This window comes from Dysgonomonas sp. 521, from assembly GCF_010501055.1.
In the GTDB taxonomy this organism is placed as follows: Bacteria; Bacteroidota; Bacteroidia; order Bacteroidales; family Dysgonomonadaceae; genus Dysgonomonas.
The window spans coordinates 1-57,671 of record NZ_QVMO01000013.1 but is presented as its reverse complement, the minus strand read 5'-3'; the positions used below and the strand labels follow the sequence as shown (position 1 = coordinate 57,671).

Sequence of the window (57,671 nt, the reverse complement as noted above, 5' to 3'; positions counted from 1 at the left end):
ACGAACGGTTCCACATGTGGCGGCGAGTCCAGTCCGGTTCATATTCACGGCGGATATCCTTCACTATCTCGTCCATGATAACTCCGGTCAGGTCACGCGAAGCCCAACGGGTCTTGCCATTTTCAAACTTCTCATTATTGTGATGCGTCATATAGATACCCAGAGTGCCTATGATAGAATCGTTGAAAGTAGTACCGGCATCGGTATGGAATGCCATCGCCAGATCGACCGGTATATTCAGACCCTCCCTCTTTGGCAATACGGAAGAGCCTCCCGCAATATAATTTACCCAGAAACCACGGCTCTGATAATCGTCTGTATAATCATTTTTGCTCTCGCTCTTATTATAAACACTATCCGGCACACCCGCCCATTGCAGCCAGTACCTCGCACCTTCGGTATAACGGGGATAGCCGCTTGTTTCGGGCTTGTAATCTATAGCCGGCAATTTCTTTATATTACTATCGGCTATCGACTCCGAACTTTTTGCATTGTCGGTTACGATACCGCTCGGATGAGGAAGCCGCGCGATATTACCCATTCCCCCGCCAATCTTTACTGCATCGGCGGTAACGATACGTCCTGCCTTATTGCTATTATTTGATAATACAATTTTGCATTTATCATTTACGCCTTTATCAAACGTAAAGAAACCAAGGAATATCCATGTGCCTCCACCCATTTTCTGATTGATGCTGAAACCGGTCTTTCCTCCTGCATGGTAGACCGTATATTGCGCGTCATCCGTGCTGTTTTCAACGGTTTTATACGAAATATAAACCCCATACCTCCCTTTTTCGGGAATATCGGGTATCCATTCGCAGGTGCTTGCGTCTCCTTTGCTGATGGTCTTTACCTGACGATAAGAGCCTGATCTGAATGGATTTTCTCCATCCAGATATGACTCTTTCAAATATGCAAATCCTTCATTAGAGCCAGCTGTCCAGCTGTCTTTTCCATTAACTTCTTTATAGATTGATCTATCTTTATTCTTATCATTGTCTACAATCACTTCATGGCGCTGAATATCACGCTCGCGTGGCAACAGTACATTCGCCCCCGCATTCTCAAGCATAGGCACCAGATACGGCAAGACATAACTCTGCGTGTAGAGATCTTCTACAGTCTGGAATATACGCGCGCGCTGCCACTCCCAGCGGGTAAGCTTTTGTTCGTAATACCAGCCATGACTTTGCCACAAAGCCAGATGATGGTTCTGTAATCCTCTGTCAGGGACATACGGTCTGGATAGATTCGTTACCAAAGGTTTATCCAGTTTATTTGCAAAAAGTTCTTTTTTGTCTTTACCTAACAGAACGAGGTCTTCTATTTTCCGTGTATCGGTGATAAGCTCAACTTTGTATTTATTATATTTTTCGGGTAAAAATCCTTTTACCTTGGTATAAATAGCATCTACTTCCTGCTTTTGGAATGCGATATAAGAAAGATTGACACCGGTAAATAAACTTACCGTCTTATTCTTTATATCTACAGAGTCGATTTTCACCTTATATGTCCTGACATCCTTGTTTGCCACCTCTGTCAGGTATGCTCCTATCTGTTCCCTAACGGCATCAGAAAGTGTATCCTGAGCTTTTATCCCATTAAACAGGAACAGACCTAAAAGGCATAAAGCCAGTATTTTTTTCATTATGTTAGAATTTTAAATTTCTAATAGAGTTTGTATTTAATGCCAATCAAGGGTTAAATGTGCCGTTAGGCACATCATATTGGTAGAAGCATGAATGAAATTCGTTTTTTTGTGCCGTCAGGTACAAAATGTGAATTGTTCTGTAGATATTGCGTACCTGACGGCACGCAATTAACCGGTTAAAGCTTCTTTCTACCAACATTCAGTCCCTAAAGGGACAAAAAATAGCACATTTAACCCTTGATTCGCATATTCAATAAGATTATATATAGTTTATTCTCTGTGATTTAATTGCCTCCTGCTTTAGCAGGAGGATATATAGTCTAATCAGATAATGGCTTTAGAAACTGTTTAAATTTTATACGAATTTTTTATTACACCTATTTCTTCGTTCATTTTTAGGCTGTTTTAGGTTGTTTTTTCCTTTCTCTCAACTCAACCAGCGGTCACAGGAGCGAAGCGTATGTAAAAAAAGCATCTCTAAAACATCTCTAAAAATTTGAACGAATAAAATTTAAACAGTTTCTAGCCAAAATGTTTTGACTAAAGTCGTTTTCTATCTGTATTATTATCCACGACTTGAAAGTCGTGGCAACTAAAACTCCTAAAAATATGCATCTTACTCTTTTATTGAATATAAACTCTAATAAGAGCCTGTTTAAATTTTAGCGAAAATTTTTATTACAGGTTCTGGTCAATAGTTCTTAGCAATTTTTTTATGCTCTTTTTACCGTATTTTTGGCTCCGCCGATTTTCAATTCCCTTTTTACTCTTGGTTTAGCCCGCTAATTAGCTCCGCTGACCGTTGGTTCGGCTGGCAAAAATGATAAAATCCATCTAAAAATAGCTATAAAAAAGATTTGCTCACAGTACATGACAAAAATTATTCAAACACGATTTGGAGACGATGTAGAGGCAGTGGCTTGTCCTGCCCGCTTGTCATCGTTTACGGGCACCCACAAGGGGATGCCCCTACAGCAGGATATAAAATTTTGTCATGTACTTAGAGATTTGCTATAAAATTTAAACAAACTCTAAATATTTTTCATTATTTACAAACGGTCGAATGAATAACCCTTCTTTTTCAGTTCTTTTATTATTTCATCCAGTCTTAAATATAATTTATCCGTACGGGTTGGGTGTGTTCCGGGATGAATGAGAATGATACCCCCGTTTAACCCATTTTCTTTTTCAAAAGTAAACAATTGGTCTATCAATTGCTGCGACGACATATAATTTTTCATATCGGGCGTCGTATAATCGGCAGCCGTGCGCAGGCCTGACGTAAAGTTGATTACTACCTGCCCCTGAGCTTCAACCAACCCCACATTGCTCAGATTATACCATTCGTATGGGGGCAGGTAGTAATGCACCTTAGAAATATCTATTCCAAATTTTGCCAATTCAGCCATATTTTGCCGTAAATCATTAATCAGGCTATCAGCGCTTACCAATGATTGCTGCCTGTTGCCCCACGGAGCATACAGCAAATGCTTATCGGAGTGACCTCCTACATAGTGCCCCTTGCGGATAATCTCTTTGATAACAGGCTCATGCTCTTTCATCCGCAAACAGTTTCCCGTGAGGAAGAACGAGGCTTTGATCTTATTTTTATCCAACGTTTTCAGTATCGAAGGCGCTCCTTCGAATACAGAGTCAGCGGAGAATATCAGGTGGATTACTTTCTTATCGGTATTCAGCCTGACAGTAGCGCCCTGACTGTCGGTAACGCTATTTACTTTTTTTTTTCAGCTTGTTCTTTTCCCAGTTGTTCCATCATGGACAAGTGATACATCATATAACAAGTCCCGTCAATTACAGGCTCATTGGTGCCGTATGAATGTTCATGGAATACAGCGGGGCCATTCTGAAAAGCAGCTAAAGGATCTTTATCGCGGCTCACCTTTGGAACACCCAAAAACGTATCATGCCAACCTTCATCGATAGGCCCGTCAACCAATCCGCCCAAACGGGTATCGTCCATTCTGGAAGAAACAGCTCCTTTGGGGAAGCCTCCGATAAACGAGTATCCCCAAGGGTTACAACCCAGAATCCAGTCACGCAGGGCAGCTTCCATTTCTTCAAAAGAACTGTCTCCCGAAATATCTTTGTACTGGTGAGCATAAGAAGCAGCGCCAATAACGGCGAAGTTTGCACACCAGATATAAGGCACACCGTTCATAAACGGTTCATTTGCTGCACGGTTGCGAATGGTTTGTAATCCCTGACGCATAAAGTCGGTAAATTTTTTACGTGTTACCGCATCTTCGGATTTTGCCATCAGGTGATGCCCTTGGTTAACAAATGGATAGAACTGGTAATGCCGTGCAAAACCGAATGCCCACAATGGATTAACAGGTTCTAACTGTCCCCAGTAATTGCCTTCGGCGCGCCATTTCGGATCTTTGGTAAGGGTATAGAATGTAGCAGCCGCCAACTCTATATCATCCACATAGTTGTCTTCTTCGTAAAAATATGGAGAAACCACACATACGGTTTGGGTATTTCCGGGCTTCTCAAGGGCAAATTCATAGGCAGGCTCTGCCTTATCAGACAGTACTTTAGCAAAAGCAGGGTCTACATTCCTGAACAGTTCGGCGCCCAGCGCAAAACAAGAGGCAAACTTACCCGCTGTGGAAGCCACTCCGGTGGTACGGTTCAGTTGAATCTCTCCGTTTCGGGGATTGGGCAGGTCCTGAGGTTCTCCGGTAATGAAATAAACCGGCCGTCCCTTACCGGGTCCCCAGCCATAGTCTACATTGTCGTCTTGTGGCAGGCCATAACCTGCATGGTCGCGGTCATCGGCTATCTGGTTGTACATTTCTTTAGGCGCAGGATTCATTCTGGATAACCAGTCGAGCCCCCAACGGATTTCGTCTAATATATCGGGAATGCCGTTACTGCCCGGGCTGGCATCGGCACGGTAATTGTCTTTGAAGATTGATTTATCTTTTGCCTGATAGTAGGTCAACATCATGTGATAGACAGCGCTTGCGGTGGTGGTTACATATTGCAATTTATCGTCAGCATCGTGCCAACCTCCGCGAACATCAATACGTTCGCCTGTGCGGGTGGGATGTTCTACGATATAACCATCATGCTGATGACAAACAGTGCCTAAAAAATTATTCTGTCCGCAACGCTGACGGCGCATATAATTGAGCATAAAATCAACAGATCCTTCGTAAATATCTGCTCCGATCTTAAACTGAGGAGATTTCACCCCTGCGACCTCGATATAATAATCGCCCTCTGCCTGAACAGACGAAAAGTCGAGGCGGAAAGCCGATTTCAGTCCCCAATAAGCAGCATCTGCAATTTTTCCCTGTCCGCTGAATACTGTCTTCCCTGTTTTGGCATCGATAAGAGAAAAAATGGGCGTTCCATACTGAGACGCAGGCAAAACAGGCGGTTGCCCGTTACTTCCACGAAAAGAGATGTCGGACGTGATTTCTTCGGCTGAGATTAGCACCGCAACCTTAATGCTCTTCGGTAAATATCCCAGTTGATTTATTCTGACCCACGAAGATTGCCCGTATGATGAGAGAGCCATCGCTAAAGCAACCAGAGAAGTGAGTATATAACGTTGTTTCATGTTTTATCAGGTATTAAGTTTTTTTCAAAGAATGATGCCATATCTCCTCTTTGTCATGCTCAGAGCAACGAAGCATCCCGACCCTTAATCAGGGACGAAATCCTCCCTTCGGTCAGGATGACAACCAACAGTCGCAGAAACAATGTGTATGTAAAAAAGACGACACCCACCATTAATTATTTTTTTCAATAAATACTTTTATTGACCAATTCGTCAAACAATTTAGCAATTTTATCGGTAACTACATCAGCAAAACGCTTTCCTTTTTCCGCCGAAGATTTTTTCGGATTCCCTATACCCGTATCAACAGATACTTTACTCCAGTTACGGGGTATCCACGCAACCTTTGCATTCAACGAATCGATGTTAAACGGTTTGCTCTCGCCATCCCCCGCCATTGCAAGGTTTACCAGTCCGGGGTGGTAATGCATCATTACAGACGTTTCCATTTCTCCGGCATGGTCATCCTTATTTTCAAAATAGCCATCCTGTGGCTCTACCGTAAACCAATCGCAACTAGCGATAGTCATTTGCGGGTAATCAACCGCCAAATCCCGGATCATCTGTTTGAAGCTGTTTCCCCCGTGCCCGTTCATTATTACCAGTATATGAATGCCCTGATAGTTTAAGGACTCAACTATATCCGTTAAAACGCATTTCTGGGTTTCGTATCGGGCATGCAGGCAAAAAGGCTGTTCGCGCTGTCCCGGATTTTGGGCACCTAAAGGAATGGGGGGTAAAACCATTCCTTTAGCGCCAAATTTATCCCATGCTTTTGCGGTAGCATCCACAGCAATATCATGTGCCAGATAACAATCGGTAAGGTATGGCAGATGGTAATTATGCGGTTCGGTTGCACCCCAGGGCAGTACAGCAAAAGAATAAGATATATCCTTTATGTTGCCATAAGTCTCGATAGAGAGGTCGATATGTTCTTTATTGTCTGCCATCGCTTATATAATTTACATTTCAAGTTTCAAGATTTCAAAATAATAAAAATCAACACAATACATATTTTTTGTATAAATAAGTAATCTATAATAATTAATGTAACATTCTCTTTGTCATCCTGAGGTACGAAGGATCTCGTTTCTCAAAAGCAAAATAGGCAAGAGATGCTTCCTGTCGTCAGCATGACAAGAACGAGTATTATGTTGCAATAAATACTTTCTATCACTTACTTAGATTGTAGATACACGTTTTTTATATTCAGCCAGACATGCGTCGAGACGTTCGTGCGCGGTAGTATCGCCCGGCACATTATGGGACGGATGGATGTACAGTTTAACACCCCTGTCGGCTAATATCTCAGCCACAGTGGTAATAGTCATCCATACCAGTGTAACGAATCCGAGTGTAGATACAGGGCCGATCTTGTCCTGATGGTTTTTCAACGGAACAGACGCGTCAACTACAGGCACGCATGAGTCTACAACGACATCGGCAATTTCGAATAATGTTTTACCGCTCGGATGGCGGGTGGTCTTCCCTTTTGCTTCGGCCGCAGAACCGTATACGATAACCTTCATCCCCAGCTCTTTAGCACGCAGGGCAACATCAATATTCACATTATTGATTCCCGTATGGGAGAAAATCCAGATACAATCCTTATCGTTGAAGTTATATGCTTTCATTATCGCGTTGCCGTATCCTTCGGCGCGCTCAAGGAATAAAAACTGATGGATTCCCATCTGTCCTGTGATACCGGTAAAGAACGTCATCGGAAGCTCCACCATCGGGTGGAATCCGACAAAACCGCCGATACGCGGATACATCTCCTCAACAGGAATAGTAGCATGGCCACATCCGAAAGTATGTACCCAATGATTGGAACCGATACTGTCCGCCATAATCGCGGCTGCCTTCTTTATATTTTCTAACTGTGTGTCTTCGATCTTTTGCATAATGCCACGGGCATTTGCCAACCATTCTAATGCTAACATAATTGTTCTTCGTTTTTAAGATTTATAATTTATTGTTTTTGAATTCATTAATACGATAATTCCTTGTAGAGCCAATAGTATGGCTAAGAATACAGGGAATGATGATATATCAAAGGTTTTTGAGATATGTCCCATGATGTAATTAAGTATAGAATTTCCACTCAGGGCGATGAACAGAGCCAACCCGATAGCTGTTCCGGTAGCTTCTTTGTAAACCGAGCCGATAAGCCCGACAACAACAGGGAAACCCGCCGCCAAGCCAAAACCCGCTAAGAATAAACTAACCGCGGCAATATGGAATTCTGAGGAATAATGAAGCATAACGATCCCTATCATAGCTATTGTGATACCGCCTATAAGTATCCTGAAATGCTTCACTACCTGCAGCAAGTAGCTTAAGGCCAACCGGGCAACGGTCATTCCCAGCACAAAGAAAGTAAGGGTAAGGATTATATTCCCTTCTTCGATAGGCGTTGTGCCTTTCAAATAGCTTGTCGTCCAATTATTAAAAAGCCCTTCCATACCACTTTGGAAAAACAGGAAAAAACTCATTACCAATAATAATGGTTCTTTTATCAATCCGAATGCTTTCTTTATCGGGAAGCCCTGCTTAACCTTCGGTTCCGGGAATTTTATGGTAATAAAGTAAAGGGCACAAAGCAGCATAAAGCCACCTGTCCATTGAAGGATTATTTCATAGGTGTAAATTTTGGACAGCATACCCAGAAGAAAAGGTACACCTAATGCCCCGATTCCATAAAAGACACCCAATATACTGAGTTTCGAACTCCTGTCCTTATCATCCGAAATATCGGACACCAAGGCATTTGTAGACCCGTTCAGCATGCCTCCGCCTAGCCCGATCAGGAAAATACAGAAACGGAGAACATTCATATTATCGAAGAATGATAAGCCTTCCAGTCCTAATAATGTGAAGACTGTGCTGACTATCAGCAGCATTTTGTAGCCGAACCTGTCTACTACCGGCCCGAATATAAGCGAACCCAGCAATACCCCGATAGGCAGGAAAGTAACCAAAGAGGAGGCTCCTACGGCATCGAGGTTATACTTGACAGTCAACGAAGGCAATACTGAGCCCATTACAATGAACGCGACCCCGAAAAAAGCCATTCCGATGCAAGCAGCTATATAGACAAGATTTTTTTTATACATAAGGTATCCTTATTTGAGTGAGCGGAGAGCCAAATGACCTGCGCCATACAGCCCGGCATCGCCACATAGTTGGGATTTTTCAAATTTTACCTGTTTTATGCTTATGGGTTGCGCCCACCTGCAGGCTTCATCGTATATATGGTCTAAGAATTGCGTAGCAGGGCCAAAAACGCCGCCACCCCATACGATCTTTTCAGGGTTCAGCAGGCTTACCAGATTTGCGGAAGCCATCCCCCATAATTCTACCGCCTTGTAGAGGACATGTTTTGCCAACGGGTCATTTTCTTCGCAGGCTCTGAATATATCCTGGGTAGTAACAGATTCTATCTCTTTCTTACAAAGGACGCTATCTTTGAAAAGACGACCTTCTTCCAATATCTTTTTAGCCTGCCTGGCTATTCCATTGCCTGAGGCGTGGCTTTCGAAGCAACCGTAAGCCTTGTATTCATCCTGATATGTACTATTTAAGGCCAGCCAACCCGCCGCGCCTACGATATCTCCATGTCCATGCAGTATGTGTCCGTCAATCAGTATGCCGACACCTATACCTGTCCCTACTGCGATAAACAGGGCATTGCTACAACCTATGGCAGCGCCTTTCCATGTTTCGCCCAATATATAGCATGTCCTGTCACTTGCTATATTTATTTTTATATGGTGATAATGATTTTCGAGTTCTTGTTGTAAAGGATAGTCTTCCCACCCTTTGATATTCGGAGCCCATACTTTTCCGGTCTGGCTGTTCGCTATTCCGGGTATACAGATTCCAATGGCATTTACATCTGTTCGACAATCGCTAATGAGATTATCTATTGTTTCTGTAATAAGAAGTCCGACTTCTTTTCCTTGCCGATGTTCTAACAAGGATGCTGTTTTTTGGAGCACATTTCCCTGAGGGTCGAAGAGAGCTCCTGTAATTTTTGTACCTCCCAAGTCAATTCCTATCACTGACATATTTTCTACTATTTTGGGTTTGGTATAACCGGGATATTACAATCTTAGAAATAAAAGGAGACAACTTAAACATTATGATGTCTCCTTTTATCAAAAAATCTAAAGCCTAATTTTATATGAAGAATGTAGAACCTATTTTCTTCACCTCGTTACATTATTACCAACCTGTTGTCTGAGTCAGCTTAAAGCCCTGGCTTTCGTACAAGTCGATCTGATCTTTTCCGATAGGCGCCAGATAAACACGGTCTGTGAAATCATCCCTTCCACTTACACCTTCAGGAAGATAATATCCAATCATATCGGCAGCATTTGTTCCATTGAAAACAACTACAGTACCGTCAGCCTTCATTATCTGAGTCTTATCCTTCATTCCTTCTGCTACCAGTTCCGGTAATTCAGCCGGTAAATCGCACCATACTCCGGTATATAAGTCCTTGTTAGCCGATGTTTTCATATAATCAATCTTCTTCCAGCGTTTCAGGTCTAGCAGGCGTGAATGTTCAAAGAATAATTCCATACGGCGTTCGCGGCGGATTTCCCATATCAGCGCAGATACATCCGCGTCACGTTTAGGATCTACAGGTAATGACGTAAGGCTCAGGTGAGCGCTTTTAACAATGCCTTTATCTATAGCCTCAGCGGCTAACGGCCTGTCACGAAGTGCATTTATAGTCTTATTTATATCGGACTGGGTAACAGCAGCGCCACCCATAGCAGCCAGTTCTGCTTTTGCTTCAATCCAGTTTAGCAGGATTTCGCCCAAGCGTATAACCGGTGCATCGTTCGTATTTGTATTACTTGCATATCTTGAAGGATATGATCCTCCCGCGTTTGTAGGCCCCTCCCTATCAATAAACTTAACAGGATAAAGTAATGTAGGAGATTGAGATCTTGGCTTGTCCCAGAAAGAAGCTTCGAAGCGAGGGTCACGGGTTTTCATCAGGTTTTCAACATCAAACTTATCTGTATTAGTTAATTTTGAATTCTGCCATACTTTACCGTCACTACAAATAAATGCTTTAACCAAATCTAAGTTAGCGCCTGTATCAGGAGTTTCTGTCAGGTTAGAGTAAGAGGCTATATGGTGAGTTACACTCTGAGAAGCATCATAATGCCTGTACATGATACATTCCTTGTTTCCTGCCAGGTTATCTGAACCAAACAGGGTACGGGTATCGGTCTCAATCTCATACTTGCCTGAGTTCATAATTATCTCCGATGCTTCTATCGAAAAATCGAGGAACTTTTTAGCTCTGGTTTCGTCTCCTGCCTGATATTTTTGCCAGGTACCTTCAAATAGCATCCAACGGGATATAAATCCTGCGGCCGCATCTCTGTTTAGAGACTGGTTGCCATCGCTAGTACGGATATTAGCCAATACAAATTTGAAATCGTCATAAATGGCATCCATTACCTGATTGCGTGGAGTCCTGTCCTTATAGAGTTCTTCTGTTTCGGATGTGGCTAGTTCCCTGTCGTAATATGGTACATCGCCAAAAACACTAACCAGACGGCAATAATCCAATGCACGGAAGAAACGTGCCACGGCAGTCCAATGGTTAAAGGATTCGGTAGGAAGAACGGTGGTCATATTGTTGTCAAGACGATTAAGCATCAGGTTTGCTTTTCTTATCCATCCGAAATACCAGTTGGGACCTGCATAAGTACTCAGCCAACCCGGAACCGATGTACTGTTGGGCAGCACCATCATATTCCCTCTGGTGGTAGGCACGCTATTTTCAAATAATGTCTGTTTATTCTTTTTAGCAACATCATCACTAAATATAAATCCTCTGACAGGTGTATAATCAATACCCCATCCCGAACTATATCCTACAAAGAACTGGGTATAAAATTCATTGGCATACATCCGAACATTCTCTTCTGTTGTCCAATAACTTGCATCAGTCATATCATTTAACTGGGGACGATCCAAGACGCTGTCGCTACAGCCGGATATAATCAATATCCCCGATAAAATCAGTGCAGAAATTACCTTTCTTATTTTATTCTTTTTCATAATAATCAATTTTAGAATGTTAGCTGAACACCAAACGAAACATTTTTAAACAATGGGGCACCTACCCCTGTACGTCCCGAGTTATAGTTACTGTTTACGGTATCCCACATTGAGTAACCGGTAACAACTTCAGGGTCGATAGGCAATCCTCTCAGGTTGTCCCATGTCGCAATATTTTCCAAAGACATGTACACACGCGCATTTGTCAGATAAGCCTTCCTGATAATATTTGCAGGCAGGGAATAGCCTAATGTAACATTCTTAAGCCTTAGATAGGCCATGTTCAACAAGTAGCGAGACTGTACCTGCATATTATTTGTATTATTCGCATTTGCCTGATTGTAAGGACGTGGATAGAATGCATTTGTATTTTCTTCTGTCCAGAAATCTCCGGCGAACGTCTGAGGCATAGCACCATCGGCTGTATTGAAGCCCGGTATTGCCAGACCACCGCCACCCCATATATCGCGTTTTCCAACACCCTGGAAGAACAATGATACGTCGAAGCCTTTATAGTCTCCACCTATGCGGAAGCCATAATTATAGCGAGGGGTTGAATTACCGATTACAACCATATCTCCCGGATCGTCGGCAGAACCGCTTCCGTTATCTACTCTTCCGTCACCGTCTATGTCTACAAATTTAACATCACCCGGTCCAAAAATGAAATTGTTTGAATTCTGAAGTTTCGGCTGATAAACAGGATTATCTCCTTTCAGTTTGTTCATTGTAACTCCGTCCACTACGATCGTTTCAATTTTTCCATCGGCTCCATATACAAAGTCGTCCTTCTGATATAAACCGGCTGTCTTATAGCCATATATATCTCCATAACGTTTTCCATTATAATAGGTCCATGTATTCGTAATATTCTTAAAGGCTCCTTCGGGATAATCTGTGATATAACTGGTGGCGTCGGAAACGGTTGCCATCAGATTGATACCAATACCATTGTCAAAACGGTGATTGAGGTCGACTGTTAATTCCCATCCCCTTGTTCTCAATTCTCCATAGTTACCAACCGGAACCGGAGCGCCAAATGTTGCAGGCAGGGAAACACCAGGAGTAATCATATCGCGTGTATATCGCTGATACCAGTCAAAAGTTAAGCCCACTTTGTCTTTCCAGAAACGTAAATCAGCACCAAAATCCAGTGTTTCTATATTCTGCCATGTAATATATTGGTCTACAGCATTAGGAGTTGAAAATCTACCAAATTTAGTTGAGCCGTTGAGCCATGTCGTTTGAGCATAAGAAAGCGTAGAGACATATAAATTGGAAGCTACAGACTGGTCTCCGATAGATCCCCATGATCCTCTCAACTTCATAAAGCTCAATACAGGGTCTAAAGGTTTCATAAAGGCTTCATTGGATACTACCCATCCTGCCGAGAAAGAAGGGAACCAACGCCATTTCAGGTCTTTAGGGAATTTAGAAGAACCGTCGTAACGGATATTCGCTTCTAACAGATACCTGTCTTTGAACATATAATTCAAACGACCGAAATAACCTAACTGAGATTCCCACTCTGTACCACCGCCAGTAGTCTGAACTCCTGAGGCCAAATCGAACTGAGGATTGTTAAAATCCAGTATTTCTGTCTTCTGAGACCAGTTATATTTTTTCTTCCATTTTACCCAGTTCAACCCAACCATAGCTTTGAATGTATGATCATTAGCTACATTAAGATTGTATGTAGTATATACATTGGACGTTCCTTGTTGTGTATTCTCCGAACGACGGTAGATTATGTCATTCATAGCATAGCCTTTGGATGTATATGTTTCATGCACCAGCTGTTTGGCCAGCATCGCACCCGGAGTTCCTTCCGGCACCACTTCTCCAGCACTGTTGACGTAATACTGATTGCCACTGGCATCGAGCCTGTCAATAGCACCACCCCAGCTGTTCAACGCAGTATATCTCATACCCGGCCTGTCCCACAAATATTCATTATTGGAGAATGTATAATCGGCATCCAGAGTCCATCCCTTAAGAATGTTAACTGTAGCGCCAATATTTACATTTGTATAATTATATTGTTGGGTAGCGGTATTAGCCTGGGAAAATTCCTGAGCCGGACTTCTCATTACCCTGCCTTGTTCGTCAGTGCCGTAAGGTTGTAATGGTCCCCAACGATACATGTAATACCATGCGTCAGCAGTAGTGGACGTACTTACAAACGGATAACTCTTTGTACGCTGTGAGAACAAAAGTCCTGCCCGAACCGATACGTATTTATTAATCTCGGTATTAACACGCGCAGCTGCATTGTAACGTCTGAAATTATCTTTTTTAGCTGCTTTATTCATACCATCCTGATCGAAGTATCCTAAGTTAACATTGAATGTAGTCTTACCGGTAGTACCACTAACTGACAGATTATGAGTCTGTGTTGGCGACCAGTCCTCGATAAGGTGATCATAAGCGTTATAAAGACGAACTCCCATTTTGCTGGATCCGCTCAGATACCAGTCGCGGCCATATACTACAGGATCATTAGGGCCTACTTTGCCACCATAGGTAGCCTGCCATTCTCTAGCTCTTTCCAAGCTGGCTCTATCTAAAAGGAAGAAAGCTCCGGTAACCGAACTACCCACACGCTCTGCTGCCTGCATAGAATATTCAAGCCCGTCGATACCGGCCATATTTATATCAGTAGCAGCTTTTGCCCATGAGAAATTGTTTGAGTACTGAACAGATATTTTCTCCGATTTAGCTCCTTTTTTTGTTGTAATCAGGATTACACCGAAAGCAGCTTTTGCTCCATAGATAGATGATGATGCCGCATCCTTCAATACTGATATAGATTCTATATCATCCGGATTGATCATCTGTATACTAGGTATTTCCACGTTATCGAGCAAAATTAATGGATTAGCGTTACCCTGGATAGAACCGATCTGCCCACGGATTTTCATTACCGGATCAGAACCTACTTCCCCATTCGGGATAACAACAGAAAGACCGGGAACCGAACCCTGCAATCCACGACCGACGTCGGCAATAGGACGGCTCTCCAACGTTTTGCCTATATCTACCGATGCTACCGCACCTGTAAGGTTTTCTTTCTTTTGTGCTCCATATCCTACGACTACTACCTCCGACATCATTGTAGAATCTTCTTCCATTGTCACATTTATCGCGTTTCTGGTGCCAACAACAAAAGCCTGCTGTTTGTAACCAACATACGAAAATGTCAAAGTAGCATCAGATGTAGTATTTATTGTGTAATTACCATCAATATCAGTGAGAGTACCATTGGTTGTTCCCTTTACGGTCACACTTACTCCGATAAGCGGCTCGCCTTTAGAGTCAACGACCTTTCCCTGAACTGTAATTTTTGTTTGTTGTTGTTCCATTATACCTTTTGATTCCGGCGAACCATAGGCATAGCTATACCCTAAGGACGAATAAACCAGTCCGATAGCCAACAAACAAAGAATCTTCTTCGACAGTGTTTTTCTGTGTTTTTTAGAGTTATTCATAATACTTTGTTTATTAATTTGATACTTTTTTTCTAACTAATATGAATCGAAGATTAACTTTTGCGTATAAACGGAACACCGTTTCTTTAATACAATAAAACCCTAATTCACACAACAAGACTGTTGCACGAACTAAGATTTAGACAAATAGAATTCCGGAACAAATATTGTCTTCCAAATATTTGCCCTTCCGAAAATGGGTTTAATGAGATTAGTCTCTTTCTTTTCTCTCTTTAGCAAAATACAGCTAATCACCAAATTTGCAGGTGCAAAAACGGTATAAAAAGTTGATATATTTTGCTTTATTTTTATCATAATAGTTTTTCTTTGACTGTAGTTCTTTTCTTTTTTCAAGCTTACTTTTGATTCATATACTAAGTACTAAAACATGAGAAGATCTGAAGATTAATTTAGGTTTAACGTATTTTTTTCATAAGATAATTTTATAGGGGTTATACAAATATTTAATTTAAGTTAGGTCCTGTTTTATAATCCGCCCAATGCCTGTCAGCTCAGTTGTTCAATAAGCCTACGATACCTTCACTCGAAGTAAATACACATCCTTTGCCACTCAACGGCACAACTGTATTTATTAATGAATTTCCTATTTTATGTTTCCACAGCAGCCTTCCGCTTTTTGCATCCAAAGCGAAGATCAAACCATTTTTTGTACTCCCGAATACTACACTGTCCTTTTCTACAGGCATAGATGGCGCATGATCGTATCCGTATGCCACATTTACCGACCATATCTTTTCAGGGGCATTACTTGTAGCTGAATAACAAACCACACTGTCCTGCATGGTCTTGCTGTATAGTCTGGATTCATCCGCTGACAATCCGATTGTCTCCCTGACCATAGATTCCTTTGTCCGCCAGATTGTTTCTCCTGTATTTGCATCTAAGGCGGTCATCACTCTGTCGGGCGCGGTAAAGAATACTTTACCGTGAGCAGCTACCGGCCAAACCGCGGCAGGTGAAAAATGCATTCTGGTCAATCCTCCGTCCCATTTCCACAACAGGTTTCCGGTCTGCTTGTCCAATGCGTACATATTATTGTCCCATGCTCCGAAAATCACTTTATCCTGGTACAGCAGAGGGCGGGTTTCAATATATCCTTTTACCCCCGCATATTCCCAAACAAGGCTGCCGGTCTTAATATCCAAGGCTCTCATCGTATGGTCGCTGGCACCAATATAGGCGATACCGTTTTCTATGGTTACTGCACCAAGTACAGCTTCCCGGGCCGGATATTTCCATATCTGTTTCCCCGTATTCGCGTCTACGCCATAAATATTCTTATCTGCCGATCCAAATACAACCACATCATTTTCAGCGGCAGGAGTACCTACTATCCTATTATCCGACTTATAAGACCAGATTTCCTTTCCATCCTTTAGCGACAAGCAGGTTAGCACTCCGGCATCGTCGCCTACATAAACTTTATCTTTATACACTACAGGGGAAGAATAGATCGTATTACCTATTTTTGTAATCCATGATACCTTTACCTGGGGATAAATATGATTTACAGAATCTGAAGGGCGCTTATAAGATGAATTATCGGCTGTATAATATTGTTCATTCAATGAGTAGCCACCCCATTTGCGAGGTTCCTGCCCTATTTTCTGTTCGTATACGATAATCGAGTCGTTGGTAACATCATACAATGAATAACCTCCAAGCCCATCAGCTTTATCCCTTAAATTAGAACGGTTCAGTATGCCGGGAATGCCGTCATAAGACAACATCCTGTTGCTATGGTAATGCCCGCCCAAGAAGACTTTGACGTTGTAGTTTCGGGCAAGGTCAGTTACCTCGTACCAGTTGTCAACGTCGCCATCCTGCAACGGATAATGCGTCACCAGCACAAAAGGAGTACCTGCCTTAGCTGACGAAAACTCTTCTTTAAGCCATGAAATATCCTGCGGAGCCACATGCCCGTCCATCATACGGATGATAGGCCCTGTACCAAAGCCTAAGAATGTATATCCGCCATGTTGGAATTTAAATCTTTCGCTTCCGAATATATGCCCAAAATCTGTAGAGCCTGACTCACTCCACTTTGTTTCATGATTACCGGATACAATATAATATTTTACTTTTAGTTGATCCAGCTGGTCTTTTACTTTTTGCAGGGAAGCCCTGTCTCCTTCTTCCGTCAAATCTCCTGTAACCAAAACAAAACTGATATCAGGAGTGTTATTTATCTGCCTGACACTTCTACTTAAATCATTATATGCTAATGAGTCTTTTGTTATATGCAGATCGGTGATTAAGGCAAAGCGAAACCCCTGTCCCTTTACCGGAGTTGCAGATAAAAGGGAAAAAGAAAGAATGAAAACAGATAAATAAAAAGATAAGTTCTTCATAGAAATAGGCTTTGTCACTGTTTAAAGAACAATTAAGTTCACGTTCCACTACTTGAGCATTACAAATATATAAGGTTTTTATATATCTTTTTCGAGTTATTCGGTTATTTTATATTTTATTGCATTTCATTTACATATTTTAATATTAATAACAAGCTGACATTAATAGAAAATAAACACAAAGTATTCATATATAATGTATTAATACTATTAAACAAAATAAAGCAAACTCCACATTTTTATATTTAGTTACATATATTCAGTTTTATTAAGATAATACACTATAAATACAGCAGCAAACAATCAAATACAAGGGAATAAAAACAGGAATAAACCACATACAAAGCAACTAAAAAGAAAAAGCAAATACTTAATTGTAAATATATGTATATAACTATAAATTATTGTTAATTTAAATATTTTATTCCAATCCCGGTGTTTATTATTCAAATATATCCACTTATATTTGTCAAAGAATCCAATAAAATAAAAACCACTGAACTATAATAGCCTCTAATCTTTTATCTTTGGTGTTTTAATTAAAGAATCAAAGAATTGAACTATGAAAACGAGCATGAATAACAATTCGCCAAAGCACATGATAATTTTACCATGCGAGTTTCCATACAGACTTTGAAAACAAGATTATAGTATGAAAAGATTATTAAATACAACTTTTTTATTGCTCTTTATCCTCAATATCTATGGGCAAAACAATGCTGTTCTGGTCGGAGCAGAATTCACAGACGAATACTATCCGTTATTGAAGGGCAAACGTGTCGCTTTGCACTCTAATCATACAGGCATAGTCGGCAATAAACATCTGCTGGATATGTTGGTTGGCGATGGAATAAATGTTACTACAATCTTTTCACCCGAACATGGCTTCAGAGGGAATGCCGATGCAGGGGAGCATGTTTCAAGCTCGGTAGACAAAAAAACGGGTATACCCATAAGGTCTCTATATGACGGTAAAAGCCGAAAGCCAAGCAAAGAATCGATGGACTCGTTCGATGTAATGGTTTTCGACGTTCAGGATGTAGGGCTCCGGTTTTACACCTATTATATCACAATGGTAAGGCTTATGGACGTCTGCGCCGAATACAATAAAAAATTCATCGTACTCGACCGCCCCAACCCAAACGGGCACTATGTAGACGGCCCTATACTGGATATGAAATACAAGTCGGGGGTAGGCGGGCTTCCAATACCGGTTGTGCATGGAATGACCTTGGGTGAACTGGCCCTGATGGTAAACGGAGAACACTGGCTCTCGTACAACAGGGCATGCGACCTCACTGTCGTAAAATGCAGAAATTATACGCACCGCACAATGTATCAAGTACCGATAGCCCCTTCTCCCAACCTGCCGAATATGAAATCGATATACCTGTACCCATCCACCTGCCTGTTCGAAGGCACTCCTGTGAGCCTGGGGCGTGGCACATCTTTTCCGTTTCAGGCATACGGACACCCGAGAATGAAGGGTTACACATTTAGCTTTACACCGAGGAGCATACCCGGAGCAAAGAATCCGCCGTTACTGAATCAAAAATGTTATGGTGTTGACCTCAGAAATATACCCGATGAGGATATTTATAATAAAGGCATAGACCTATCGTATATAATAGACGCATACAAGAACCTGGGAATGGGCGACAAATTTTTCACTTCGTTCTTCGAAAAGCTAATCGGAGTGAGCTATGTCCGCAATATGATTATTCAGGGAAAAACGGCGGACGAAATAAAAGCAATGTGGAAAAGCGATGTGGAAAAATTTAAAGTACAGCGCAAACCTTACTTATTATATGAAGAGTAATAACCCAGTTATAAATTATGAATTATGAATTATGAATTATGAATTATAAATTATAAATCATAAACCGAAAAAACCGAAAAAACCGAAAAAACCAAAATACAACATGAAAATAAATTGTTTTATACCTTTTCAAAGTACAAACCAGGTAAAAGAAACTATAGCATCGCTGAGAGAATCAACCCTCGTAAACAAAATATACCTGCTGGCAGACAGCGGATGCAAGGAAAGCGTTGACGGATGCGAAGCGATCGACATTGATTCTCTGCGCTCTACTGCTACTATAAAGAAAATAGCATCGAAAGCTGATGCGGAGTATACCTTGATATACACCAAGTCCGCTGATTTACGCCTCGGAATGTTTGCTTTAGACCGTATGTTACAGATAGCAAAAGACTCCGGTGCAGGATTGGTTTATGCCGACCATTACCAGATAGCGAACAATGAAAAGAAAAACAATCCGGTAATAGCCTATCAGAAAGGAAGCCTCCGTGACGACTTCAACTTTGGCTCAGTACTGATCTACAAATCTAAGGAACTAAAGAAGGCCGCGGCGAAAATGGATGCGGAATATAAATTTGCAGGCTTATACGACCTTCGGTTGAAGGTTTCACAAGAAGCTGAACTGGTACATATCAACGAATATCTCTATTCTGAAATAGAAAACGACACCCGCAAAAGCGGCGAAAAAATATTTGATTATGTAGATCCTAAAAACCGGGATATGCAAATAGAAATGGAACAGGCATGTACCGACCATCTGAAAAGAATAGGTGCATATCTGGCTCCCCAATTCAAAAAAGTAGAATTCGACAAGGCCGACTTCAAATATGAGGCTTCTGTCATCATCCCTGTAAGGAACCGTATCAGGACAATATCGGACGCTATAAAATCGGTATTGAGCCAGAAAACAAATTTCAAGTTCAACCTTATTGTCGTCGATAATTATTCTACAGACGGAACCACCGAGGCCATCGGTAAATTCTCATCGGACGAACGCCTGGTACATGTTATACCCGAAAACAAGGAACTGGGTATCGGCGGTTGCTGGAATGCCGGGGTACATCATCCCGAATGTGGAAAATTCGCTGTACAACTGGATAGTGATGATGTCTATTCTGACGAAAATACATTACAGAAAATAGTAGACGCCTTCTATGCGCAAAACTGTGCTATGGTGGTAGGAACGTACATGCTAACGGATTTTGACATGAAGATGATTCCTCCGGGAATCATAGACCATAAAGAATGGACGCCCGAAAACGGACGCAACAACGCGCTTCGCATAAACGGCCTGGGTGCTCCGCGCGCGTTCTACACACCGGTACTGAGAGAGATAAAAGTGCCGAACACAAGTTATGGCGAAGATTATGCCTTAGGGTTATATTTTTCGCGGGAATACCAGATTGGGCGCATATATGACGTACTGTACTTGTGCCGCCGCTGGGACGATAACTCCGACGCATCGCTCGACATAGTGAAAATGAATGCGCACAACACATATAAAGATAGAATACGTACATGGGAAGTGGAAGCTCGTATTGCTTTGAATATGAGCAAATAGGCAAATTATAGTTAAGCAAATTTTGAAAAAATGAGGGTCAATAAAACTACTCATGAATTATTAGAGACCCTCATTTTTTGTTCTTAAAAAAAAGGTAAGGAATATGAATTTAACGTCACAAAATGCAAAAAGCCTGTTACAATCGCAGCTGAAAGAATGGGGTTTGGCAAAGACAAATTTTGAAGCTCTCAGGAATGTAAAGACCAAAGAGTTCCAGCTTAACGGGTTTGTAGTCAGAGTTCAGTTCAACCCTGCCCGCATCCAGTCGTCTGCAGCTAAAGTGGATGCCAAATCGATACAAGAAAGAAAATGCTTCCTGTGCCCCAATAATTTACCGAAGGAACAAAGAGGAATCCCTTTCGGCGACCGCTATCAGGTATTGGTCAACCCGTACCCTATTTTCCCTGAACATTTTACAATACCGCTCTATCAGCATACCGACCAGCTTATTCTGGACAAATACACGGATATGCTCGATTTAGCTAAATGTCTGGATAAATATACGCTGTTTTACAATGGGCCTAAATGCGGCGCCTCGGCTCCCGACCACGCCCATTTTCAGGCCGGAATAAAAGGCTTTCTCCCCATAGAGGATGAGATTGGCAATATGCCGAAAGAAACCGTATATAGAGAAGATAAACTGAACGTATCCATATTGCGAAACTATCTGAGGAACTGTTTCCTGATAGAAACATCAGACAAAGATGAGGCCGTCAGTTTCTTCAACCGCCTGTATCCCCTGTTGGAAATAAAAGGAGATGACAAAGAACCGATGATGAATATACTTACGTGGTACGAAAACGGTATCTGGTATAGCTGTATATTTCCACGCGAAAAGCACCGTCCTGCGTGTTTCTTCGCCGAAGGAGAAGATAACCTGCTGATCAGCCCCGCTTCTGTGGATTTAGGAGGTGTATTTATCACTCCCCTCGAAAAAGATTTTGAAAAGATAACAAAGGACGATATCACGGGCATACTAAAAGAAATATGCATCGCTGACGAAAAGATGCAATTGATTGTTGACAGCATAAAACAAAACAGATGGAACCAAAAGTAAGTGTCGGTATTTTGTGGAACAACAGGATTTCCTTTATCCTGAACCAAGATTATTTATTTCAGGGACAGGCAGTTCCCGGAGTAAACACCGTTTCATTCATTGACGGGAAGATTCTATGGAATGGAAATACTTATGACGAACTGTATTTCGAGCCACAGGATAAAGATGCTTCATTTATTATAAAGGATGTGGTAATCGGTATCAATTTCCACTGGGAACGTAAAGAAGACCAGCAGTTTAGGGGAGCGCTGAAACTGATTGTAGAAAATAGCATGATTGCCGCCGTCAACATCCTCAATGTCGAAGATTACCTGACAAGCGTTATCTCGTCCGAAATGAGTGCCACCGCTTCATTAGAGCTATTAAAGGCTCATGCCGTAATATCGCGTAGCTGGTTGCTGGCACAGATAGAAAAGAATAAAGAGATTATCGCCCAAAAAGAAGAATATAACACTTTTACCGAAACAGAAACGGAACGTGTCCGCTGGTACGACAGGGAAGACCATATCAACTTTGATGTATGCGCCGACGACCATTGCCAGCGCTATCAGGGCATAACCAGAGCAAATTCGAATATCGGCATTGTAAGGCAGGCCATAGACGAAACCAGAGGTCAGGTATTAAAATCGGAGAACAAAATCTGTGACGCCCGCTTTTCGAAATGTTGCGGAGGCGTTGCCGAAGAATTCCAGAACTGCTGGGAAGACACAAAATTCCCTTATCTGGTCAAAATAAGGGATAGTGAAAACATAGGTGATATACCCGACCTCACACAGGAGGCAGTAGCTATAGACTGGATAAAAACCAGGCCGGATGCGTTCTGCAACACACAGGATAAAAACATTTTAGGTCAGGTATTGAACAACTATGACCAGGAAACAACCGATTTTTACCGCTGGCAGGTAACATACACTCAGGATGAATTATCCGAATTAGCCCACAGGCGTTCAGGAATCGACTTCGGTACCATACAGGAACTTATTCCCGTGCAAAGGGGGACTTCGGGACGGTTAACGAAATTGAAAATCATCGGTTCAAAGAAAACTATGATAATAGGTAAAGAACTGGAAATACGCCGTACCTTATCCGAATCCCATTTATACAGTTCCGCTTTTATCATTAGCAAAAAAGACGGTAAATTTGTACTTTCCGGAGCAGGCTGGGGGCACGGGGTAGGCCTTTGCCAGATTGGCGCGGCTGTAATGGGCGAAAAAGGGTATTTGTATGACCGTATACTTTTACACTATTATGTAGGTGCAACCATAGAAAAATTATATTAAAAAGCCCCTCCCAACCTCCCCTTATGGGGAGGCCAGGGCTTCTCCTTTGGAGGGCTTGGGGAGGCCATAATAAAACTTAGCATGAAAAATAATACACAGAGATCACCGTGGGCATGGATTCCGTCCCTTTACCTGGCAGAAGGCCTCCCTTATGTTGCCGTAATGACTATTTCGGTGATTATGTACAAACGGATGGGTATATCGAATACAGATATAGCGCTATACACCAGTTGGCTGTACCTGCCGTGGGTTATCAAACCATTCTGGAGCCCGTTCGTAGATTTACTGAAAACAAAACGCTGGTGGATAACCACCATGCAGATACTTATAGGCGCGGGATTCGCAGGTATAGCGTTCACCATTCCCCTACCCTTCTTCTTTCAGGCTACGCTGGCATTTTTCTGGCTGCTGGCATTCAGTTCGGCCACCCACGACATTGCCGCCGACGGGTTTTATATGTTGGGTCTGAACTCCAATCAGCAGGCAAAATATGTAGGTATCAGGAGTACGTTTTACCGTGTTGCTACCATTATGGGGCAGGGAGTACTCATTATCCTTGCCGGATTTCTTGAAAGCACATCCGGTTGCGAACCTGTAAAGATAAATATAGACGCTTCGCCTCAATATACCCAGTCTACATTATTGATACCCGAAGTGCAAAATATTACAGCACAGGAAGGCGAAATACACTTTATTTCAGACAAAGAAGTGGTACAGATAGGTACTCACGGGGTAAATAAAGACAGCCTTGAAGCATTTCTGAAGAAGGTCGTAGAACTGAACCAAAACAATGGTTTTGTAGCCAAAGAACACACAAATCAGGCAGGTGTTACGGAAAAGAGCGAAAGCGTATGGACTAAAAACGTATCCAGGCCGCTGGGTAACTGGATAAAAACAACCTTCGGCGAAAAACGCTATGTAGCCAAATCGGAACATACAGGCAATATTGCGGTGATGGCGGTATGGTTATCAAAAGAGCCTGAAAATGACAAAGAGATGGTACTGAACACCTCTATGAACCGGGGAGACAACAGCATCTCGCTCGTGCATGGAGAACGCCTTGCATTCAACAGTTCGAACTGGAACAAACCCGCGTATCTGGTTTTCCAGATAGATCCGAAGCTAACGATGGCTAGTACAGCCGAATACAAAGGGCTTTCGGGGAATATACCGTTCGCGTGGTCTATTACATTCTTTGTACTGGCAGGTTTATTCATATTCTTCAGTTTCTACCACAGGGTAATGTTGCCAAAACCCGATTCGGACAAACCGCACGCGCATATAACGGCAAAATCCATCTTCGCGGAATTCGGTGTTACCTTCATCTCTTTCTTCAAGAAACCACAGGTAGCGGCAGCTATATTCTTCATGCTCACATTCCGTTTCTCCGAAGCGCAACTCTTAAAGCTTATCAATCCGTTCCTGCTCGACTCGAAAGATATAGGCGGGCTGGGGCTGACTACAGGGGAGGTAGGGCTTGTATATGGTACAATAGGTATTATCGGGCTGACTCTGGGCGGCATTATAGGAGGCTTCGTCGCTGCCAAGGGAGGTTTGAGGAGATGGTTGTGGCCAATGACCTTCAGTATGTTGTTGACTATCGCTACATTCCTATACCTGAGCTTTACCCAAACAGATAACCTACTGATTATAAACATATGTGTATTCATTGAGCAGTTCGGGTACGGATTTGGGTTCACCGCCTACATGTTGTATCTGATATACTTCTCGGAGGGAGAACATAAGACAGCCCATTATGCTTTCTGTACAGGATTTATGGCACTGGGTATGATGATTCCGGGCATGTTTGCAGGATGGCTGCAGGAACAGCTGGGATACAACCACTTCTTTATATGGGTAATGATCTGCTGTATCGTCCCTATTATCGCAGTGTCTCTACTTAAGATTGACCCTGAGTACGGAAAAGCGAAAGAAAAAACAGAAGCAGAATAATAATTAAAACGAAACAATTATGAGAAAGTCCGTAATAATATTTTCAATAATTTGCTTATTTTCAGCCTACTCCTGTGCACAGAAGGTCAAAACTAAAACAGGCATAGAAGTGCTGAAAGAGCAGAACTTCAAAGAGCTGGAAGGTAAACGGGTAGGCCTGATTACCAACCCTACAGGGGTGGATAGCAATATGAAGTCGGTTATCGACATCCTGCACGAAGCGCCGAACGTAAAGCTTGTCGCACTATTTGCTCCCGAGCACGGTGTTCGCGGGGATGCCCATGCCGGAGATGAAGTAAAGAATGAAACAGACCCCTACACAGGGCTTCCGGTATATTCCCTGCATGGAAAGACCAGAGTACCTACTCCCGATATGCTCAAAGACATCGATGTGCTTGTATATGATATTCAGGATATAGGATGCCGTTCTTTCACGTACATCAGTACTATGGGACTGGCTATGGAAGCGGCAGCTGAGAATAATATAGAATTTATGGTACTGGACAGGCCTAACCCTTTAGGAGGTTTAAAGGTTGAAGGTGGCCTTGTTGACGAAAAATTTGTTTCCTTTGTAAGCCAATTTAAAATACCTTATATATATGGGCTTACCAGTGGCGAGCTGGCATTACTGTTAAATGGCGAAAAAATGCTGAAAAAGCAGTGCAAACTACAAGTTATAAAGATGAAAAACTGGAAACGTAAAATGACTTACGAACAAACAGGGCTGCAATGGATACCGTCGTCCCCTCACATTCCACAACCTGTATCGGCGGTTTTCTACCCCGTATCGGGAATACTGGGCGAACTGGGCTATATGTCTATCGGCGTGGGTTATACAATACCATTCCAGATGTTCGCTACCGAATGGATCAAGGCGGACGAACTGGCTAAGAGCCTGAACCAGCTCAATCTTCCCGGAATACATTTCAGGCCGATATACCTGAAGCCGTTCTACTCGGTAGGTCAGGGAAAACAACTCGAAGGGGTTCAGGTACATATTATGGATTACGAAAAAGCGAGATTATCCGAGATACAGTTTTATGTAATGCAGGAAGTAGCCAGGCTGTACCCCGACAAAGCCGTGTTTGACAATGCGAACGACAAACGTTACAGGATGTTTGACCAGGTATCGGGAAGCGATTACGTAAGGTTGACTTTTGCAAAGAATAACAAATTTGACGATATAAAAGATTTCTGGTATAAAGAAACCGAACCATTCAAGAAAATATCGAAAAAATACTATTTGTATAAATAACCGGAAACAAAAAACAACTGTCACTTTATTTTTTCAAATTTATCTATATAATACAGATAATTAATAAATTATAAAAGAAAAAGGTTACATAAAAATAATGTCGGAAAACTGTCACTTTTGTCACTTTTTAATAACTGACAGTGAAAAAATTGATAACTCAGAACTTATTAACTTATAAACTATGACTCAGAAATCCAGTAGCAGACTATTATCTCTCGATATATTAAGGGGTATTACCATTGCCGGAATGATAATGGTAAACAATCCCGGTTCGTGGAGTTATGTGTACAAACCATTAGGCCATGCGGCATGGAATGGCCTTACCCCCACCGATCTGGTATTTCCGTTTTTTATGTTTATAATGGGAATATCCACATACATATCGCTCCGTAAATTCAATTTTGAGTTTAACAAACCCACTTTACTGAAGATATTGAAAAGGACAGTGGTCATCTTCCTTATCGGGCTCGGATTAGGCTGGCTGTCATTATCGTTCCGCACGTTCAACAGCCTGTCGGGCGAAGAGATCGGCTTTTTCGAACGGTTTATAAGATCAATTACCAATTTCGAACGTATACGCATATTAGGTGTGATGCAACGTCTGGCTATCACCTACGGCGCTACAGCCCTGATCGCTATCTTTGTAAAACATAAGTATATCCCGTATATCATAGTGGTTACACTGATCGGGTACTTTCTGCTGCTTATCTTCGGCAATGGGTTCGAATTCAGCGAAAACAACATAATATCCATCCTGGACAGGGCCATATTGGGTACCAACCACATGTACAAGGACAGCGGACTGGCAATCGACCCCGAAGGGCTGCTAAGCACCATCCCCGCTATATGCCATGTACTGATAGGGTTTCGTTGCGGAGAAGTTTTATTGACCACCAAAGACAACAATGAGCGCATACAGCGTTTATTCATAATTGGCGCCATAATGGCGTTTCTGGGATTCCTGCTTAGCTACGGATGTCCTATCAATAAGAAAATATGGTCTCCTACATTTGTTTTGGCAACATGTGGGCTAGCCTCTACGTTACTTGCGCTGCTGATATGGATCGTAGACATTAAAGGGCATAAAAAATGGAGCGTATTTTTCGAGTCGTTCGGGGTTAATCCATTATTTATTTATGTAGCCGCGGGTGTGTTTTCGGTATTATTAGCTAATATTCAATTTACATATGATGGAAATATTATCAACGTAAAAAATTTCATATATCAAATCTGCTTACAACCATATCTGGGCGATTACTTCGGTTCGCTGGTATATGCTTTGTTGTTTGTCGGGTTCAATTGGGTGATAGGAAATATATTGTATAAAAAGAAAATCTATATAAAGATATGATACTATTGGCAGATGGCGGTTCTACGAAGGTCGATTGGCGTTTGGTAGATGGGAATAAAGAGATAAAACAAATTTCTACAAAAGGGGCAAATCCGTTCTTTCGCACACGGGAGGACATAAGTGAAGAAATAAGGCAGGTAATAAAACCTATCCTGAACGGATATAGTATCGATGCCGTGTATTTCTTCGGGGCGGGATGCGCTTCACCTGAAAAGAATAATATAATAAAAGATGCGATAGCAGACCACATAGATACACCGCTGATAGAGGTAGGCAGCGACCTGGTGGCTGCGGCTAAAGGCCTGTGCGGCACAAGCAAGGGCATTGCCTGTATTTTGGGAACAGGGTCAAACTCCTGCTATTATGACGGGGAAGAAATAAAGGAGAACGTTTCCCCTCTTGGTTATATACTGGGAGATGAAGGCAGCGGGGCTGTACTCGGCCGTTTATTTCTGGGAGCGTGCCTGAAAAACCAATTGACAAAGGGCCTGAAAGAAAAGTTCCTGAAAGAGTACGACTTAAACCCCAACATCATATTGGATACGGTATATAAACAGCCTATGCCAAACCGTTTTCTGGCAAGCCTGTCTCCGTTTATAGTCGGTAACCTGCAAGACCAAACAGTCCACGATTTAGTATATAACGCGTTCAGGGATTTCTTTGTAAAGAATGTGATGCAGTATGATTATAAAAACAATGAGGTACATTTTACCGGTTCTGTAGCATACCATTACAAGCAAATATTGCTGAAAGTGGGTACCGACTTAGGAATAACGATAGGCACCATAGCGCAATCCCCGATGGAAGGCCTGATTAAATATTATGCCGGCGAGTGGCAGGCAATACATAACTGAAAAGAAAGATAAAAAACTATGACTTTTATAAAAATAACCGAGCAACCCTCATTATACGATAACCTTGAGGATAAATCGGTACTCGAGCTCTTGACTGACATCAATAATGAAGATAAGAAAGTGGCTTTAGCTGTAGAAAGGGCTATCCCACAAATAGAAAAGCTCGTTTCGCAGATAGTACCGCGGATGCAACAAGGAGGGCGCATCTTCTATATGGGTGCCGGCACCAGCGGGCGTCTGGGCGTATTGGACGCTTCCGAGATACCTCCGACATTCGGAATGCCAAACACACTGGTTATAGGACTGATAGCCGGAGGCGACACTGCCCTGCGCAACCCTGTAGAAAAAGCGGAGGATAACATGGAGGCAGGATGGTCTGAATTGCAGGCACATAATATAAACGAAAAGGATACGGTTATAGGAATAGCCGCATCGGGAACAACGCCGTACGTTGTGGGTGCGTTGCGGCAAGCCCGTAAGCATGGGATTCTCACGGCATCCATATCAAGTAATCCTGATTCGCCTATCGCGCAGGAAGCGGAAATACCTATCGAAATGATAGTAGGGCCGGAATTTGTAACAGGCAGTTCGCGTATGAAATCCGGTACAGGACAGAAAATGATACTGAACATGATTACCACTTCAACGATGATAAAGCTCGGACGCGTTAAAGGCAACCGCATGGTAAACATGCAATTGTCAAATGCCAAGCTGGTGGACAGGGGAACACGTATGGTATCGGAGGAATTAGGGCTCGATTATGAACAAGCTAACCGTTTATTACTATTACATGGCTCAGTAAAAAAAGCAGTGGATGCATATAGAGCCGACAATACGTAAATTTCAATAGCAGAAGAGGCTGTCTCAAAAGTCTGTCATTCCGTGCTTTACACGGAATCCCTCAAGAAGTAAACCTTGATTATGAGGGGATTGCGGGGTCAATCCCGCAATGACAATTACTCTTTTTTTACTTTTGAGACAGACTCTAAGTAACTATTTAAATTTTATTCGTTCAAATTTTTAGAGATGTTTTAGAGATGCTTTTTTTACATACGCTTCGCTCCTGTGACCGTTGGTTCTTCCTCGAAACGATAATAGCGGGCTATTTGAGTTGAGAGAAAGGAAAAAACAGCCGAAAACAGACTAAAAATGAACGAAGAAAAAGGTATAATAAAATATTCGTATAAAATTTAAACAGTTACTATGTTAAAAACATACATAAATACAGTTTTGCCGGGGTATATATAACAACTTTTTCATTATCTTTGCCAATAAATTTTATTTTTTTACAAACCTAAATCAAATATGATGTTCACGATTAAAAAACTAACACTCAAAAGTTTATTGGTATTGTGTTCGATTATGGCAGTATCTTTTACTGCCTGTGAAGGGGAAAAGCCCAATACCCTTACCGAAAAGGAAAAGCAAGAAGGTTGGCAACTTTTATTTGACGGAGAAACCCTGAATGGCTGGCGTGACTACAACGGCACTGCGCTGACTGAGCCTTGGCATGTAGTTGACGGATGTATTCAGGCTAAAGGCGACGGCAGCGATGCCAGCGGCTATATCGTTACCGATAAGCAGTATGAGAACTTTGAGCTATCGTGGGACTGGAAATTGTCTAAAGGAGGAAACAGCGGTATGCTATACCATGTGGTGGAAAGGCCTCAATATAAAGTGCCTTATGTTACCGGCCCTGAGTACCAGTTGATAGACACGCCCAACTTCCCGGAAAAACTGGAAGCATGGCAGGACTTAGGTGCTGACTATGCAATGTATATCCCTGATACGGCTAAGATTAAGGTCAATCCGCAGGGGGAATGGAACAACTCCAGGATTGTATTTGACAACGGCCACGTAGAACATTGGCTGAACGGTGTAAAGATACTAGAATTCGAAGCTTGGTCTGACGACTGGTTCGAACGTAAAGCGAATGGTAAATGGAAAGACTCTCCGGAATACGGATTAGCAAAGAAAGGCGTACTTTGCCTTCAAGATCATGGCTATCCGGCATCCTTCCGCAATATAAAGATCAAGGAACTGCCTTTCAAATCGAAAGAAGTGAACCTCTTTAACGAAACAGACCTGAAAGGCTGGGATGCGTATGGTACCGAAAAATGGTATGTAAAAGACGGACTTCTGGTATGTGAGAGCGGCCCGGATAAACAATATGGCTACCTGGCTACACGCGAGTACTATAACAACTTCGACCTGACTGTAGAGTTCAAGCAGGAAGCTGACGGCAACTCAGGCGTATTCATCCGCTCATTCGTCGAAGAAGGTGTGAAAGTGAATGGCTGGCAGGTAGAAGTAGCCCCTAAAGGACATGGCACAGGCGGCATCTACGAATCGTACGGCAGAGGCTGGCTAATCCAAGTCCCTAAAGAGAAAGAGGAGTTCCTCAAGGTAGGCGACTGGAACACTATGCGCATTCTGGTTCAGGGTGACAAAGTAACAACATGGCTCAACGGACAGGAAATGGTCAACTTCGAGGATGAAAAGATAGGCGCGGGACAAGGCCGCATCGCTTTGCAGATACACGATGGCGGCGGTATAAAGGTATTGTGGCGCAACCTTAAGCTCAAGACTCTGTAATAAAGTCATATATGAACGATGTCTCAAAAGCCTGTTCTCAAAAGAGCAAGCTTTTGAGACATCTTATTTTGAAAAGTATCTGGCAGCTTCTTCTTATATTGTTATGTTCTTTCAGGAAAATTATCTTATTATATCGCACTATGAACAGTTATGAGATCCAATCACATATTAACTGCCCTAAAATCTTATTACTACCAGCTACTAAAAAGTTGCGTGTATTGTAAAAAACTGATACCTTTGAGACCATAATTCTGCAAAAAAGTGATTAAATGCGAAAAAGGATGAACCCGTTGATATTTAGTCTTATAGGCAGAGGTTGTCCGAAACTGTCTTAACCTGAAAAACGCAAAAAACAGTTGTTTTCGTTGCCTTTCCGTTACCAAGTCATTACCTGTTTTGGGTGGTGCAGAATACGGCAAAATGCTATCTATTAAGTTGGAATATAACTGATTGTGCAAATCTGAGCGATTCGTATCGAAATAACTTCTACGCTTGGCTCATTGATAGCAGACCGCTCATTTTTCATAACTCAAATAACTCATTTGAAAGTAATTTTAAAACTTAAAAATGAGTGTTATGACAAATGAACTGAAGGTGCTTTTTTACCTCAAAAAAAAACAGAGAAAGAAAAACGGTCTTTGTCCCGTCATGGGACGAATCCATGTCGGAAAAACAATGGCTCAATTCAGCTTAAAGATTGATGCCGATGTCGAATTGTGGGATGCTAAAGCCGGAAGACTTAAAGGGAAAAGCGGATTTGCCAACGATGTGAACAGGAAAATCGAAAAGGTAAACTTACTCATCTACTCCCGCTATAATGAGGAGAAACGTCTCGGGAAAGACTTTACGGCAATCGATTTGAAAATCATCGTACAAGGTATTGCAGAAGCGCAGGAGTCTCTTTGTGCTTATATGGCTAAAATGAATGAGAAACTTGCTGCCCGTGTAGGAAAGGATAGAGCATTAAGCACCTTGACAAGCTACAAGCATTACCATTCTTTATTGGTCGCATTCCTCCAAACGAAGTACAAATTGAATGATATTTCCTTCAAAGCCTTGAAGTATTCCTTTATTGAAGAATATGTCCATTATCTCCGTGTTACTCGGAAATTAGCTATCAATACAACCAGTTTTGCTGTTTGTCGAATGCGCGAAGCTATATCCGAAGCTATTGATGAAGGTATAATAGGTAAAGACCCTTTCTTTTCCTATGAATTGGAATCCTCTACAATAAAACATCGCAATATCAGTCGGGAAGATTTGGAGAAGATCATGGTAGAGGAATTTGACAATGAAACGACGATGATTGTCCGCGATATATTCGTTTTCTCCACCTTTTGTGGGTTGGCTTACATAGATGTTAAAAATCTAACGTATGAAAACATCGTCAAGCAGGAAGACGGAAGCTATTGGATAATGACTCATCGCCAAAAGACAGGTAGCGCATCCAATATCCGTTTAATGGAAATCCTCCTTTCCTTGATTGAAAAGTATAGAAACCATAGAACGGATGGAAAGGTATTTCCTGTTCCACAGTACCAAACCGTTCTCAATCATCTTAAAAAGATTGACAGGCAATGCAAGTTGGGGCGGAATCTCTCCTACCACATGAGCCGCCATACGTTTGCTTCTCTTATTACACTGTCGGAGGGAGTTCCGATTGAGACGGTCAGTAAAATGCTGGGACATCAGGATATTACGACAACTCAAACTTACGCAGAAGTATCAACAGATAAAATACTGAAAGATATTCTGGTATTATCCGAGAAAATCAACGGCAAATATATTCTAATCAACTAATACAATAAAGAAATGAGAAGTACATTCAAGATATTATTCTACATCAACCGACAGAAAATAAAGAAAAACGGTAAATGCCCAATCATGGGACGTATTACTATTGACGGGAAAGTCGTTCAGTATAGTGCAAAAGAAGAAATCGAACCAAAATTCTGGAATCCAAAAGAGGGCTGCTGTTCGGGAAAAGGGAACGAATGCAGACGTATCAATCTCCGGTTGGATGAACTGAAAAGGGAAATAGGACTGTCTTACCAAAAAGACATTGAACGCAGTGGATATGTTACGGCTGATGGCATCAAAAACACCATTCAAGGTATAGGAACGAATGAGGTTACGCTCCTGAAAGAATTTGACCTGATGAAAGAAGAAATAAAAAATGGTATCGGGATTACCCACGCCCAAAAAACCTACTACAGATATGGGAATGCGTACAATGTTATCCGTGATTTCCTAAAGTATAAATATGGTGTTGATGACGTTGAGTTCTCCCGAATCAATAAACAGTTCATGGAAGATTATCACTTCTATCTGCTTACTGTCCGTAATTTCTCAACTTATTCCATTCAGAATTATGTTCGTTTCTTGAAACATACAATCGAACGTGCAGTTAATAAGGAAATAATCTATCGTAATCCCGTCCGACGATTCTATGCCGATGGAAGAAAGTCTTCTCGCCGTTGGATTCCGAGGGAAGATTTGAATGCGATATTGGCAAAACCTCATCCCGTGAAGAATGTAAATAAGGTGCGAAATTTATTCATTTTTTCAGTCTTTACCGGATTAGCTTACGCAGATATTTATAATTTGAAGTGGTCTGATATCAGAACGGACAAAAGCGGATATAAATGGATTTATAAAGAAAGGACGAAGACAACGACTGAATGCCATATTCCACTGTTAGACATACCATTGTTCATTATTGAGAACTTCAAAGGAAAGAAGAATACGGATAAGGTCTTTGATTTCTTTTGTTATGGTACGATGAACAAACACTTAACGACACTTCAAGAGTTCTATCAATTTAAGACACCGCTGACATTCCATCAAGGAAGACACAGTTGGGCAACGACTATCTGCCTCTCGAACGGCATTCCGATTGAAACGTTGAGCCGGACGATGGGGCATCGGAGCATCAAAACTACCCAGATTTATGCGGAAGTAACCAATATGAAGATGGACGAAGATATGAAACTATTGGAAACCCGCATCGGTAGTAAATACCAACTGCCGGGTGCAGAAAAGAAAACAGAGGAATTACTTGAATTTGAGAAAAATAATACCGAATTTAGAAAACTTAAATTGGAGGAAGCGATATGAAAAAGATAGATAACGACAACGGTTTGCTAGCAATCAGAGTTGGTGGCAACAACAAAATGGAGGTTGTTTTCAAGCCTGTAAACAGCACCATTTGGATGAATAGGAATGAACTTTGTCAACTCTTCGGATGCTATATGAAGGATATTGACCGCTGTATCGGAGAGATATTTGAAAAAAATATGCTTCGGATAGAGGAAACCTGCAAATACCATATTATAGCCGGAGGCAGGCGCATCAGTTATGATATTACGGCAGTAAATCTGACTGTTGTTATTACGTTGGCTTTCCGGTTAGAAACTCCCGAAGCACGAACGTTACGGATGTGGTTTGTCGAACAGCTTTCCAAGATGAGGAGCTTTGATATTCCATTTCCCGATATTGGAGAAAACTTTAGATTGAACTGAATATCGTTAAAATTTGCAAGGTTTAATGTTAGGGGCTTTAAGGTTTAACTTTAGAGCCTCTAAGGTTTAATGTTGCAATCCTTAACACTTAGTGTTGTTATAATTGCTTTCTCTTCCATACATCAAAATAGTTATTTTCAAGCATTTGAAGCACATCCGAGAGTTTATAGAGGATTTTGCCCTCTATCTTATAGTAAGCAAGATGCCCCCGTTCACGATAATCCTGCAAAGTCCTTAATCCCAATCCCAAAAGTATACAAACTTCTTTATTGGTAAGGAAGGTTTCTCCAAGCAATGTCGGTTTCCGTAATTTCTTGTAATTGAAAACCTTATTACAGCCAATCCGTATAGCGGAAAACAGTTCGTTAATTTCCGGCGAACGGGAATCCAAAACATCATCTATATTCATTATTCATGCTTTTTTAATACCTCAACCCGGTTTCTTTCGAGAAACTCTTTCACGTCTTCCTGTTTGTAGAAACATTTATGCCCGATTTGGGAATAAGGGATTAATCCTTTATCTCTAAATGTTTGGAGCGAACGTTTGCTGATACTGAGAATCCGGCAAACAGCTTGATTATCTAACCAACCATTATCAGGCTCAGCATGCAATGTATCGAGCTGTGCCAACAGATCAATGATGCACAATTTTAGCTTCTCGAAAGTTTTTCCTTCAATCATTCTGATTTCCATATTGCTTCTTCTTAAATATAGGAATGCAAAGGAAAGCGAAATAAATTAGAAAAATAAGGGATGTGGAGTCGGTGGTATAAGTTGGCAGTCAGATGGTAGTACTTGCTTATTTATTTGTAATGATTAGCACTAAAATTTGATTTAATTTCTTGTTTCTTTATATGTTTCTACAATGGTATTAGGGCTATGGCGAAAGCCTATTGGGATATAATACTGCCATTGAGACACTTAGCGTAGGAGTATTAAGTCATCATCCTGTAATCTGTTGGTGAGCTACCCACCACTTTTTTAAACATCCGGCTAAAGTGGTGCGGATACTTAAAACCTAATTCGTAAGCAACTTCATTAACGGATTTTTCAGGATTGTATAGTTTGTCCTTTGCTTTGTCTATTGTTTTTAACTGTATATACTCCTGTGCTGATTTTCCGGTTTCCTTTTTTATCAAATCTCCAAAATAGTTTGCTGATAAATGTAGTTGATCTGCAAAATATTGAACCGATGGTAAACCATTAATTTGAGGTTTTTCCGAGTCAAAATAATTATCTAATAGCTGTTCAAAACGAGATAATATGTCTTTATTTGCTTCTCCACGAGTAATGAACTGACGGTCGTAAAAGCGCAAACAGTGATTAAGTAAAACTTCGAGGTTTGATATAAGGATTGATTTTGTATGCTTGTCGATTTTCTGCGTTAATTCCTCCCTTATTTCAAGAAAACAATCAAGGATAATTTGTCGTTCACGCTCTGACATATGCAAAGACTCATTTGATTCGTAAGCAAAAAAGGTATAATCCTTCATTTTTTGTCCAAGTGTAGTTCCACGAAGTAAATCTGGATGAAAACAAAGCCCCCAGCCATTTAATTGAATAAATTCTGTGCCGTTCTCGTTACCCGCAACTTGTCCCGGAGCAATAAAGACTAGTGTTCCTTCCTGATAGTCATATTGATTCCGACCATACTTCAAAACATCACAACTATCGCCTTTAAATACAATGTAATAAAAACCGAATCTTCGGAGAACAGTAGTAGCAGGTTTTACTTCCTCAAAATTTACCACACTGATAAGAGGATGAAGTGTTTCAACACCAAGTCCTGAGTTGAAATCATGAATCGTATCCATGTTTATTATCGTACTCATATCATTCTCCTTAATAGTTGTATTTATGCAAAAATAGGTATTTTATTCTGAATAGCGTTAATTCAACATCCTGTAATCCGTTGGAGAAGCCCCAACCACTTTCTTAAACATTCGGCTGAAATGGTGTGGATACTTAAATCCCAATTCGTAAGCGATTTCATTTATAGACTTTTCGGGATTATATAGTTTGTCTTTCGCCTTATCAATCACTTTTAAGTGAACATATTCCTGTGCTGATTTTCCGGTTTCTTTTTTTATCAGGTCTCCAAAATAATTAGCAGACAAATGCAATTCATCTGCAAAGTACTGAACCGAAGGTAAGCCGATTGTTTGAGGCTTGTCCGATTCGAAATAGTCATTAAGCAGCTTTTCAAAATGGCTCAATGTATCCCTATTTACGTCTTCACGAGTAATAAACTGACGGTCATAGAAACGCAAGCAATGGTTAAGAAAAACTTCAATATTTGAAGTGATGATTGATCTACTATGCTTGTCGATAGCATGTGTTAATTCCTCTTGTATTTCTTGAAAGCATTTCACAATAATCTGTCGTTCACGCTCTGACATATGCAAAGACTCATTTGAATCATAAGAGAAGAATGTGTAATCTTTCATTTTTTGTCCGAGCGAAGTTCCCCGAAGCAAATCGGAATGAAAACAAAGTCCCCAACCTTGCATTTTGAAGGTTTCACCTGTATCGTCCTTGCCTGCGACTTGTCCCGGCCCGATAAAGACAAGCGTTCCTTCCTGATAGTCATATGTATGACGTCCGTAAATCAGATCACCACACTGTACATCTTTCAGGAAAATAAAATAGAAACCATATCTTTTCCGTATATGCCTATACTCTTTTCCTACCTGAGAAAAATCAATAGAGCTGACCAAAGGATGTAATGTTTCGATTCCAAGAAACATATTGTAGTCGTGTATCGTATCAAAGTTTAATATTTTACTCATATCCGCACTTCTATTTTAAATTTAAGACTTACACAAAAATAATTGTTTTAAGCTGAATTCTAGCAATGTGCCTTCTTAATCAGTAAAAATGGTATAAGAAACAGTAATTTGTGTATGTGTTTGATGTACGGGATAGTACCAATCAGTAAAAATGGTATAAGAAACAGTAATCTGTCTATTTACATGCGAGATTATTGCCCGTAAGTTTGTATCGTGAAAAGTATAAACTAAAAGAAAGTAAAATGAAGAAATATACAGTAATATTAGTAGTAAGCGGATTGTTTTTTCTTATAGGATGCAAGCAGCAACCTAAAAACCAAACAATTGAAATGCTTGTAATAAAAGAGCAGGGAAGTTTCACTGTTGGCGGAACTGTAATTCAGAATGAAGGTACATATAATGGGGATAACTTTGATAATTTCAAACCTTATCCTGAAGGACAAACCTATCACGGTGATCATGCTTATGTATTTTATCAGATACCTGATAAAGCCAAGCAATTACCTCTTGTATTCCTTCATGGCGCAGGGCAATCCTCTAAAACATGGGAAACTACCCCTGACGGACGTGAAGGATTTCAGAATATTTTTCTCCGCAGAGGTTTCAGCACATACTTAATTGACCAGCCGCGCAGGGGAAAAGCCGGAAGAAGCACGGTTGCGTCTACTATTGAACCTATTGCGGATGAACAAATGTGGTATGAAATATTTCGTATCGGCGTATGGCCTAATTATAACGAAGGAGTGCAATTCCCTCGCGATAAGGAAAGTCTTGAAAATTTTTTCCGACAAATGGCACCAAATACTGGTGCATTTGATAGCGAAGTAATAAGTAATAGTATATCTAAACTATTTGACAAAATCGGATCGGGAATTTTGGTTACCCATTCACAGGGAGGATTGCCGGGATGGTTTATAGGTATTAAAAATCCAAATGTAAAAGCTATTGTTGCTTATGAACCGGGCACATATCCATTTCCCAAAGGCGAACTGCCTGAACCTATAAGCGGACGTACCGGAACATTATCAGGAGTTGAAGTTTCGATAGACGATTTCAGAAAACTGACACAAATTCCTATTGTCATGTATTTTGGTGATTATATACCGGATGAAGTAACCAATGAACTTGGTGCGGAGAACTGGCGTACACGTTTGACTTTGGGACGGCAATTTGTAGAAACGATCAACCGTCATGGCGGTGATGCCACATTGGTAGAACTTTCCAAAATAGGAATACATGGAAATACTCACTTCCTAATGTCTGATTTGAACAATGTTGAAATTGCTGATTTACTTTCAAGCTGGCTTACTGAGAAAAAACTGGATTAAAGCCAAGTGAATATGAAAAGAGTAATAATCAATAATAAAATTCTTGTTGGCAATATGGTACTATCGTTTTTATTGGCACTCTTCCTTTTGAATTGTTCCGATCCTGATTCTACAATTACAGATGAAGACGATCAGGAAGTCGTCGATGAAAATGGGAATGAGAACGAAAATGAAAACGGGAATAATGAAGATAACAATGGAAGTGTGGGAGAACATTTAACGACAAGTAATTATGTCCGGGATATTGTAAATCATCCCGCATTTGAAGGTTTCGGCGAATTACTCTTAGCCCGTGATAATAATTCATCCTATTATAATACCCCGATTTCTAATGTAGGTTCCCTTATGCCGTATCACGGAAATATCCGCCCTGATGTGGTAGTAGGTGCATTGAATTTCATGATCGATGAAGTAAATAATGGCAAAACTATTTTCTACAACATCTACACAGAACAACAAAAAGAGCAGGATCCGTCTAAAAGAAATACAGGCATATTCTTTTTCAGGGGAAAACCGAATGCACCATTTGCAGTAGTTTGTCCCGGAGGTGGTGGGGTTTATGTAGGCTCATTGCACGAAGGATTTCCTTTAGCACAACGAATAAGCGAATTGGGATTGAATGCCTTTGTATTAAGGTATCGGGTCGGAGGTCATGATTCAACAGCAGATTTAGCTACGGCAATCACTTACATATTTGAAAATGCTGAATCACTTGGAGTAAGCACTAATGATTATTCTGTATGGGGAGGTTCGGCAGGTGCTCGTTTAGCTAGCAATATTGCATTAAATGGGGTGGCAAGATCCGGAGGTGGAAACCTACCTAAACCGGCTACGGCAGTAATCGCATATACAGGACATTCAACCTATTCAAGTGATTTTTCTCCTTCATTTATAACGGTAGCTGCAAACGATGGTATAGCCAATGTAAATACGGTAGAAACAAGAGTGCAAAACCTGCGAAATGCGGGAGTAGATGTAGAATATCGCAGGTATCAGACTGCCGGACATGGTTTCGGTCTTGGTACTGGCACAGATGCAGAAGGATGGCTCGATTTAGCTGTCCGCTTCTGGCAGAAGTATATCAATCAGTAATCAATATTAAAATCAAAAAGATATGAAAAATTTTATTTTAACTCTGTTAATAATGTTGGTAACATGTCCTATGTCGGCTTGTTCGGACGATAGCAATAATAATATAACTGAAGAGGAACAAACCGACCAACAACCAGACGGTAACAGTAATATACTGGTAGTATATTTTTCCCAATCGGGGACAACAAGAGGTGTAGCTGAACGTATTGCGGAATTAACCGGAGCTGATACATACCGTATATTAGCAGCAGATCCTTATGAGGGGGATGGTTATCCCGATTCTGACCGCATTCAGGATGAAGCGTATAACGACAGACGTCCCGGCGTTGCCAACTTGCCGGAAAACCTCGACAATTATGATACAATATTTGTCGGAACTCCCATTTGGTGGCATTATCCGGCTATGGTTGTCTGTACTTTCCTCGATAATTATGATTTCAAAGGAAAAACCATTATTCCTTTTTGCACATATGGTGCCACGACATGGATGCCGCAAACCATTGATAAAATCAAAGAATTGACACCTGAATCTACTCACTTGAAAGAGTTTGGTTCATCAGGAAGTACAACTAATGTTGAGCCTTGGTTAAAAGAAATAGGAATTATCAATTAATAAAAATATAGTCATGGAGAAGAAAATATTGAAAAATAGCAGAGTAAAAATGCTAATCCTTGCATTAAGTATAGTATTTGGCATTCAGGGAGTTTATGCACAACAAGAAGTAACCGGTGATGAGAAAACAAAACAGGAACTTATCGATTTGTCGAAAACTAAATGGCAATGGATGGCAGATAAAAATGTAGATGCTTTGAATGACCTTTTCCACGAAGAAGCAGTCTTTGTCCACATGGGGGCAACTATGAACAAAGAACAGGAACTTAACACAATCAGAAGTGGTGGAATCCAGTATAAACATACTGAAATAGAGGAAACTTCTATACGATTTGTTGACAATATAGCTATAATTCTGAATAAGATTCGTTTGACAGCTATCGTTGGAGGCAATGAAGTTGTCAACCCGTTCATGGTAACAGAGGTGTATGTACCGATTGATGGTAAATGGAAATTAGGTTCGCTGTCATTCACCAGATTAATAGGCAGGTAATTATGAAAAATAAAATGAAATATATGATAGCCTCTTCTTTCTATTTAATGATTCTGCTAATAGGTAGTAGTTTGTTTTCGGCTTGTAGCGATGATAATGAACCGGCAACTATTGTTCCGCCCGTTGAAGAAGAAGACGGAAATGAACCGAATGAACCGAGTGGTGAAATGGGTGACCCCTCGCAAACCGATATATACCTTTGGCTGGAAGGGAATATGCCTGCAACAACTTCTTATCAGACAGTTGCAAATTCCAGTAATCCGGATGGACCCGATTTCCGTCCGAACATAATAAGGTTTCCTGTTGTGGAAGGTGTACCCATAAAAGGAGCTGTTCTTCTATGTGCAGGTGGTGCATTTCAATTTCGTGGTAATTCAGGAGATTGCTTTCCTGTTGCCAGAGAATTAAATGCATTAGGATATCAGTGCTTTGTCGTTAATTATAGATTAAGACCATATACACAGCAGGAAGGAGCACAGGATTTGGCAAGAGCGGTAAGATTTGTCCGTCTTCATGCTGATTATTATGGTATTGATGCCGATAAGATTGTAGTAGCCGGATTCTCGGCAGGCGGTATCCTGTGTGGCGAACAAGTATTGAATTACAGAGGTACAGTAAACGGTTCTTCATTAGATAGCCGTTATGTGCCGGACGAATTGGATAACATATCCGCAGATGTAAAAGGAATCGGACATATCTACTCTTTTTATGGAAGATTAAGCGTGGGTTCAACCGACGTTGAATTATTCAGACGCTCTAATTTACCCCCTACTTTTTACTGTTGGGGAACAACTGATGGTTTTGCCGGTCAATTCACAGCAAATGCAAATGCTGTGGAACAAGCAGGTGTTGCCGTTGAAAGATATATTCTGGAAGGATGGCCACACGGCTACGGTGCGAGAGGAAACTGGATACCAACTTTCGACAGGTGGATGACGAATGTCTTCAATAACTAAAATACGACATAAAATAATATGAGAAATATAGTATTAATATTCATCTGTAGTTTGGCTTATACAAACAGTTTTGCGCAAAAATCACTGAATATTCACAAAAGCGATTTTACGCCGGAAAGTTTTCTGACGTCTACAATAGACAGCATTCGGTTTACTGCAAATGAAACAGTAATGCGTATTCATTTTGAGAACTTCCAATCTGATTATCTTTTATCTGAAATAGACAGTATTACTATAACAAACAACGATATTCCAACAGAAGGAACGATAGACATGTCGCAAACCATTCCGAGCCAAATATTGGGAGGAAATCAATCTTATACAATCTACTTGCCACCAAGCTATAATGTGAGTCCCAATCGGGAGTATCCGATACTCTACTTATTGCATGGTCTCGGACAAAACTATCGGTCATGGGAAACGAACGGAAACATGAAAGCGATCGCTGATGAAGCCTTTGCGGGTGGAACATGCGAAGAAATGATTATCGTCAGCCCCGAAGCTTATGCCTCGTTCTATGTCAATGGGTATTATCAAGGAATGAACTACGAAGATTATTTCGTCAACGAATTTATTCCAATCATAGAATCTACTTATAGGGTAAAGGCCAATAAAGGTGGACGCTCCATTTCAGGTCTCTCGATGGGTGGCTATGGTTGTACTTATCATGCATTTAGTCGTCCTGAGATGTTTAGCAGTTGCTTTGCGATGAGTAGTGCTTATACAGGAACCTATACACAAGTCGGTACTCTTGTCGTAGGAAAGACAGATGAAGAATTGGCAAACTTCCCCGCTTTCGTAATGGAGTGCGGAACAGAAGATTGGGGGGCTTTGCCAATGAACGACAACGTGAATAATATATTATCGCAAACAAGCCTCGTCTATACTTATACTACCCGTCCCGGTAGACATGATTGGGCGTTTTGGCAAGAGTGTTTACCAAAAGCTCTGAAACTCGCGAGCGATAATTTCGAGTAAAATAGTAACATAATGGAAACAAGAAAATTAGGAAATAGTGGCTTAGAGGTATCAGCAATAGGTTTAGGTTGCATGGGTATGAGTCATGGATATGGTGTTGCTTCAGATAAAGCAAAAATGGTATCCGTTATTCATCATGCAATAGAAAAAGGAATAAACTTCTTTGATACTGCTGAGGTTTATGGGCCTTTTACTAATGAGGAATTAGTCGGTGAAGCACTGGTACCATACCGCAAAGATGTAATCATTGCTACAAAATGCGGTATAAAGACCATAGATGGAAAACAGGTTATTGATGGCAGACCTGCTGAAATCCGCAAATCCATTGAAGGCTCATTGAAGCGGCTAAGAACGGATTATGTCGATTTATATTATTTACATCGCGTAGATCCTAATGTTCCTATCGAAGAAGTAGCCACTGTAATGAAAGACTTGAAGCAAGAGGGGAAAATACTTCACTGGGGACTTTCCGAAGCAGGTGTAAATACGATAAAGAAAGCACATGCCATTTTACCTCTGACCGCTGTACAAAGTGAATATTCTATGTGGTGGCGGGAACCGGAAAAAGAATTGTTGTCTCTTTTGGAAGAACTCGGAATTGGTTTTGTTCCGTTCAGCCCATTAGGAAAAGGCTTTCTGACAGGTGCTTTCAACAAGAACACGACATTTGGCGAAGAAGATTTACGTCCTGTCTTTCCCCGTTTTACGGCAGAAGCAATGGACGCTAATCAGGTGTTGGTAGAGTATATCAAAGATATTGCAGAAGAAAAAGAAGCTACTCCGGCGCAAATTGCTTTGGCTTGGGTATTAGCATCAAAATCCTGGATTGTGCCGATTCCCGGAACAAGGAGAACTCAAAGAATAGATGAAAATATTGGAAGTATTGATATTGAACTTTCAACTGAAGAAATCAAAAGTATTAATGACGTTCTAAGCAGTATTCCTGTATTGGGAGACAGATACCCTGAAGAATTAGCTAAAAGGGTTGGAAAATAACGAACTAAAACTTGAAAGTAATGTTTGCAAAAAAGATTTTTATACTATTATCATTAGGGATAAGTTTATCATTACTTTATTCCTGTTCTGATGATAATATTCCGGAAACAGAAGAAATAGAAACTCCGGAGGAACCTACTATCCCGGAAGATCCGGGCGATAATGACGACGATCCTCTCAATCCTAACTCACAGGATATTAATTATGAAAACGCTGTAACTATTGCCTTTTCATCCAGTGGTGTTACAATAGACAATCCGTTCAACAGCAATGGGGTTGAAATAGAAAATAATGAATCCCATATGATTATCCGTTCGTCCGTCACAAATACAGAAATCAATTATATCCTTTCTGGAATCACCAATAACGGTTCCGTTAAAATATACGGCGAAACTCCTTTCGGATTAATCCTGAATGGAACAGGTATAACTAATCCGAATGGTGCAGCTATCAATATCCAAAGCAAGCAAAAGGCTTCGCTTACGATTATAGACAATACGAATAACCGCCTTTTTGACAACGAAGAATATACATTTATTGACGGAGAAGATATGAAAGCTACATTTTTCAGTGAAGGTGATATTGAAATCGGCGGTAATGGTTCACTGGAAATAAGAGGAAAAAACAGGCATTCGCTTTGCAGTGACGGAGCATTAACTATTCGTAACGGGAATATAAATATTAAGGAATCCGCAAGCGATGGCATACATACAAATGACGGTGTAACTATTTCAGGTGGTCTTTTAACTATACGTTCCGCAGGGGATGGTATTGATACGGGAGAACCTATCAATATAACCGGAGGCGAGATAAATATCACCACTACGGGACAGAAAGGACATGCCCTTAAAACGGATGAAGACATAAGTATTAATACAAGCGATGCAATAACTGTAACAGTGTATGGCAATGCTTCAAAAGGTTTCAATTCCAAAGGAAATTTTACTCTTTTAAGAGGGGATATAACCATTAATACGGGAGGCGATGCCATTTGGGAGGAAGATGAGCAGGATACATCTTCGGCTGCCGGGATAAAGTGCGATAAAAACCTGTTGATAGAAAATGGGAACCTTACCATACTTAGCACAGGTTCCGGTGGCAAGGGCATCAATGTTGAAGGTACATTAACAATCAACGACGGTACAGTCTATGTGACAACCACAGGAAACCAGTTCGTCTATGACCGTAATAATGATACCGCAGCAAAAGCCATAAAAAGCGATGGCAATCTGACCATAAACGGAGGAACGATTACAATCCGCACTTCACAGACAGAAGCAGAAGGGCTTGAAAGTAAAGCCACCCTTACAATTACCGGAGGCAATATTGATATAGAGGCTTACGATGATTGTATTAATGCGTCAGACCACATACAGATAGATGGAGGAAATATATATTGCAACAGTGTAACAAACGACGGAATAGACTCAAACGGCACATTGACTATAACCGGAGGCGTGGTTATTGCCGCAGGTTCTTCTTCCAATTCTTATGAAGGAGGTATTGACTGCGATTGGAATCAATTCTCTATTACCGGGGGAACTATCATTGGAACCGGAGGCGGAGGAATGCAAAGTACACCGACTGCAAGTGTTTCAAGACAAAGATCACTGATTTTCAATACAAGAACACAAAATGTCGAAATAATCCGGATTCAATCTACATCCGACGGAAGTGAAGTCTTAACGTTTAGATTACCCAAGACTTACAACCGGCTGAATATCTTGTTCAGTAGTCCTTTACTGGAATCCAATACCGGATATACAATTTACACAGGTGGCACTATTTCCGGTGGTACAGATTTCTACGGGCTATATACAGGAGCAACTTATTCGGGAGGTACATCGGCAGGTTCCTTTACTACCGGATCTGCACAGGGTTCAGTATCAACCGTTGGTTCGTCGGGAGGATTTTAATTAAATACTGATTATAGAATAATAAAGACATGGAAGAACAGAAAACGATTTCAACTCCTTTGCAAAGGATTACAGTGATAGACGCATTAAGAGGATTCGCCTTGCTGGGAGTTATCCTTACCCATATGTGGCAGCATTACAGCATTTTTTCTTTTGGTTTAGAACCGAGGGAGCCTCTCTTTCCGGCTATGGATGAATCTATCTGGTGGTTAATGCAAAATGTAGTAATGGGGAAATTCATTAACATCTTTGCTTTTTTGTTCGGTTTGAGTTTTTTCATTCAGATGGATAGAGCACACAAAAAAGGAATAGATTTCCGCAAACGCTTCCTGTGGCGTATGGTTATCCTTTTTGTAATCGGAATGATTGGATGTATGTTTTATTCCGGAGAGATACTGGCAATTTACGCCATGTTTGGCGTACTGATGGTCTTTCTTTATAAAGTTAAAAACTGGATACTGATACTGATAGCATCTCTTTTATTAATCGGAGCGCCACGCATCATAACGGCCACCTATGACCAAATGACTAGAGTGGAACAGGCCACGTCAGACAGCGGGCAAGATGCAGAAGAACGTCCTTCAAGACGTCCACAGAATCCGAATATTGAAAAACCTTCCTTCCTTAATTCGGCAAAGATGAATCTAACAAGAGGCTTTGAAGGAAAGCTAAATTACCAGTTTGGTATTTTTGCACGTGGTTATATCACGTTAGCCATGTTTATGCTTGGATTGGTTGTAGGACGTTTGCGGTTTTTTGAACAAGTTCAGACGCGAAAAAAAAGAAATCTTATCCTGTTTGCGGTCTTTGTCCTTGGCGTTGTAGCAATCAATTTCATTGTTGACCTGTTCCCGCAGGATGCAACAAATATGAGATTTATGCGACCGGGAGAAACAATACCGCCAACCCTGCTGGCTACGATGGGGCTGAATGATATAAAGGCTGTATTCCTGTCCGGAGCATTGGCTATGGGCTTTATTATCTTGTATCAAATAAAAAGCATCGGCAAATACCTGGATGTAATTTCGCCTTACGGGCGTATGGGATTAACGAATTATGAGTTGCAAAACGTCATAGGATGCTTCCTGTTTTCTATGTGGGCATTCGGCTCGTACTTCGGGCGCTGGGGAACTACGGAACTATTTATTTTAGGATTAGTAGTATATACCTTACAGATTATATTCAGCAGATATTGGATGAAATATTTCCTGTATGGCCCCCTCGAATGGTTTTGGCGTTCGGCAACCTATCTCAAATTACAGCCTTTCAGAAGAATAAAGAATCATGAACAAAAATAGGTAACAGATGAAAAAGATAAGTTTATGTATAGCAACAATAACCTTGTTACTGGGAATGTCCGGTAACATAAATGCACAGGATATGTTAAGTAAGAAACAAGAAAAAATAGTAACAATCTCCGCTTTTACTGCGAGGGGTGATTTAGATAAATTAAAACCTGAATTAGCAGCCGGACTCGAAGCCGGATTAACAGTCAACGAAATAAAGGAAATATTGGTACACCTATATGCTTACAGCGGATTTCCGAGAAGTCTTCGCGGGTTGCAAACCTTTATGAGTGTACTGGATGAACGTAAAGCAGCAGGCGTAAGCGATAACTGGGGACGTGAAGCATCACCCATAACAGATACCCGTGATAAATATGAACGTGGAAAAGAAATCCTTGCCGAACTATCCGGCGTTACACCGCCTGAAGGACGTGCTACAGCAGGCTATGCGGGCTTCAGTCCTGAAATTGAAACATTCCTGAAAGAACATCTTTTTGCAGATATATTTGAACGTGATGTCCTGACATATTCCGAGCGTGAAATGGTAACCGTATCCGTTCTGATGGGTATCGGCGGTGTAGAACCCATGTTAAATTCACACATGAACCTTTCTTTGAATGTAGGGATAACCCCGGCTCAACTGAAACAAATGGTAAATACCATAGAAGTAAATGTCAGCAAGGAAAACGCAGAAGCAGCTAACGTTGTACTAAATGAATTGCTGCAAAGAAAAGGATTAAGCGTAGAAGTAGAAACACCAGTAATGATTAATGGAGTGAAGAAAGAGAAAGTATCTTTCCCGAATAGGTTTTACAATAATATCGTAGGAAACCTTTATTTCCCACCTAACTACGATGCTAATAGGAAATATGCTGCCATTGTAGTTGGTCATCCATTCGGAGGAGTAAAAGAACAGACATCCGGGCTTCATGCGCAGAAAATGGCGGAACTGGGTTATGTAACACTCGCTTTTGATGCTACCCATTATGGCGAAAGCGGTGGATATCCCCGTTACATTGAATCACCTGAAGCACGGGTGGAAGATTTCAGCGCAGCAGTAGATTTCCTAAGTAATCATCAAAACGTAGATGCTAACCGTATTGGTGTAATTGGAATTTGTGGCGGCGGCGGTTATTCAGTCAGCGCAGCCCAAATCGACCATAGGATTAAAGCACTCGCAACAGTCAGCATGTACGATATGGGACGTGCCCGCAGGCAGGGATTAGGCGATGTAATTACTTATGAACAGCGAATGAAAACGCTGGATGAAATAGGAGAACAACGCACAAAAGAGTTCAGAGGTGAACCAAGAAAAGATATTGCTGCCATTCCCACTCAACTTAGCGAAAATGATACCGAAAATACCCGTGAATTTTTCGACTACTACCGTACTCCGAGAGGCGGGCATCCTAACTCTACTACCAGTTATTCCTATACGAGCCTTGCCCCTATGATGAATTTCTTCCCGTTTGTACAGATTGAAACTATATCACCAAGGCCATTGCTATTTATTGTAGGAGAACGTGCTGTGTCAGCTTACTTCAGTGAAGATGCGTACAGCAAAGCTGCCGAACCGAAAGAACTGTTCGTAGTTCCTGGAGCTTCACATGTGGATTTATATGACAAACCGCAATACATGGCGGTATCCCTCCCAAAATTAGACGCTTTCTTTAAACAATATCTGAAATAAAAAAAAGACAAAAAATGAAAACAGTAAAATTAAATAACGGCGTAGAAATGCCAATTTTAGGTTTCGGAGTTTATCAGGTAAAACCGGAAGAAACAGAAAATATAGTAATAGAAGCCATAGAAACAGGTTATCGTTCTATTGATACCGCAGCGGCATATCAAAATGAAGAAGCTGTCGGACGTGCAATCAAGCGAAGTGGAATACATCGTGAAGAACTTTTTATCACTACAAAGCTTTGGATTAGTAATGTTTCTTATAATGGTGTTAAAAATGCTTTCGCCGAATCTATGAAAAAGCTTGGTTTAGATTATCTCGACCTTTATCTGATCCATCAGCCATATAATGATGTATATGGAGCATGGCGGGCAATGGAAGAACTTTATAAAGAAGGTAAAATTCGGGCTATCGGAGTAAGTAATTTTCAATCAGATCGATTAATAGATTTAATCATCCATAATGAAGTTACTCCTGCTATAAATCAGGTAGAAACTCACGTATTCAATCAGCAGATAGAATATCAGTCTTTTATGGAAGAAAATAAAGTTCAGATTGAATCGTGGGGACCATTTGCTGAAGGATTAAACAATATGTTTACGAATGATTTGCTGATCTCCATAGCAAAACTATATAACAAATCAGTTGCTCAAATTGTCCTCCGTTGGCTTATTCAGAGAAATGTAGTAGTTATACCAAAATCCATTCGTAAAGAAAGAATGATTGAAAACTTTAATGTTTTTGATTTTGAATTGGATAGCGAAGATATGAAGTTAATTGAAACACTTGATACAGGGAAAAGTCTTTTTTTTGATCACCGTGACCCAGCTATAGTTAAGATGCTTAGCACATTCAAATAAGAACTAATATGAGTAAAAATGTATTGATTATTTCAGCAAGTCCGCGCAAGGAAGGCAATTCTGACTACTTGTGTGACCAATTTATGCGTGGAGCAGAAGAAGCCGGGCATAAAGTTGAAAAAATATCGCTGCGAAATAAAAAGGTAAACTTCTGTAATGCTTGCTATTTCTGCAAAAACAATAACGGACAATGTGCGATAAAAGACGATGTGCCCGAAATTATTGACAAAATCATAGCTGTTGATGTGATAGTCCTTTCAACCCCTGTGTATTTCTACTGTATGAATGCTCAGCTAAAAACGGTTATTGACCGCTCGGTTATGAAATGGACAAAGATTAATAATAAAGATTTCTACCTGATTGCAACAGCTGCAGAGGATGACAACCATGTTATGAGCGGTACTGTCAAATCTTTTCAGGGATTCTTAGAATGCTTGACAGATGTACGGGAAGCAGGATATATACTTGGAAAAGGGATTTATAATAAAGGCGAAATCATAGGAAAACCAATTGTTCAAGAAGCCTACGAAACAGGAAAGAGAATATAAAGCTGGACTTTGTTAAACAAACATTAAAAAAAATAGAAAATGAAAGTAAAACATCTTTTAATAACAATCAAAATATTGCTTGTTTCTTCTGTTTGTCAGCCAGTTATAGCACAGGATTGGCCGCAGTTTCTTGGTCCGGACAGGAACAGTAAATCCCCTCAAAAAGGATTGTTGAGAAACTGGCCTGAAAGCGGCCCCGAAGTGTTGTGGGCGGTAAATGTGGGTATTGGATACGGCGGCCCAGTCGTTAAGAACGGAAAAGTATATCTGCTTGACAGGGATGACGAGACAGGCGATATAATGAGATGTATTGAATTACAAACAGGTACAGAGCTTTGGAAATTCGCTTACGATTCTCCAGGAGAACTTCCCTTTCCGGGTTCACGAAGCATCCCGATTGTTGATGATAAACATGTCTATTCCTGTGGTCCTTATGGAGATTTATATTGTATCGACATCAACACACATAAGCCTGTGTGGAAGAAAAATGTTTGGACTGACTTTGGCGGAGAAAGACTTCCGATGTGGGGAATATCACAAAACCCGGTCATTTACGATAATTTGCTGATTCTTGCTTCACAGGCTCCGCAAGCGGGCGTGGTGGCATATGATAAACTTACAGGTAACGTAGTTTGGCAAACAGAACGTTCGCATGAGATAACATATTCAAGCCCGAAAATCATTAAAATCCACGGAGAAGATCATGTTGTCATGGTAAATTCTTCAACTAATCCGGTGCAAAATAGAAATGCACCACGACAAATGGGCGATGTGTTGGGATTAGACCCCCGTACAGGAAAAACCCTTTGGAAGTATTCTAATTGGGATTGTCATATTCAAGTGCCCTGTGCTGTGGATGCGGGGAATAATAAATTGCTGATTGCCGGAGGCTATGAGCGTGGCGCTACTATGATACAGATTAATAAGAAAGCTGACGGCACGTTTGACACCTCCGAACTTTTTACTACGTTGGAATTTGGCGACCAGACAAAACCTCCTCTTTTCCACAATGGTTATTTTTATGCCATGTTCAGAACCAATCAAAAACGAGATGGACTTGTATGTATGGATATGGATGGGAATATCATGTGGAAGACAGGACGTGACCCCAATTTCGACCGTGGCAGCATGATACTTGCTGACGGATTACTTTTGGCGACCGATGGACTGAAAATGCTTTATCTTATAGAACCCGACCCAACTGCCTTCAAACCCATATCGAAAGCCGATGTGCTTTCAGATGGCGGTGTTCCAACCGAAGGCATGTCAAGAATGGGGGGTGGTACACAAAACTGGGCTCCTATTGCATTAGCAGACGGGAAATTATTAGTCCGCGATCAAGCAAAAATGGTTTGCATAAAAGTAACCCAATAGACTTCGAAGAATATAGGTTTGTTCAAAAAGCCTACGAAACAGGGAAAAATATATAAAAAGAAACAATATGAAATCAAAAATTCTATTAATAGCTGCGGCTATCTTATTCTTAAATGGCTTGCTGATGCAAGCTCAATCATCAAACAAAGAAAAGAAAATTCTCATAACTTACTTCTCCGTGCCCGAAACCGATGGCGTGGATGCTTCTTCGGGAGCAAGTCGCAAAGTTACGGATGGAAAACTACAAGGCAATACGGAATATGTTGCAAGCATTATACAACAAGAAACCAAAGGCGATTTGTTCGAGATAAAAACTGTACAGCAATATCCAGAAACGCACAAAGAGCTTATTGACTATGCTAAAGAAGAAAATGAATCCAAGGCACGCCCCAAGCTCTTGACTAAGATTAAAGATTTAGAGAAGTACGATGTCGTTTTTATCGGATTCCCGAATTGGTGGTACGATATGCCTATGCCTCTTTATACTTTCTTCGATGAGTATGATTTTAGTGGTAAAACAATCGTTCCATTCTGCACACATGGAGGCAGTCGCTTTTCACAAGCCCTTAAGACGATTGCTGAATTGGAGAAAGATGCTAAAATCTTGGATGGTTACAGCGTTTCGCGAGATAACTTAGACGTGGTAAAGGACGAAGTGATTAAGTGGCTTCAAAAGATTGGTATTAAAGAATAACAGAAAAGTTAGAAATGCATATGAAAACAAGGTATTTATTAGTGACTATTATTACAATGCTATTTGCCATCAGCATACAAACGCAAGCACAATCAAAAAGTGAAAAGAAAATGCTCGTCATTTATTATTCTTGGAGCAATAGTGGTAATACCCGCAATGTGGCAGGACAGATTAAAGAAGCCACAGGTGCGGATATCTTTGAAATTGTTCCCGTTAATCCTTATCCAAGAGATTATATGGAATGTGTAAAGCAGGCGAGAAAAGAAATCGACAGCGATTTTAAACCTGAAATAAAAGGAAAAGTTGAAGATTTTGATTCTTATGATATCATATTCGTCGGTTCACCAAATTGGTGGAGTACTATTGCGCCGCCTGTTGCAACATTCTTATCAAGCTATAATTTTAAAGGAAAGATAATCCTCCCTTTCATGACACATGAAGATACCCGTTTGGGACGCAGTATGGAAGCAATCAAAAAGCTTTGTCCGGATGCGGATATACGTTCCGGTCTCCCGATTCAAGAAAAGGCTGTGCCAAATGCCGGGAATGATATCCAAAAGTGGCTGAAAAATAATGGTATTAAAGAATAACAAAACAAAAAAGGTATGCAAAACGTACAAGAAAAAGCGGTGAAGAAGATATTTATTTCAATCATCCTGATGCTCGCTATCCCTGCTTTCGGCTTCGCTTCCTGTGCTGATAATGCAGAAGCTCCTTACAACCCCGATAATGTTGATATACCTTCGGAGTTCACCATACAGATGACGACAGCCATTCCAAGCCAGTATTTATCAGCGGCTACAGAACAAGGAACGGTCGAGGTAGTAGAATACGAATCGAAAGACTACACCTCTGCAGGCCTCCCTGTAACCCACAAGCCCGCCTACGTCTATCTGCCCTATGATTATAATCCGGCGCAGAAGTATGATATTATTTATCTGATGCATGGCTGGTCGGGTGTGGCGGAGGGATACTTCGGACGACCCAATAATCAGCAGATGAAGCACCTCTTCGATAATATGATTCAGCATGGTCTATGCAAACCATTTATCGCCGTGTCACCCACGTGGGATAAGGATAATCGTTCGAAAGGCTGGAGCGAATCGGTTGCGGAAATCGCAGTATTTTACAACGAATATGAGAACGAGTTGATACCCGCCGTAGAAGGGCGTTACTCCACCTATGCCGAAACCACCGATCGGGCAGGAATCATTGCCTCGCGCGATCATCGTGCTTTCGGAGGCTTCTCACTCGGAGCCGTTACCACTTGGTGGGTATTCGAGCACACATTCGACCTACAACGTTATTTCCTCCCAATGAGCGGAGATAGCTGGCATATCCGAATGTACGGAGGACAATACGAACCCGAAACAACTGCTGCATTTTTAGCCTCGGTAGTGAATGCATCGGATTTTAGCGGCGATAATTTCCATGTGTGGCATGCTGTTGGCACGAACGACAACGTATTTTACCAGACCCATAATCAGGCGTTAGCTTGTATGAACCTGACCAACACCTTTACGCCTGCCAATTTTTCTTATCACCAAAAAGAGGATGGCTACCATGACTTCAATGCCGTCTATGAGTTTTTCTACAACGCCTTGCCATCTTTTTTTCCTATCGACCAATCTACAAGCATTGAAAATGTAATTGGAAAGGAAAACAAAGTGTCTGCTTTTTTCAATTCGACAAATCAACTTATAGTGAATAATTTACCGAACGGAACTAGCAATCTTGCAATTTATTCTGTCGCAGGAGTTTTAGTACACAAAACAGTTGCCAATTCAAATTCTGCAACTGTAAACATGAATAATATCAGCAAAGGAGTTTATATCGCAATGGTAAATGGTCAGGCTGTGAAATTTGTACGACCATGAAATTGTATTCATTATTTATGCTTAAACTTAAATGTTTATGTTAAAAAAAATCAGAGTAATAACCGCTTCTATATTCTTTATATTATTAACCCTTCTGTTCCTTGATTTTACAGGAACAATACATGTATGGTTCGGGTGGTTGGCGAAGATACAGCTTGTACCCGCTATTTTGGCAATGAATGCAGTGGTACTAGTAGTCCTTGTTTTATTGACTCTACTTTTCGGACGGGTTTACTGTTCTGTATTATGTCCGTTAGGCATATTTCAGGACGGCATTTCAAATATATCAGGAAAAAGAAAAGGCAAAAAGAACCGTTTTAGTTATTCTCCGGCAAAATCAGTATTGCGTTATGCTGTGTTAGTTTTGTTCATAATTGCTGTAGCAGCAGGGGTCAGTATGGTAGTATCTATACTTGACCCCTATGCAGCATACGGACGTATAGTTTCTAACTTTTTCGCACCTCTGTATCGTTTAGGAAACAATCTGTTAGCGTTGATTGCCGAACGAGTGGATAGTTATGCTTTCTACTCCACCGAAGTATGGATAAAAGGTTGGTTAACTTTCGGTATCGCAGCAATTTCACTAATAATTGTTGCAGTCCTTGCATGGCGACATGGACGTACTTATTGCAACACAATCTGTCCGGTTGGAACATTTCTTGGCTTTCTATCCAAGTTTTCTTTATTCAGACTAACCTTTAATGAAGAAAAGTGCACAAAGTGCAAAGCTTGTGAACGAGGCTGTAAATCTTCCTGCATCGACATCAAATCAATGAATATTGACCATAGCCGTTGCGTTACTTGTTTTAACTGCATAGAAAGATGTAAGTTCGGAGCAATGAAATACGCCCCGGTCAAATTGGGTAACAAGAAAGTTGCTGAAGAAGAATTTGTATCTATTGACAAAACCGTAGCAGAAGATAATAAAGAAGGATTCTCCCGTCGCAATATGCTTGCTATTCTTGGTACGGTAGCTATTGCAAATACAATCAAAGCACAACAACTACACGTAGATGGCGGACTGGCAGAGATAGAAGATAAAAAGATACCTGACAGGAAAACGCCTGTTGTTCCTCCGGGAGCATTAAGTGCAAAGCATATGAAAAGTAAGTGTACTGCTTGCCAACTTTGTGTATCCGTCTGCCCTAACAACATATTGCGTCCATCGAATAAACTGGCGACTTTCATGCAGCCTGAAATGTCATTTGAAAGAGGTTATTGCCGTCCCGAATGTGTGGAATGTTCGCAGGTTTGCCCAACAAGTGCCATAAACCCGATAACGACTGCCGACAAAACAGCCTTAGCCATTGGCCATGCCGTATGGATTAAGGAAAATTGCGTAGTGAACAGGGACGAAGTGCAATGCAACAACTGTGAGTATCATTGTCCGACAAATGCGATCACAATGATAGCCCGTGATCCAGGCTTTAGCGATTCCTTAAAAATCCCTGTAATTGATACGACACTCTGTATTGGATGCGGAGCTTGTGAACACCTTTGCCCTGCCCGTCCGTTCAGTGCTATTTATGTGGAGGGAAATGTAAGACATCACACTGTTTAATGATTAATTAAAATGAAAAAAGACGATATAAACCGTAGAAATTTCCTTAAGACACTGGGTGCAGGTTCAATTGTAACTACTGCCGCCATGTACGGTTGTAAGCCCAACAATACCGTATCTGCAGAAGGTAATGCTATTGGAGATATCCCTACCGATAAAATGACATATCGCACCAACCATATAACTGGTGATGTGGTATCACTGCTTGGTTACGGCTGTATGCGCTGGCCGCTACGAACTAACAGCAATGGTGAAGAAGAAGTAGATCAGGATGCTGTCAATGAACTGGTCGATTATGCAATCGCACATGGGGTGAATTATTTCGATACCGCTCCCGTATATGTGCGAGGGTGGTCTGAAAAGGCAACAGGTATTGCATTGAAACGCCACCCGCGGGATTCCTATTTCATTGCCACAAAGATGTCCAATCACCGTATGGCCGATCTGGGACTTTCAAACGAAGAGTATTACAAACGTTCGGTAGAGATGTACCACAACTCTTTTAAGGAGTTACAAGTGGATTATCTCGATTACTACCTATTGCATTCCGTAGGCGCCGGTGATGGTATCCCTTTGTTCAATAAACGCTTTATCGACAATGGAGTGCTTGACTTCATGTTAAAAGAACGTGAAGCTGGGCGTATCCGTAACCTTGGCTTCTCTTTCCACGGAGATGTGGCAGTGTATGACCATCTATTAAATATGGACATAAAATGGGATTTCGTCCAGATACAATTAAACTATCAGGACTGGAAACATGCAACAGGCAGGAACGTAAATGCAGAATACCTGCATGGCGAACTGGTAAAACGTAATATCCCGGCTATTATTATGGAGCCTTTACTTGGCGGACGTCTTGCACGCGTACCCGCACAAGCCCAGGAGGTGATGCGAGAGATGCATTCCGGAGACAGTGCCGCAAAATGGGCTTTTCGGTATGCAGGCACTCCCGAACTCGTTCTTACAGTTTTAAGCGGCATGGTGTATATGGAGCATCTACAGGAAAACATTCGCACCTACTCGCCACTCCAATTGTTGAATGAAACGGAATATGAAGCGCTGGCAGAAGTAACCGACATTATGATGAATAGTGAATTTATCCAGTGTACCGATTGCCAGTATTGCATGCCATGCCCGTATGGTCTTAATATACCAAAAGTTTTTGGGCATTATAACCATATTATAAGCACCGGATATCGGTTAAAAAGCAGCAAAGACGAAAATTATAAAAAAGCAAGAAAGGCATTTCTTATCGGATACGACCGCAGTGTCCCTAAACTCCGTCAGGCCAGTCATTGTATCAACTGTGGAATATGTAAACCTCATTGTCCGCAAAGCATTGATATTCCTAATGAAATGCGCCGGATAGATCTTTACGCTGAGCAACTAAAACAAAAAATAGAATTTTAACATGAGATGGGGAAAAGGATTTAAATAAAAAGAAAAAATACCATGAAAGAGAATACTAAAATACTAATATGTGTGGGTAATGAAAATTTCGGAGTACTACTGAAAAAGAATATGGAAATTAAAAGCTATAGAGTAGAATTGTTTTATAATGGTATTACAGCGAACAATGCTTTTCTGGAAAATGATTATGCATTATGTATTATTGATGTTGCTCTTCCGGGAATTGATGGCTTTTCTTTAGCTAAAGATATAAAGGCATATCAACCAGAGATACCAATTATTTTTTTGGCTGATAAAGCATCCAATGTAAAAGAAGAAGTATTAGCGGGATTAAAAATGGGCGCTGATGATTATTTTGTTAAACCTTATGACTTGGAGATATTAACACATCGTATAAAAGCAATTCTTAATCGTGCACAGAAAGAAGAAAATCCAACAAATCCGATACAAGTAAAATATTCTATCGGAGATTATATTTATGATTCTGAAAAACGTATTCTTTCCAACAGCATCCGGGCAGTCAAACTTACAACAAAGGAAAATGAACTTCTTAAACTTCTTTGTGTAAATGTGAATAAAATAGTGTCACGAGAAGAAGCTCTTATCGGAATATGGGGTAAAGCAGATTATTTTACTGCGCGAAGCATGGATGTTTATATAACTAAATTAAGAAAATATTTTTAGTACATGACAAAAAATCTATTTTACTGACAATCAGCAAAATAGATGGTTGATTTTTTGGATAAGACCTTGATTTTTAGTATCTTGTAAAGA

47 protein-coding genes (1 of these 47 running past the window's edge) are annotated in these 57,671 nt (G+C 40.9%); 33 read left to right on the top strand and 14 right to left on the bottom strand.

Features of this window, described 5'->3' with window-relative positions; all coding sequences use genetic code 11:
• Nucleotides 1-1,651, bottom strand: the 5' portion of a protein-coding gene (locus D0T84_RS06310; protein WP_163307034.1) for a xanthan lyase. 1,364 nt of this gene lie to the left of the window's left edge; the window shows 1,651 of its 3,015 coding nt (coding positions 1-1,651); it begins with the start codon at nucleotides 1,649-1,651; its stop codon lies off the left edge, out of view.
• An 873-nt stretch (nucleotides 1,652-2,524) separates the two neighbouring features.
• Here D0T84_RS06310 and D0T84_RS06305 point away from each other — a divergent pair.
• On the top strand, nucleotides 2,525-2,671 hold the full coding sequence (locus tag D0T84_RS06305; protein ID WP_163307033.1) for a hypothetical protein: 147 nt from the start codon (nucleotides 2,525-2,527) through the stop codon (nucleotides 2,669-2,671).
• A 32-nt stretch (nucleotides 2,672-2,703) separates the two neighbouring features.
• Here D0T84_RS06305 and D0T84_RS22835 read toward each other — a convergent pair whose 3' ends face one another.
• The 9 genes from D0T84_RS22835 to D0T84_RS06265 form a co-directional block, all read right to left on the bottom strand.
• Complete coding sequence (locus D0T84_RS22835; RefSeq protein WP_370525452.1) at nucleotides 2,704-3,321, bottom strand: polysaccharide deacetylase family protein; 618 nt, start codon at nucleotides 3,319-3,321, stop codon at nucleotides 2,704-2,706.
• Between the two features lie 65 nt (nucleotides 3,322-3,386).
• Nucleotides 3,387-5,246 carry a glycoside hydrolase family 9 protein gene (locus D0T84_RS06300; protein ID WP_255495232.1) on the bottom strand — a complete coding sequence of 620 codons (1,860 nt, stop codon included), beginning with the start codon at nucleotides 5,244-5,246 and terminating at the stop codon, nucleotides 3,387-3,389.
• A gap of 185 nt (nucleotides 5,247-5,431) precedes the next feature.
• Nucleotides 5,432-6,196 carry a creatininase family protein gene (locus D0T84_RS06295; protein WP_163307032.1) on the bottom strand — a complete coding sequence of 255 codons (765 nt, stop codon included), beginning with the start codon at nucleotides 6,194-6,196 and terminating at the stop codon, nucleotides 5,432-5,434.
• Between the two features lie 231 nt (nucleotides 6,197-6,427).
• Complete coding sequence (locus tag D0T84_RS06290) at nucleotides 6,428-7,189, bottom strand: sugar isomerase domain-containing protein (RefSeq protein ID WP_163307031.1); 762 nt, start codon at nucleotides 7,187-7,189, stop codon at nucleotides 6,428-6,430.
• A gap of 15 nt (nucleotides 7,190-7,204) precedes the next feature.
• A complete protein-coding gene (locus D0T84_RS06285; protein WP_163307030.1) occupies nucleotides 7,205-8,362 on the bottom strand; it encodes a sugar MFS transporter in 1,158 nt (385 codons plus the stop codon).
• Between the two features lie 9 nt (nucleotides 8,363-8,371).
• Nucleotides 8,372-9,316: an ROK family protein gene (locus D0T84_RS06280; protein ID WP_163307029.1), complete on the bottom strand. Its 945-nt coding sequence runs from the start codon at nucleotides 9,314-9,316 to the stop codon at nucleotides 8,372-8,374.
• Between the two features lie 157 nt (nucleotides 9,317-9,473).
• Nucleotides 9,474-11,336, bottom strand: a complete 1,863-nt coding sequence (locus D0T84_RS06275) for a RagB/SusD family nutrient uptake outer membrane protein (RefSeq protein WP_163307028.1) — start codon at nucleotides 11,334-11,336, stop codon at nucleotides 9,474-9,476.
• A gap of 11 nt (nucleotides 11,337-11,347) precedes the next feature.
• A complete protein-coding gene (locus D0T84_RS06270) occupies nucleotides 11,348-14,824 on the bottom strand; it encodes a TonB-dependent receptor (RefSeq protein ID WP_163307027.1) in 3,477 nt (1,158 codons plus the stop codon).
• 512 nt (nucleotides 14,825-15,336) lie between these two features.
• Complete coding sequence (locus D0T84_RS06265) at nucleotides 15,337-17,196, bottom strand: PQQ-binding-like beta-propeller repeat protein (RefSeq protein WP_163307026.1); 1,860 nt, start codon at nucleotides 17,194-17,196, stop codon at nucleotides 15,337-15,339.
• Nucleotides 17,197-17,848: 652 nt separating this feature from the next.
• Between D0T84_RS06265 and D0T84_RS06260 the strand changes: the two genes are divergently transcribed.
• The 13 genes from D0T84_RS06260 (at nucleotide 17,849) to D0T84_RS06200 (ending at nucleotide 34,442) form a co-directional block, all read left to right on the top strand.
• Nucleotides 17,849-19,015 carry an exo-beta-N-acetylmuramidase NamZ domain-containing protein gene (locus tag D0T84_RS06260; RefSeq protein WP_163307025.1) on the top strand — a complete coding sequence of 389 codons (1,167 nt, stop codon included), beginning with the start codon at nucleotides 17,849-17,851 and terminating at the stop codon, nucleotides 19,013-19,015.
• A gap of 103 nt (nucleotides 19,016-19,118) precedes the next feature.
• Nucleotides 19,119-20,576 carry a glycosyltransferase family A protein gene (locus D0T84_RS06255; protein WP_163307024.1) on the top strand — a complete coding sequence of 486 codons (1,458 nt, stop codon included), beginning with the start codon at nucleotides 19,119-19,121 and terminating at the stop codon, nucleotides 20,574-20,576.
• Nucleotides 20,577-20,679: 103 nt separating this feature from the next.
• Nucleotides 20,680-21,633 (top strand): DUF4922 domain-containing protein, encoded by a 954-nt coding sequence (locus D0T84_RS06250; RefSeq protein ID WP_163307023.1) that lies wholly within the window; start codon nucleotides 20,680-20,682, stop codon nucleotides 21,631-21,633.
• Nucleotides 21,618-22,913, top strand: coding sequence for a SpoIID/LytB domain-containing protein (locus D0T84_RS06245; RefSeq protein ID WP_163307022.1), 1,296 nt, complete (start codon nucleotides 21,618-21,620; stop codon nucleotides 22,911-22,913). The genes D0T84_RS06250 and D0T84_RS06245 overlap by 16 nt, the downstream gene beginning before the upstream one ends.
• Before the next feature lie 81 nt (nucleotides 22,914-22,994).
• Nucleotides 22,995-24,866 (top strand): MFS transporter, encoded by a 1,872-nt coding sequence (locus tag D0T84_RS06240; protein ID WP_163307021.1) that lies wholly within the window; start codon nucleotides 22,995-22,997, stop codon nucleotides 24,864-24,866.
• 19 nt (nucleotides 24,867-24,885) lie between these two features.
• On the top strand, nucleotides 24,886-26,121 hold the full coding sequence (locus tag D0T84_RS06235; protein ID WP_163307020.1) for an exo-beta-N-acetylmuramidase NamZ domain-containing protein: 1,236 nt from the start codon (nucleotides 24,886-24,888) through the stop codon (nucleotides 26,119-26,121).
• A 181-nt stretch (nucleotides 26,122-26,302) separates the two neighbouring features.
• Nucleotides 26,303-27,472, top strand: a complete 1,170-nt coding sequence (locus D0T84_RS06230; protein ID WP_163307019.1) for an acyltransferase family protein — start codon at nucleotides 26,303-26,305, stop codon at nucleotides 27,470-27,472.
• The gene (locus tag D0T84_RS06225; protein WP_163307018.1) at nucleotides 27,469-28,326 is read left to right on the top strand and encodes a BadF/BadG/BcrA/BcrD ATPase family protein; all 858 of its coding nucleotides are present in this window, start codon (nucleotides 27,469-27,471) and stop codon (nucleotides 28,324-28,326) included. Before D0T84_RS06230 ends, D0T84_RS06225 begins: the two co-directional genes overlap by 4 nt.
• 18 nt (nucleotides 28,327-28,344) lie before the next feature.
• Nucleotides 28,345-29,166 carry an N-acetylmuramic acid 6-phosphate etherase gene (murQ, locus tag D0T84_RS06220; protein WP_163307017.1) on the top strand — a complete coding sequence of 274 codons (822 nt, stop codon included), beginning with the start codon at nucleotides 28,345-28,347 and terminating at the stop codon, nucleotides 29,164-29,166.
• A 522-nt stretch (nucleotides 29,167-29,688) separates the two neighbouring features.
• Nucleotides 29,689-30,921 carry a DUF1080 domain-containing protein gene (locus D0T84_RS06215; protein ID WP_185155700.1) on the top strand — a complete coding sequence of 411 codons (1,233 nt, stop codon included), beginning with the start codon at nucleotides 29,689-29,691 and terminating at the stop codon, nucleotides 30,919-30,921.
• 576 nt (nucleotides 30,922-31,497) lie between these two features.
• Complete coding sequence (locus D0T84_RS06210; RefSeq protein WP_163307015.1) at nucleotides 31,498-32,721, top strand: site-specific integrase; 1,224 nt, start codon at nucleotides 31,498-31,500, stop codon at nucleotides 32,719-32,721.
• Nucleotides 32,722-32,733: 12 nt separating this feature from the next.
• Nucleotides 32,734-34,038, top strand: a complete 1,305-nt coding sequence (locus D0T84_RS06205; protein ID WP_163307014.1) for a site-specific integrase — start codon at nucleotides 32,734-32,736, stop codon at nucleotides 34,036-34,038.
• Entirely contained in the window at nucleotides 34,035-34,442 is a 408-nt protein-coding gene (locus D0T84_RS06200) for a hypothetical protein (RefSeq protein ID WP_163307013.1), read from the top strand. Before D0T84_RS06205 ends, D0T84_RS06200 begins: the two co-directional genes overlap by 4 nt.
• A 97-nt stretch (nucleotides 34,443-34,539) precedes the next feature.
• Here the strand turns inward: D0T84_RS06200 and D0T84_RS06195 are convergent, their stop codons facing one another.
• The 4 genes from D0T84_RS06195 to D0T84_RS06180 form a co-directional block, all read right to left on the bottom strand.
• Nucleotides 34,540-34,851, bottom strand: a complete 312-nt coding sequence (locus D0T84_RS06195) for a helix-turn-helix domain-containing protein (RefSeq protein ID WP_163307012.1) — start codon at nucleotides 34,849-34,851, stop codon at nucleotides 34,540-34,542.
• Entirely contained in the window at nucleotides 34,851-35,135 is a 285-nt protein-coding gene (locus tag D0T84_RS06190) for a helix-turn-helix domain-containing protein (RefSeq protein WP_163307011.1), read from the bottom strand. The genes D0T84_RS06195 and D0T84_RS06190 overlap by 1 nt, the downstream gene beginning before the upstream one ends.
• A 242-nt stretch (nucleotides 35,136-35,377) precedes the next feature.
• Nucleotides 35,378-36,274: an AraC family transcriptional regulator gene (locus tag D0T84_RS06185; protein ID WP_163307010.1), complete on the bottom strand. Its 897-nt coding sequence runs from the start codon at nucleotides 36,272-36,274 to the stop codon at nucleotides 35,378-35,380.
• Nucleotides 36,275-36,331: 57 nt separating this feature from the next.
• Nucleotides 36,332-37,231 (bottom strand): AraC family transcriptional regulator, encoded by a 900-nt coding sequence (locus D0T84_RS06180; RefSeq protein ID WP_163307009.1) that lies wholly within the window; start codon nucleotides 37,229-37,231, stop codon nucleotides 36,332-36,334.
• 242 nt (nucleotides 37,232-37,473) lie between these two features.
• On the opposite strand from D0T84_RS06180, the gene D0T84_RS06175 reads away from it, so the two are divergent.
• From D0T84_RS06175 to D0T84_RS06085, 19 genes are all read left to right on the top strand, one after another.
• A complete protein-coding gene (locus D0T84_RS06175; protein WP_163307008.1) occupies nucleotides 37,474-38,559 on the top strand; it encodes an alpha/beta fold hydrolase in 1,086 nt (361 codons plus the stop codon).
• A 12-nt stretch (nucleotides 38,560-38,571) separates the two neighbouring features.
• A complete protein-coding gene (locus tag D0T84_RS06170; protein WP_185155699.1) occupies nucleotides 38,572-39,651 on the top strand; it encodes an alpha/beta hydrolase in 1,080 nt (359 codons plus the stop codon).
• Between the two features lie 22 nt (nucleotides 39,652-39,673).
• Nucleotides 39,674-40,264, top strand: coding sequence for a flavodoxin (locus D0T84_RS06165; protein WP_163307007.1), 591 nt, complete (start codon nucleotides 39,674-39,676; stop codon nucleotides 40,262-40,264).
• Nucleotides 40,265-40,277: 13 nt separating this feature from the next.
• Complete coding sequence (locus D0T84_RS06160) at nucleotides 40,278-40,757, top strand: nuclear transport factor 2 family protein (protein WP_221413119.1); 480 nt, start codon at nucleotides 40,278-40,280, stop codon at nucleotides 40,755-40,757.
• Between the two features lie 2 nt (nucleotides 40,758-40,759).
• Nucleotides 40,760-41,713: an alpha/beta hydrolase gene (locus tag D0T84_RS06155; RefSeq protein ID WP_163307006.1), complete on the top strand. Its 954-nt coding sequence runs from the start codon at nucleotides 40,760-40,762 to the stop codon at nucleotides 41,711-41,713.
• Between the two features lie 18 nt (nucleotides 41,714-41,731).
• Nucleotides 41,732-42,691: an alpha/beta hydrolase family protein gene (locus D0T84_RS06150; protein ID WP_163307005.1), complete on the top strand. Its 960-nt coding sequence runs from the start codon at nucleotides 41,732-41,734 to the stop codon at nucleotides 42,689-42,691.
• A 12-nt stretch (nucleotides 42,692-42,703) separates the two neighbouring features.
• The gene (locus D0T84_RS06145) at nucleotides 42,704-43,687 is read left to right on the top strand and encodes an aldo/keto reductase (RefSeq protein ID WP_163307004.1); all 984 of its coding nucleotides are present in this window, start codon (nucleotides 42,704-42,706) and stop codon (nucleotides 43,685-43,687) included.
• A gap of 20 nt (nucleotides 43,688-43,707) precedes the next feature.
• Complete coding sequence (locus D0T84_RS06140) at nucleotides 43,708-45,603, top strand: carbohydrate-binding domain-containing protein (RefSeq protein ID WP_163307003.1); 1,896 nt, start codon at nucleotides 43,708-43,710, stop codon at nucleotides 45,601-45,603.
• A 29-nt stretch (nucleotides 45,604-45,632) separates the two neighbouring features.
• Entirely contained in the window at nucleotides 45,633-46,901 is a 1,269-nt protein-coding gene (locus D0T84_RS06135) for a DUF418 domain-containing protein (protein ID WP_163307002.1), read from the top strand.
• Nucleotides 46,902-46,908: 7 nt separating this feature from the next.
• Nucleotides 46,909-48,579, top strand: a complete 1,671-nt coding sequence (locus D0T84_RS06130; protein WP_163307001.1) for a carboxymuconolactone decarboxylase family protein — start codon at nucleotides 46,909-46,911, stop codon at nucleotides 48,577-48,579.
• 14 nt (nucleotides 48,580-48,593) lie between these two features.
• Nucleotides 48,594-49,433: an aldo/keto reductase gene (locus tag D0T84_RS06125; protein WP_163307000.1), complete on the top strand. Its 840-nt coding sequence runs from the start codon at nucleotides 48,594-48,596 to the stop codon at nucleotides 49,431-49,433.
• Between the two features lie 8 nt (nucleotides 49,434-49,441).
• Nucleotides 49,442-49,981, top strand: a complete 540-nt coding sequence (locus tag D0T84_RS06120) for a flavodoxin family protein (RefSeq protein WP_163306999.1) — start codon at nucleotides 49,442-49,444, stop codon at nucleotides 49,979-49,981.
• Nucleotides 49,982-50,020: 39 nt separating this feature from the next.
• Entirely contained in the window at nucleotides 50,021-51,355 is a 1,335-nt protein-coding gene (locus D0T84_RS06115; protein ID WP_163306998.1) for a PQQ-binding-like beta-propeller repeat protein, read from the top strand.
• Nucleotides 51,356-51,422: 67 nt separating this feature from the next.
• Nucleotides 51,423-52,049, top strand: a complete 627-nt coding sequence (locus D0T84_RS06110) for a flavodoxin (RefSeq protein ID WP_163306997.1) — start codon at nucleotides 51,423-51,425, stop codon at nucleotides 52,047-52,049.
• Between the two features lie 20 nt (nucleotides 52,050-52,069).
• Nucleotides 52,070-52,639 (top strand): flavodoxin, encoded by a 570-nt coding sequence (locus D0T84_RS06105; protein ID WP_163306996.1) that lies wholly within the window; start codon nucleotides 52,070-52,072, stop codon nucleotides 52,637-52,639.
• Between the two features lie 15 nt (nucleotides 52,640-52,654).
• Nucleotides 52,655-53,926: an alpha/beta hydrolase-fold protein gene (locus D0T84_RS06100; protein WP_163306995.1), complete on the top strand. Its 1,272-nt coding sequence runs from the start codon at nucleotides 52,655-52,657 to the stop codon at nucleotides 53,924-53,926.
• 37 nt (nucleotides 53,927-53,963) lie between these two features.
• A complete protein-coding gene (locus D0T84_RS06095) occupies nucleotides 53,964-55,487 on the top strand; it encodes a 4Fe-4S binding protein (RefSeq protein ID WP_163306994.1) in 1,524 nt (507 codons plus the stop codon).
• Nucleotides 55,488-55,499: 12 nt separating this feature from the next.
• Complete coding sequence (locus tag D0T84_RS06090; RefSeq protein ID WP_163306993.1) at nucleotides 55,500-56,897, top strand: aldo/keto reductase; 1,398 nt, start codon at nucleotides 55,500-55,502, stop codon at nucleotides 56,895-56,897.
• A gap of 42 nt (nucleotides 56,898-56,939) precedes the next feature.
• Nucleotides 56,940-57,581 (top strand): response regulator transcription factor, encoded by a 642-nt coding sequence (locus D0T84_RS06085; RefSeq protein ID WP_163306992.1) that lies wholly within the window; start codon nucleotides 56,940-56,942, stop codon nucleotides 57,579-57,581.
• Nucleotides 57,582-57,671 lie beyond the last annotated feature (90 nt).

What these genes read in the sequence shown, in the direction of transcription:
- D0T84_RS06275 (WP_163307028.1), bottom strand. Translation starts at nt 11,336, where the DNA reads ATGAAAAAGAATAAAATAAGAAAGGTAATTTCTGCACTGATTTTATCG.
- D0T84_RS06100 (WP_163306995.1), top strand. Translation starts at nt 52,655, where the DNA reads ATGCAAAACGTACAAGAAAAAGCGGTGAAGAAGATATTTATTTCAATC.
- D0T84_RS06290 (WP_163307031.1), bottom strand. Translation starts at nt 7,189, where the DNA reads ATGTTAGCATTAGAATGGTTGGCAAATGCCCGTGGCATTATGCAAAAG.
- D0T84_RS06265 (WP_163307026.1), bottom strand. Translation starts at nt 17,196, where the DNA reads ATGAAGAACTTATCTTTTTATTTATCTGTTTTCATTCTTTCTTTTTCC.
- D0T84_RS06205 (WP_163307014.1), top strand. Translation starts at nt 32,734, where the DNA reads ATGAGAAGTACATTCAAGATATTATTCTACATCAACCGACAGAAAATA.
- D0T84_RS06165 (WP_163307007.1), top strand. Translation starts at nt 39,674, where the DNA reads ATGAAAAATTTTATTTTAACTCTGTTAATAATGTTGGTAACATGTCCT.
- D0T84_RS06260 (WP_163307025.1), top strand. Translation starts at nt 17,849, where the DNA reads ATGAAAAGATTATTAAATACAACTTTTTTATTGCTCTTTATCCTCAAT.
- D0T84_RS06115 (WP_163306998.1), top strand. Translation starts at nt 50,021, where the DNA reads ATGAAAGTAAAACATCTTTTAATAACAATCAAAATATTGCTTGTTTCT.
- D0T84_RS06255 (WP_163307024.1), top strand. Translation starts at nt 19,119, where the DNA reads ATGAAAATAAATTGTTTTATACCTTTTCAAAGTACAAACCAGGTAAAA.
- D0T84_RS06110 (WP_163306997.1), top strand. Translation starts at nt 51,423, where the DNA reads ATGAAATCAAAAATTCTATTAATAGCTGCGGCTATCTTATTCTTAAAT.
- D0T84_RS06280 (WP_163307029.1), bottom strand. Translation starts at nt 9,316, where the DNA reads ATGTCAGTGATAGGAATTGACTTGGGAGGTACAAAAATTACAGGAGCT.
- D0T84_RS06270 (WP_163307027.1), bottom strand. Translation starts at nt 14,824, where the DNA reads ATGAATAACTCTAAAAAACACAGAAAAACACTGTCGAAGAAGATTCTT.
- D0T84_RS06305 (WP_163307033.1), top strand. Translation starts at nt 2,525, where the DNA reads ATGACAAAAATTATTCAAACACGATTTGGAGACGATGTAGAGGCAGTG.
- D0T84_RS06210 (WP_163307015.1), top strand. Translation starts at nt 31,498, where the DNA reads ATGACAAATGAACTGAAGGTGCTTTTTTACCTCAAAAAAAAACAGAGA.
- D0T84_RS06240 (WP_163307021.1), top strand. Translation starts at nt 22,995, where the DNA reads ATGAAAAATAATACACAGAGATCACCGTGGGCATGGATTCCGTCCCTT.
- D0T84_RS06160 (WP_221413119.1), top strand. Translation starts at nt 40,278, where the DNA reads ATGGAGAAGAAAATATTGAAAAATAGCAGAGTAAAAATGCTAATCCTT.
- D0T84_RS06200 (WP_163307013.1), top strand. Translation starts at nt 34,035, where the DNA reads ATGAAAAAGATAGATAACGACAACGGTTTGCTAGCAATCAGAGTTGGT.
- D0T84_RS06195 (WP_163307012.1), bottom strand. Translation starts at nt 34,851, where the DNA reads ATGAATATAGATGATGTTTTGGATTCCCGTTCGCCGGAAATTAACGAA.
- D0T84_RS06295 (WP_163307032.1), bottom strand. Translation starts at nt 6,196, where the DNA reads ATGGCAGACAATAAAGAACATATCGACCTCTCTATCGAGACTTATGGC.
- D0T84_RS06245 (WP_163307022.1), top strand. Translation starts at nt 21,618, where the DNA reads ATGGAACCAAAAGTAAGTGTCGGTATTTTGTGGAACAACAGGATTTCC.
- D0T84_RS06090 (WP_163306993.1), top strand. Translation starts at nt 55,500, where the DNA reads ATGAAAAAAGACGATATAAACCGTAGAAATTTCCTTAAGACACTGGGT.
- D0T84_RS06085 (WP_163306992.1), top strand. Translation starts at nt 56,940, where the DNA reads ATGAAAGAGAATACTAAAATACTAATATGTGTGGGTAATGAAAATTTC.
- D0T84_RS06140 (WP_163307003.1), top strand. Translation starts at nt 43,708, where the DNA reads ATGTTTGCAAAAAAGATTTTTATACTATTATCATTAGGGATAAGTTTA.
- D0T84_RS06250 (WP_163307023.1), top strand. Translation starts at nt 20,680, where the DNA reads ATGAATTTAACGTCACAAAATGCAAAAAGCCTGTTACAATCGCAGCTG.
- D0T84_RS06190 (WP_163307011.1), bottom strand. Translation starts at nt 35,135, where the DNA reads ATGGAAATCAGAATGATTGAAGGAAAAACTTTCGAGAAGCTAAAATTG.
- D0T84_RS06120 (WP_163306999.1), top strand. Translation starts at nt 49,442, where the DNA reads ATGAGTAAAAATGTATTGATTATTTCAGCAAGTCCGCGCAAGGAAGGC.
- murQ (WP_163307017.1), top strand. Translation starts at nt 28,345, where the DNA reads ATGACTTTTATAAAAATAACCGAGCAACCCTCATTATACGATAACCTT.
- D0T84_RS06095 (WP_163306994.1), top strand. Translation starts at nt 53,964, where the DNA reads ATGTTAAAAAAAATCAGAGTAATAACCGCTTCTATATTCTTTATATTA.
- D0T84_RS06230 (WP_163307019.1), top strand. Translation starts at nt 26,303, where the DNA reads ATGACTCAGAAATCCAGTAGCAGACTATTATCTCTCGATATATTAAGG.
- D0T84_RS06150 (WP_163307005.1), top strand. Translation starts at nt 41,732, where the DNA reads ATGAGAAATATAGTATTAATATTCATCTGTAGTTTGGCTTATACAAAC.
- D0T84_RS06135 (WP_163307002.1), top strand. Translation starts at nt 45,633, where the DNA reads ATGGAAGAACAGAAAACGATTTCAACTCCTTTGCAAAGGATTACAGTG.
- D0T84_RS06105 (WP_163306996.1), top strand. Translation starts at nt 52,070, where the DNA reads ATGAAAACAAGGTATTTATTAGTGACTATTATTACAATGCTATTTGCC.
- D0T84_RS06225 (WP_163307018.1), top strand. Translation starts at nt 27,469, where the DNA reads ATGATACTATTGGCAGATGGCGGTTCTACGAAGGTCGATTGGCGTTTG.
- D0T84_RS06300 (WP_255495232.1), bottom strand. Translation starts at nt 5,246, where the DNA reads ATGAAACAACGTTATATACTCACTTCTCTGGTTGCTTTAGCGATGGCT.
- D0T84_RS06145 (WP_163307004.1), top strand. Translation starts at nt 42,704, where the DNA reads ATGGAAACAAGAAAATTAGGAAATAGTGGCTTAGAGGTATCAGCAATA.
- D0T84_RS06125 (WP_163307000.1), top strand. Translation starts at nt 48,594, where the DNA reads ATGAAAACAGTAAAATTAAATAACGGCGTAGAAATGCCAATTTTAGGT.
- D0T84_RS06285 (WP_163307030.1), bottom strand. Translation starts at nt 8,362, where the DNA reads ATGTATAAAAAAAATCTTGTCTATATAGCTGCTTGCATCGGAATGGCT.
- D0T84_RS06130 (WP_163307001.1), top strand. Translation starts at nt 46,909, where the DNA reads ATGAAAAAGATAAGTTTATGTATAGCAACAATAACCTTGTTACTGGGA.
- D0T84_RS06215 (WP_185155700.1), top strand. Translation starts at nt 29,689, where the DNA reads ATGGCAGTATCTTTTACTGCCTGTGAAGGGGAAAAGCCCAATACCCTT.
- D0T84_RS06155 (WP_163307006.1), top strand. Translation starts at nt 40,760, where the DNA reads ATGAAAAATAAAATGAAATATATGATAGCCTCTTCTTTCTATTTAATG.
- D0T84_RS06175 (WP_163307008.1), top strand. Translation starts at nt 37,474, where the DNA reads ATGAAGAAATATACAGTAATATTAGTAGTAAGCGGATTGTTTTTTCTT.
- D0T84_RS06180 (WP_163307009.1), bottom strand. Translation starts at nt 37,231, where the DNA reads ATGAGTAAAATATTAAACTTTGATACGATACACGACTACAATATGTTT.
- D0T84_RS06170 (WP_185155699.1), top strand. Translation starts at nt 38,572, where the DNA reads ATGAAAAGAGTAATAATCAATAATAAAATTCTTGTTGGCAATATGGTA.
- D0T84_RS06185 (WP_163307010.1), bottom strand. Translation starts at nt 36,274, where the DNA reads ATGAGTACGATAATAAACATGGATACGATTCATGATTTCAACTCAGGA.
- D0T84_RS06235 (WP_163307020.1), top strand. Translation starts at nt 24,886, where the DNA reads ATGAGAAAGTCCGTAATAATATTTTCAATAATTTGCTTATTTTCAGCC.